Annotated in this window: 62 protein-coding genes and 1 riboswitch (2 of these 63 running past the window's edge); of the genes, 53 read left to right on the top strand and 9 right to left on the bottom strand. The window is 42.9% G+C overall.

Going from position 1 to position 57,120, the window contains the following annotated elements; translation table 11 throughout:
* The 12 genes from O3605_RS02985 to O3605_RS02930 all read left to right on the top strand — a co-directional run.
* A protein-coding gene (locus O3605_RS02985; protein WP_371585233.1) for an SAM hydrolase/SAM-dependent halogenase family protein crosses the window boundary here: on the top strand, window positions 1-529 show its 3' portion. It extends 320 nt beyond the left edge of the window; 529 of the gene's 849 nt are visible here — the last part of the coding sequence; its start codon lies beyond the left edge, outside the window; its stop codon occupies window positions 527-529.
* 14 nt (window positions 530-543) lie between these two features.
* Window positions 544-1,095, top strand: a complete 552-nt coding sequence (locus tag O3605_RS02980; RefSeq protein ID WP_371585232.1) for an ECF-type riboflavin transporter substrate-binding protein — start codon at window positions 544-546, stop codon at window positions 1,093-1,095.
* Between the two features lie 136 nt (window positions 1,096-1,231).
* Window positions 1,232-1,426: a helix-turn-helix transcriptional regulator gene (locus O3605_RS02975; protein WP_003005328.1), complete on the top strand. Its 195-nt coding sequence runs from the start codon at window positions 1,232-1,234 to the stop codon at window positions 1,424-1,426.
* Window positions 1,427-1,453: 27 nt separating this feature from the next.
* Window positions 1,454-1,936 carry a DUF6773 family protein gene (locus tag O3605_RS02970; protein ID WP_371585231.1) on the top strand — a complete coding sequence of 161 codons (483 nt, stop codon included), beginning with the start codon at window positions 1,454-1,456 and terminating at the stop codon, window positions 1,934-1,936.
* Between the two features lie 133 nt (window positions 1,937-2,069).
* Window positions 2,070-2,438 carry a DUF6773 family protein gene (locus O3605_RS02965; protein ID WP_371585248.1) on the top strand — a complete coding sequence of 123 codons (369 nt, stop codon included), beginning with the start codon at window positions 2,070-2,072 and terminating at the stop codon, window positions 2,436-2,438.
* A gap of 150 nt (window positions 2,439-2,588) precedes the next feature.
* Entirely contained in the window at window positions 2,589-3,572 is a 984-nt protein-coding gene (gene trhO / locus O3605_RS02960; RefSeq protein ID WP_371585230.1) for an oxygen-dependent tRNA uridine(34) hydroxylase TrhO, read from the top strand.
* Between the two features lie 99 nt (window positions 3,573-3,671).
* Window positions 3,672-4,577 carry a DUF4299 family protein gene (locus tag O3605_RS02955; protein ID WP_371585229.1) on the top strand — a complete coding sequence of 302 codons (906 nt, stop codon included), beginning with the start codon at window positions 3,672-3,674 and terminating at the stop codon, window positions 4,575-4,577.
* 156 nt (window positions 4,578-4,733) lie between these two features.
* A complete protein-coding gene (locus tag O3605_RS02950) occupies window positions 4,734-5,507 on the top strand; it encodes a nucleoside phosphorylase (protein WP_371585228.1) in 774 nt (257 codons plus the stop codon).
* On the top strand, window positions 5,508-7,211 hold the full coding sequence (locus O3605_RS02945) for an ABC transporter ATP-binding protein (RefSeq protein ID WP_371585227.1): 1,704 nt from the start codon (window positions 5,508-5,510) through the stop codon (window positions 7,209-7,211). It abuts the gene before it with no gap.
* Window positions 7,183-8,013 (top strand): energy-coupling factor transporter transmembrane component T family protein, encoded by an 831-nt coding sequence (locus tag O3605_RS02940; RefSeq protein ID WP_371585226.1) that lies wholly within the window; start codon window positions 7,183-7,185, stop codon window positions 8,011-8,013. The genes O3605_RS02945 and O3605_RS02940 overlap by 29 nt, the downstream gene beginning before the upstream one ends.
* 4 nt (window positions 8,014-8,017) lie before the next feature.
* Window positions 8,018-8,770, top strand: coding sequence for an SDR family oxidoreductase (locus O3605_RS02935; protein WP_371585225.1), 753 nt, complete (start codon window positions 8,018-8,020; stop codon window positions 8,768-8,770).
* An 83-nt stretch (window positions 8,771-8,853) separates the two neighbouring features.
* The gene (locus O3605_RS02930; RefSeq protein ID WP_371585224.1) at window positions 8,854-9,756 is read left to right on the top strand and encodes a carbohydrate kinase family protein; all 903 of its coding nucleotides are present in this window, start codon (window positions 8,854-8,856) and stop codon (window positions 9,754-9,756) included.
* A gap of 215 nt (window positions 9,757-9,971) precedes the next feature.
* Here the strand turns inward: O3605_RS02930 and rsmG are convergent, their stop codons facing one another.
* The gene (gene rsmG, locus O3605_RS02925; protein ID WP_371585223.1) at window positions 9,972-10,685 is read right to left on the bottom strand and encodes a 16S rRNA (guanine(527)-N(7))-methyltransferase RsmG; all 714 of its coding nucleotides are present in this window, start codon (window positions 10,683-10,685) and stop codon (window positions 9,972-9,974) included.
* Between the two features lie 70 nt (window positions 10,686-10,755).
* Between rsmG and O3605_RS02920 the strand changes: the two genes are divergently transcribed.
* The gene (locus O3605_RS02920; RefSeq protein ID WP_003017390.1) at window positions 10,756-11,316 is read left to right on the top strand and encodes a LemA family protein; all 561 of its coding nucleotides are present in this window, start codon (window positions 10,756-10,758) and stop codon (window positions 11,314-11,316) included.
* Window position 11,317: 1 nt separating this feature from the next.
* The gene (gene htpX, locus O3605_RS02915) at window positions 11,318-12,214 is read left to right on the top strand and encodes a zinc metalloprotease HtpX (RefSeq protein ID WP_003017370.1); all 897 of its coding nucleotides are present in this window, start codon (window positions 11,318-11,320) and stop codon (window positions 12,212-12,214) included.
* Between the two features lie 299 nt (window positions 12,215-12,513).
* On the opposite strand, the gene O3605_RS02910 is transcribed toward htpX, so the two are convergent.
* The 3 genes from O3605_RS02910 to O3605_RS02900 form a co-directional block, all read right to left on the bottom strand.
* A complete protein-coding gene (locus O3605_RS02910; RefSeq protein ID WP_371585222.1) occupies window positions 12,514-13,731 on the bottom strand; it encodes an MFS transporter in 1,218 nt (405 codons plus the stop codon).
* On the bottom strand, window positions 13,728-13,904 hold the full coding sequence (locus O3605_RS02905) for a hypothetical protein (protein WP_021153728.1): 177 nt from the start codon (window positions 13,902-13,904) through the stop codon (window positions 13,728-13,730). The genes O3605_RS02910 and O3605_RS02905 overlap by 4 nt, the downstream gene beginning before the upstream one ends.
* Window positions 13,905-14,014: 110 nt before the next feature.
* The gene (locus O3605_RS02900; RefSeq protein WP_371585221.1) at window positions 14,015-14,875 is read right to left on the bottom strand and encodes a helix-turn-helix domain-containing protein; all 861 of its coding nucleotides are present in this window, start codon (window positions 14,873-14,875) and stop codon (window positions 14,015-14,017) included.
* Between the two features lie 200 nt (window positions 14,876-15,075).
* Between O3605_RS02900 and O3605_RS02895 the strand changes: the two genes are divergently transcribed.
* From O3605_RS02895 to greA, 18 genes are all read left to right on the top strand, one after another.
* A complete protein-coding gene (locus O3605_RS02895; protein ID WP_371585220.1) occupies window positions 15,076-15,615 on the top strand; it encodes a YceD family protein in 540 nt (179 codons plus the stop codon).
* Window positions 15,616-15,739: 124 nt separating this feature from the next.
* Entirely contained in the window at window positions 15,740-17,218 is a 1,479-nt protein-coding gene (locus O3605_RS02890; RefSeq protein ID WP_371585219.1) for an SPFH domain-containing protein, read from the top strand.
* A 168-nt stretch (window positions 17,219-17,386) separates the two neighbouring features.
* Window positions 17,387-18,811 (top strand): NADP-dependent phosphogluconate dehydrogenase, encoded by a 1,425-nt coding sequence (gene gnd / locus O3605_RS02885; RefSeq protein WP_150906446.1) that lies wholly within the window; start codon window positions 17,387-17,389, stop codon window positions 18,809-18,811.
* 9 nt (window positions 18,812-18,820) lie between these two features.
* Window positions 18,821-19,519, top strand: coding sequence for a response regulator transcription factor (locus O3605_RS02880; protein WP_371585218.1), 699 nt, complete (start codon window positions 18,821-18,823; stop codon window positions 19,517-19,519).
* Window positions 19,520-19,753: 234 nt separating this feature from the next.
* Window positions 19,754-21,946 (top strand): PTS transporter subunit IIBC, encoded by a 2,193-nt coding sequence (locus O3605_RS02875; protein ID WP_371585247.1) that lies wholly within the window; start codon window positions 19,754-19,756, stop codon window positions 21,944-21,946.
* Window positions 21,947-22,031: 85 nt separating this feature from the next.
* Complete coding sequence (locus O3605_RS02870; RefSeq protein ID WP_070586988.1) at window positions 22,032-22,844, top strand: endonuclease/exonuclease/phosphatase family protein; 813 nt, start codon at window positions 22,032-22,034, stop codon at window positions 22,842-22,844.
* Window positions 22,845-23,008: 164 nt separating this feature from the next.
* Window positions 23,009-23,482: a transcriptional regulator NrdR gene (nrdR, locus tag O3605_RS02865; protein ID WP_003005476.1), complete on the top strand. Its 474-nt coding sequence runs from the start codon at window positions 23,009-23,011 to the stop codon at window positions 23,480-23,482.
* The gene (locus O3605_RS02860; RefSeq protein WP_371585217.1) at window positions 23,483-24,661 is read left to right on the top strand and encodes a replication initiation and membrane attachment family protein; all 1,179 of its coding nucleotides are present in this window, start codon (window positions 23,483-23,485) and stop codon (window positions 24,659-24,661) included.
* Complete coding sequence (gene dnaI / locus O3605_RS02855) at window positions 24,662-25,561, top strand: primosomal protein DnaI (RefSeq protein ID WP_371585216.1); 900 nt, start codon at window positions 24,662-24,664, stop codon at window positions 25,559-25,561.
* A complete protein-coding gene (locus tag O3605_RS02850; protein WP_371585215.1) occupies window positions 25,558-26,271 on the top strand; it encodes a nitroreductase family protein in 714 nt (237 codons plus the stop codon). The genes dnaI and O3605_RS02850 overlap by 4 nt, the downstream gene beginning before the upstream one ends.
* Before the next feature lie 57 nt (window positions 26,272-26,328).
* Window positions 26,329-27,639, top strand: a complete 1,311-nt coding sequence (der, locus tag O3605_RS02845; RefSeq protein WP_003005632.1) for a ribosome biogenesis GTPase Der — start codon at window positions 26,329-26,331, stop codon at window positions 27,637-27,639.
* Between the two features lie 610 nt (window positions 27,640-28,249).
* The gene (locus tag O3605_RS02840) at window positions 28,250-31,348 is read left to right on the top strand and encodes a pilus expression-regulating Snf2 family helicase (RefSeq protein WP_347102128.1); all 3,099 of its coding nucleotides are present in this window, start codon (window positions 28,250-28,252) and stop codon (window positions 31,346-31,348) included.
* Window positions 31,349-31,403: 55 nt separating this feature from the next.
* Window positions 31,404-32,054, top strand: coding sequence for a divisome accessory protein ZapJ (gene zapJ, locus O3605_RS02835; RefSeq protein WP_003017389.1), 651 nt, complete (start codon window positions 31,404-31,406; stop codon window positions 32,052-32,054).
* Window positions 32,055-32,063: 9 nt separating this feature from the next.
* Window positions 32,064-33,398, top strand: a complete 1,335-nt coding sequence (gene murC, locus O3605_RS02830; protein ID WP_003005130.1) for a UDP-N-acetylmuramate--L-alanine ligase — start codon at window positions 32,064-32,066, stop codon at window positions 33,396-33,398.
* Between the two features lie 82 nt (window positions 33,399-33,480).
* On the top strand, window positions 33,481-33,897 hold the full coding sequence (locus O3605_RS02825; RefSeq protein ID WP_371585214.1) for a GNAT family N-acetyltransferase: 417 nt from the start codon (window positions 33,481-33,483) through the stop codon (window positions 33,895-33,897).
* Window positions 33,898-33,909: 12 nt separating this feature from the next.
* Window positions 33,910-34,419, top strand: coding sequence for a GNAT family N-acetyltransferase (locus O3605_RS02820; protein WP_174221308.1), 510 nt, complete (start codon window positions 33,910-33,912; stop codon window positions 34,417-34,419).
* Between the two features lie 59 nt (window positions 34,420-34,478).
* The gene (gene mltG, locus O3605_RS02815) at window positions 34,479-36,005 is read left to right on the top strand and encodes an endolytic transglycosylase MltG (RefSeq protein WP_524539367.1); all 1,527 of its coding nucleotides are present in this window, start codon (window positions 34,479-34,481) and stop codon (window positions 36,003-36,005) included.
* 57 nt (window positions 36,006-36,062) lie between these two features.
* Window positions 36,063-36,545, top strand: coding sequence for a transcription elongation factor GreA (greA, locus tag O3605_RS02810; RefSeq protein WP_003017372.1), 483 nt, complete (start codon window positions 36,063-36,065; stop codon window positions 36,543-36,545).
* A 160-nt stretch (window positions 36,546-36,705) separates the two neighbouring features.
* Here the strand turns inward: greA and yidC are convergent, their stop codons facing one another.
* Both yidC and O3605_RS02800 read right to left on the bottom strand, forming a co-directional pair.
* Window positions 36,706-37,623 (bottom strand): membrane protein insertase YidC, encoded by a 918-nt coding sequence (gene yidC, locus O3605_RS02805; RefSeq protein ID WP_003008377.1) that lies wholly within the window; start codon window positions 37,621-37,623, stop codon window positions 36,706-36,708.
* A 77-nt stretch (window positions 37,624-37,700) separates the two neighbouring features.
* Window positions 37,701-37,979, bottom strand: a complete 279-nt coding sequence (locus O3605_RS02800; protein ID WP_371585211.1) for an acylphosphatase — start codon at window positions 37,977-37,979, stop codon at window positions 37,701-37,703.
* A gap of 73 nt (window positions 37,980-38,052) precedes the next feature.
* Between O3605_RS02800 and O3605_RS02795 the strand changes: the two genes are divergently transcribed.
* The 14 genes from O3605_RS02795 (at window position 38,053) to yidD (ending at window position 47,496) form a co-directional block, all read left to right on the top strand.
* Window positions 38,053-38,799, top strand: coding sequence for a TrmH family RNA methyltransferase (locus O3605_RS02795; protein ID WP_371585210.1), 747 nt, complete (start codon window positions 38,053-38,055; stop codon window positions 38,797-38,799).
* An 82-nt stretch (window positions 38,800-38,881) separates the two neighbouring features.
* Window positions 38,882-39,373: an HDIG domain-containing metalloprotein gene (locus O3605_RS02790; protein WP_049488449.1), complete on the top strand. Its 492-nt coding sequence runs from the start codon at window positions 38,882-38,884 to the stop codon at window positions 39,371-39,373.
* A gap of 28 nt (window positions 39,374-39,401) precedes the next feature.
* Window positions 39,402-40,088, top strand: a complete 687-nt coding sequence (locus O3605_RS02785; protein WP_371585209.1) for a Bax inhibitor-1/YccA family protein — start codon at window positions 39,402-39,404, stop codon at window positions 40,086-40,088.
* A gap of 95 nt (window positions 40,089-40,183) precedes the next feature.
* Window positions 40,184-41,434, top strand: coding sequence for a diaminopimelate decarboxylase (locus O3605_RS02780; protein ID WP_371585208.1), 1,251 nt, complete (start codon window positions 40,184-40,186; stop codon window positions 41,432-41,434).
* 55 nt (window positions 41,435-41,489) lie between these two features.
* The gene (locus tag O3605_RS02775; RefSeq protein WP_003013425.1) at window positions 41,490-41,735 is read left to right on the top strand and encodes a YneF family protein; all 246 of its coding nucleotides are present in this window, start codon (window positions 41,490-41,492) and stop codon (window positions 41,733-41,735) included.
* Between the two features lie 77 nt (window positions 41,736-41,812).
* Window positions 41,813-42,607, top strand: coding sequence for a glutamate racemase (gene racE / locus O3605_RS02770; protein WP_049517788.1), 795 nt, complete (start codon window positions 41,813-41,815; stop codon window positions 42,605-42,607).
* Complete coding sequence (locus O3605_RS02765; protein WP_003017359.1) at window positions 42,604-43,584, top strand: nucleoside-triphosphate diphosphatase; 981 nt, start codon at window positions 42,604-42,606, stop codon at window positions 43,582-43,584. Before racE ends, O3605_RS02765 begins: the two co-directional genes overlap by 4 nt.
* Window positions 43,557-44,078, top strand: a complete 522-nt coding sequence (locus tag O3605_RS02760; RefSeq protein WP_371467596.1) for a metallophosphoesterase — start codon at window positions 43,557-43,559, stop codon at window positions 44,076-44,078. The genes O3605_RS02765 and O3605_RS02760 overlap by 28 nt, the downstream gene beginning before the upstream one ends.
* The gene (gene cbpB / locus O3605_RS02755) at window positions 44,075-44,536 is read left to right on the top strand and encodes a cyclic-di-AMP-binding protein CbpB (RefSeq protein ID WP_070595329.1); all 462 of its coding nucleotides are present in this window, start codon (window positions 44,075-44,077) and stop codon (window positions 44,534-44,536) included. Before O3605_RS02760 ends, cbpB begins: the two co-directional genes overlap by 4 nt.
* Entirely contained in the window at window positions 44,533-45,264 is a 732-nt protein-coding gene (gene xerD, locus O3605_RS02750) for a site-specific tyrosine recombinase XerD (protein WP_003005319.1), read from the top strand. The genes cbpB and xerD overlap by 4 nt, the downstream gene beginning before the upstream one ends.
* Window positions 45,264-45,983 (top strand): segregation/condensation protein A, encoded by a 720-nt coding sequence (locus tag O3605_RS02745; RefSeq protein WP_049514899.1) that lies wholly within the window; start codon window positions 45,264-45,266, stop codon window positions 45,981-45,983. Before xerD ends, O3605_RS02745 begins: the two co-directional genes overlap by 1 nt.
* Window positions 45,967-46,536: an SMC-Scp complex subunit ScpB gene (gene scpB, locus O3605_RS02740; RefSeq protein ID WP_009731504.1), complete on the top strand. Its 570-nt coding sequence runs from the start codon at window positions 45,967-45,969 to the stop codon at window positions 46,534-46,536. The genes O3605_RS02745 and scpB overlap by 17 nt, the downstream gene beginning before the upstream one ends.
* The gene (locus O3605_RS02735; RefSeq protein WP_013904014.1) at window positions 46,526-47,257 is read left to right on the top strand and encodes a pseudouridine synthase; all 732 of its coding nucleotides are present in this window, start codon (window positions 46,526-46,528) and stop codon (window positions 47,255-47,257) included. The genes scpB and O3605_RS02735 overlap by 11 nt, the downstream gene beginning before the upstream one ends.
* Complete coding sequence (yidD, locus tag O3605_RS02730; protein WP_371585207.1) at window positions 47,254-47,496, top strand: membrane protein insertion efficiency factor YidD; 243 nt, start codon at window positions 47,254-47,256, stop codon at window positions 47,494-47,496. Before O3605_RS02735 ends, yidD begins: the two co-directional genes overlap by 4 nt.
* A 73-nt stretch (window positions 47,497-47,569) precedes the next feature.
* Here the strand turns inward: yidD and O3605_RS02725 are convergent, their stop codons facing one another.
* Window positions 47,570-49,009, bottom strand: coding sequence for a TrkH family potassium uptake protein (locus O3605_RS02725; protein ID WP_061604300.1), 1,440 nt, complete (start codon window positions 49,007-49,009; stop codon window positions 47,570-47,572).
* A 5-nt stretch (window positions 49,010-49,014) separates the two neighbouring features.
* Window positions 49,015-50,370 carry a Trk system potassium transporter TrkA gene (gene trkA, locus O3605_RS02720; RefSeq protein WP_061604301.1) on the bottom strand — a complete coding sequence of 452 codons (1,356 nt, stop codon included), beginning with the start codon at window positions 50,368-50,370 and terminating at the stop codon, window positions 49,015-49,017.
* A gap of 333 nt (window positions 50,371-50,703) precedes the next feature.
* Between trkA and O3605_RS02715 the strand changes: the two genes are divergently transcribed.
* The 7 genes from O3605_RS02715 (at window position 50,704) to O3605_RS02685 (ending at window position 56,845) form a co-directional block, all read left to right on the top strand.
* Complete coding sequence (locus O3605_RS02715; protein WP_371585206.1) at window positions 50,704-51,246, top strand: tRNA (cytidine(34)-2'-O)-methyltransferase; 543 nt, start codon at window positions 50,704-50,706, stop codon at window positions 51,244-51,246.
* Between the two features lie 81 nt (window positions 51,247-51,327).
* Window positions 51,328-51,562, top strand: a riboswitch (FMN riboswitch).
* Window positions 51,563-51,764: 202 nt separating this feature from the next.
* Complete coding sequence (locus tag O3605_RS02710; RefSeq protein WP_480992729.1) at window positions 51,765-52,337, top strand: ECF transporter S component; 573 nt, start codon at window positions 51,765-51,767, stop codon at window positions 52,335-52,337.
* On the top strand, window positions 52,327-52,977 hold the full coding sequence (locus O3605_RS02705) for a phosphatase PAP2 family protein (protein WP_371585205.1): 651 nt from the start codon (window positions 52,327-52,329) through the stop codon (window positions 52,975-52,977). Before O3605_RS02710 ends, O3605_RS02705 begins: the two co-directional genes overlap by 11 nt.
* A 53-nt stretch (window positions 52,978-53,030) precedes the next feature.
* Window positions 53,031-53,990 (top strand): tRNA modification radical SAM protein MnmL/YtqA, encoded by a 960-nt coding sequence (gene mnmL / locus O3605_RS02700; protein ID WP_371585204.1) that lies wholly within the window; start codon window positions 53,031-53,033, stop codon window positions 53,988-53,990.
* Entirely contained in the window at window positions 53,974-54,531 is a 558-nt protein-coding gene (gene mnmM / locus O3605_RS02695) for a tRNA 5-(aminomethyl)-2-thiouridylate-methyltransferase MnmM (RefSeq protein WP_049497805.1), read from the top strand. The genes mnmL and mnmM overlap by 17 nt, the downstream gene beginning before the upstream one ends.
* Complete coding sequence (locus O3605_RS02690; RefSeq protein WP_049497806.1) at window positions 54,524-54,778, top strand: hypothetical protein; 255 nt, start codon at window positions 54,524-54,526, stop codon at window positions 54,776-54,778. Before mnmM ends, O3605_RS02690 begins: the two co-directional genes overlap by 8 nt.
* Before the next feature lie 12 nt (window positions 54,779-54,790).
* Entirely contained in the window at window positions 54,791-56,845 is a 2,055-nt protein-coding gene (locus O3605_RS02685) for a cation:proton antiporter (protein WP_049497807.1), read from the top strand.
* Window positions 56,846-57,056: 211 nt separating this feature from the next.
* On the opposite strand, the gene O3605_RS02680 is transcribed toward O3605_RS02685, so the two are convergent.
* Window positions 57,057-57,120: the 3' end of an ABC transporter ATP-binding protein gene (locus O3605_RS02680; protein WP_371585203.1), read on the bottom strand. 728 nt of this gene lie beyond the right edge of the window; 64 of the gene's 792 nt are visible here — the last part of the coding sequence; the start codon falls outside the window, past its right edge; it ends in the stop codon at window positions 57,057-57,059.

The following is a 57,120-nucleotide window of genomic DNA, read 5'->3' as shown; positions in this document are numbered from 1 at the left end:
AGGGATTGTTGCTATCCGTGAGATTTCAGAGGTGAAGAATCGTCGAGCCAATACAGAGTTTTCCTATACCTTCCATGGGCGTGATGTCTACGCCTATACTGGGGCTAAGTTGGCCAGTGGCCATATTAGTTTTGAAGAAGTTGGACCAGAACTCAGTGTCGAACATATTGTGGAAATCCCAGTGGTTGAGACAGTTCTTGAGGACATTCTTGTTAAAGGTGCAGTTGACATCCTAGATGTGCGCTTTGGTTCTCTTTGGACTTCCATTACTCGAGAAGAGTTCAATCATTTGTCACCCGAATTTGGGGAACGTTTTGAAGTGACCATCTATAACAATGACATGCTGGTTTACCAAAACCAAGTAACCTACGGTAAGTCTTTCGCCGACGTGCGAATTGGACAGCCAATACTTTATATCAATTCCCTTTACCGTGTTGGTCTTGCCATCAACCAGGGATCCTTTGCCAAGGCCTATAATGTAGGAGTTGGGGCTTCTTGGCATATCGAGATTAGAAAAATGGAAAATTAACAGGAGATATCATAATGAAACAGAAATCATTATTTTCAATTAAAGATGTTGTAGCTATTGGGGTTGGAGCAGCCCTCTTTGTCGTGATTGCTATGTTGCAAATCCCTGCACCTGCACCGAATACGAGCATTCAGTTGCAGTTTGCGCTTCAAGCTCTTTTTAGTGTAGTCTTTGGCCCGATTGTCGGCTTCTTAATCGGTTTGATTGGTCATGCCATTAAGGATGCTATGTCAGGTGGTCTTTGGTGGACTTGGATCATTTCAAGTGGTTTGTTTGGACTCTTTGTTGGTTTCTTCCGCAAACAAATCGGTGAATTCAAAGGGGAAGTGACAAAGAAAGAATTAATTGTCTTTAACGTCGTTCAAATCGTATCCAACCTTGTGATCTGGGGCTTGATTGCTCCGGTTGGAGACGTCTTGATCTACAAGGAAAGTGCCAATAAAGTCTTCCTACAAGGTGTTGTTGCGGGTTCATTTAATGCTTTAACAGTAGCTGTTGCAGGTTCTCTTCTCTTGATTGCTTATGCACGGACTCAAACAAAAGATGGAAGTTTGACAAAAGATTAAACGTACAGAAGAGTAAGTCTGGGAAACCAGGCTTTTTTTGTTTATCAAAAATATTTTTTACAAAATGTAAGATATATATTGCAAAATATAAAATATAGTGTATAATAGAGCTATAAAAACAAGAAAGGAAAAGCATGTGGCGAAAAATCTCAAATTAAAAATGGCCCGGGTCGAGCATGATATGACCCAGGGGGATCTTGCAGATGCCATTGGGGTGACACGCCAGACCATTGGCCTGATCGAGGCAGGGAAATACAACCCAACCCTCAGTCTCTGCCTTGCTATTTGTAAGACCTTGGATAAGACGCTGGATCAACTGTTCTGGGAGTAACAGCTTTAACATAGAAAGAGGAAACATATGAAACAAAAGAAAGAACCAATTGTAAAAGATGAACGGACCATGCTACTGGATGGAAAAATCGCAGGAGAACTTGTCCTTGGCATGACCTGCTTTATTGCCCTATCTGCCTTTGTGAAATCCAGTATCCTGGACTTAGATCTCGTCGCTTATCTACCTGAGATGTTCCTTCTGATTGCCATGGGAGCCTATGCCTTTGTGAGAAGGATCAGTTCAGGGATTGATGTTCGAGATATGTTAGAAAAAGATAGCTGGTTGAGTCGCCTTGGGTCAGGTCTATTCTTTGCTGTGCTTGTGACAGCTATGGATATGATTGGAAAGCGAGAAGCAACGAGCTTTATGCTCAGTCCCAAATATCTGGTCAAAATTCTATTAGAAATTCTCGTCTTTGCCCTCCTGACAGATTTGCTTGAAAAACCACTTGCTCTTATCAATCGGAAAAAACAAGAGAAGATCGAGGCAGAGTTAGAGGATGAAGAATAAGGAGGAAGAGATGAGATTACAATTGCTGAACAAACAAATCATAGATGAACGAGAAGAAGGCTTAGCTAATAAGGCTGGTGCTGAGACAGCTGGTTTTCTTTTCCTTGCCTTAACTGTTTTTAGTGTGTGATCCATTTTTACATCTAAGGTGGGGCTGAGTCCAATCATGGTGGTAGCCTTACTCATCGTCTCAGGATTTTATTATTCGGTGCGTTGTCAACGATTGGGTGTGAGATTTATCAGTTATAGCTATCTAAATGTGACGGGAATTGTAGCAGTAACCTCTATTCTCTCCTTGTTCATCTGGGCTCAAAATTTTCAATTAAACCAGGCTGTCTATCAGGCAAATCCCTTCCATTCAAAATTCTTACTAGTACTTCCTATTACCTTTTTACTGAATCTTCCAATTGTATGGGGAGTGAATACCCTTGTGATGCTTCTTGCAAAAGTTGAGAAAAGACGCTATGAAGCCTATCTGGATCAGTTAGAAAAGGAAGAGTAGGAAGGAGGAGCTTTGGTTTCGTCGTATAAAAGTCTGGAATCCCAGGCTTTTATTTTTCAGTCAAATAAATTGCATTCGTTTTCTTGTGAGAGTATACTGGTATAGTTGAATTAAAAATTCTGATAATTTAATCTTAGAAAAGAGAATATTATGGCAAAACCTATTCGTGTATTACTTTACTATAAATATGTTCCCATCGAAAACGCAGAACAATTTGCGGCTGATCACTTGGCCTTCTGTAAATCAATCGGCCTTAAAGGTCGTATCCTAGTCGCTGATGAAGGGATCAACGGAACCGTTTCTGGTGACTACGAAACAACGCAAAAATACATGGACTACGTTCACAGCCTTCCAGGGATGGAAGATCTCTGGTTCAAGATTGATGAGGAAGAAGAGCAAGCTTTCAAGAAGATGTTTGTACGTTATAAGAAAGAGATTGTCCACCTTGGTTTAGAGGATGATAATTTCGATAATGACATCAATCCTCTTGAAACAACAGGTGCTTACTTGTCTCCAAAAGAATTTAAAGAAGCTCTTCTAGATGAGGATACCGTTGTCCTTGATACTCGAAACGACTACGAGTACGACCTTGGACATTTCCGTGGGGCTATTCGTCCAGATATCCGCAACTTCCGTGAATTGCCACAATGGGTCCGTGATAACAAGGAAAAATTCATGGACAAGCGTGTTGTCGTCTACTGTACTGGTGGAGTCCGCTGTGAGAAATTCTCAGGCTGGATGGTCCGTGAAGGCTACAAGGATGTCGGTCAATTGCACGGCGGAATCGCCACTTACGGGAAAGACCCAGAAGTTCAAGGCGAACTGTGGGATGGGAAAATGTACGTCTTTGACGAGCGGATTGCAGTCGACGTCAACCATGTTGATCCAAGCGTTGTCGGAAAAGACTGGTTTGATGGAACACCATGCGAACGCTATGTCAACTGTGGAAATCCTTTCTGTAACCGTCGGATCTTGACCTCAGAAGAAAACGAAGACAAGTACCTCCGTGGCTGCTCACATGAGTGCCGGGTTCACCCTCGCAATCGTTATGTCCAAGAACACAACTTGTCACAAGCAGAAGTTCGTGAGCGTTTAGCGGTCATCGGTGAAACGCTTGATGGAGCATCTGCATAATAGAAACAAACAGCCTGAAAGCTCAGGCTGTTTTTATATGGAAATTGATTGAAAATTGTGCTATACTTTAGGTAAGCGATTTCACAAAGGAGAAAACAAATGAGTATCGTGTTTTCAATCAAAAATAAAAAGAGCTTATTTGGCTATCAGAAAGTACTCGCAGCACAGGAAGTTCTTAAATTGGTGGAAGGGTTGACAACCTACAACTATGATCCTACCACCCTTCATCGTCCCTTAAATGATTTTGAAGGCTTGAACTGTATCGTATTTGGTAAGAGCGGTCTTCCTCTGCAGTTACGCTATTTTGATGAGGAAGAGTCTTATCAGATTCAGGTGCCCTCTTTTGCGATAGAAGAAGATTGGCAGTTGGCCCTTCGATGGCTTAGTCGCCTAGGAGAAGTATTAGGAACGGAGATTGTGGCTAGTGACGGCGTGAGCTATACTCCAGATTCTATTTTTCATTTTGATTATGAAGTCGTTATCCTAGAAACGCTGGGTAATGTGACGAAAGAAAAAGATCTAAAAGAGTTTGAAGTACAAGGCTTCGCTCATCCAGTCTATTTGGATCGGGATACAGTGCAGGAAGTCTTGAACCATGTCCATCCACTAGAAGCCTACTCTGCCTTTATCAAGAAGATTCAATATAGTGCAGCATATTTCAGTCAAGTCCGTTTTTATCAACAGGAGGAGACAGGAGCCTTCTTAGCCAGTTATAGCTTGACAGAAGATACGGATACGGTCTTGCCAAGCGTGCCACATGTTCCTGCAGAATATGTAGAAATTGTGGGCTTAGCGGGTATCAGTGATTGGCGAGTTCTATTGGTTGCGATCGATGGAGATCCGGATAAGCCAGAAAACTACCATCCAATTGGTTCTCTTGCACTGAAGAATCTACTGGAAGCACTAGAGCCAGATGAATACCAGCTGCTAGATGCTAGTCAAATTGAAATCAAAAAATTGTCCAAAGAACGCTTGCTAGAATTAGCGCAATTGGAAAACAAGTAAAAAATATCGCAGTGAACTGTCCCTCAGACATTTGATCCGAAAAATCTAACGTCTGGGAGCAGTTCTTTTTTATGCCCTTCCTTTGATCAAAAACCAACGACTAGGCTAATTATGGTATAATAGGGGCCTAGAAGTAGAATGAAAGAGGTGCACGAAATGCTGTTAGAAGAATTTGATGCCAATCGACAGGCGATTATCAATCCACAAGACTTACACGAACCAATTGAAGGATTTCCCAAAGTAGTCATCTCTTGCTTTTCAAGAGTAACTTTTGCTCGCCTACTTGAGAATTACGACCATGAGGTCATTGCAAGAACCTCCATGGCCAATTTTGAAGTCGTGGTCTATGGGATCACTATTGGAGACCAACAGATTGGTGCCTTTAATGCACCCGTTGGGGCTGCTTCCTGTGTGGGGATTATAGAGGACCTGATTCAATTTGGGATGGAAAAACTGGTGCTCTTTGGAACCTGTGGGGTTTTAGACCGTGATATCGAAGCGACTTCCATCATCATTCCAACGGCTGCTCTTCGCGACGAGGGGACCAGTTACCACTATCTTCCGGCTAGTGATGAAGTGGAAGTAAACAAGAAAACCCTTCCTCTCTTCCAAGCCTTTCTGGACAGTCACAAGGTTTCTTATCAGTCGGGAAAAGTGTGGACGACAGATGCACCGTACCGGGAAACCATCGACAAGATGAAGCGACGAAAGGAAGCAGGAGCCATCTGTGTGGATATGGAATGTTCGGCAGTGGCAGCTTTAGCAGCTTATAGGGGCTTTGAGCTCTGCCATTTCTTCTATGCAGCTGACCACCTCTCGGAAGAAAAATGGGATATCCGAACCTTATCTAGTCATGAGGATTTAGATAGCAAGGATCGCATCGCGGAGTTAGCCATCCAATTTGCGCTCTTATGGGAAAAGGCAAACTAAATGAAAGAAGCAATGATTGAACTGAAGGATTTTTCCTTCCAATACAAGGCACAGTCTGAACCAACCTTGAAAAATCTCAACTTAACCATTTATAAGGGGGAAAAGGTTCTGATTGTTGGGCCATCTGGTTCTGGGAAGTCAACCATTGGCCAGTGCTTAAATGGGATTATCCCCAATATCTATAAGGGAACCAGTAGTGGACAATTCCTCATTCAGGGGAAAGAAGCCTTTAATCTCAGTATTTATGAGAAATCTCACTTGGTCAGTACGGTTTTACAAGATACAGATGGCCAATTTATTGGTTTGAGTGTCGCAGAAGACTTGGCTTTTGCTCTTGAAAATGACATGGTGGAGCTGGGAACGATGAAAGAGCGTGTGCAGAGTTGGGCAGAACGCTTGGATTTGATGAAGCTCTTGGATCATCGCCCACAAGATTTGTCCGGTGGGCAAAAACAGCGAGTGAGCTTAGCAGGTGTTCTGATTGACGAAAGTCCGATCCTGCTCTTTGATGAGCCACTGGCTAATCTAGATCCCAAGTCGGGTCAGGATATTATTGATCTGATCGATCAGATTCATGAAGAACAGGGGACGACCACCATTATTATCGAACACCGTTTAGAGGATGTACTCTATCGTCCTGTCGATCGGGTTATCTTGATCAATCAAGGACAAGTTCTCTTTAATGGTCGACCAGATGAGTTGTTGAGAACGACACTTCTGGCTGAAAATGGGATTCGAGAACCCCTCTATTTAACAACTCTTCGCCAGCTTGGTCAGGATATCAATCAATTGGAGCATCTGGATCGTTTGGACGATATCCAACTGGATGATGTAAATTGTGTGATTCCAGAAGCGACCTTTACTAAAACTGGTGAAGCAAAAGAACTATTGAAGTTGGAGCAGATTTCCTTTGCTTATCAAGAAAATCATCCGATCTTAAAAAATATATCCCTCACGATTCCGAAAGGGCAGCGCTTAGCAATTGTCGGGAAGAATGGGGCAGGGAAATCAACTCTTGCGAAAGCCATCTGTGGATTCATTACCACAGAAGGGCAATACACCTCTAGAGGTGAAGATATCAAGCAGGAGAGTGTCAAGGAACGGGCTGAGCGAGTAGGCTATGTCCTACAAAACCCCAATCAAATGATTTCAACCAATATGATTTTTGACGAAGTCGCTCTAGGTTTGCGCTTGCGGGGGATATCGGAAGAAGATATTAAGGAGCGTGTCTATCAAGCACTGAAAACTTGTGGTCTCTATGAGTTTCGTAAATGGCCGATTTCTGCCCTCTCATATGGGCAAAAGAAACGGGTGACCATCGCCTCTATACTAATTTTAGGACCAGAAATTTTGGTCTTGGACGAGCCGACAGCAGGTCAGGACCAACGCAATTACACTGACATCATGGAATTTCTAGATAGCTTGCAAGAAAAAGGCCATACCATTGTCATGATTACCCATGATATGCAACTGATGTTGGATTATTCTGATCGTGCACTTGTGGTATCAGACGGACAAATTCTAGCTGATCTCTCACCTGCAGAGCTGTTCACTCATCCGGATATTTTACAAGAGGCTAATCTCAAAGAAACTTCGATTTTTGCCTTAGCCAATCGATTAGGAATGGATCCCTTGGCGCTAACGCAGTTTTATATGCAACAGAAAGGAGTAGATCATGAATCATCGATTAGTCGGCTACCATGAGGGGACGAGTTTTCTTCATCGCCTTTCAGGTGCGAGTAAGTTACTCTTTCTTCTTTTTGTATCTCTTGCCGCCATGTTGAGTTATGATACTCGGCTCCTTCTAGGAATTGGTGTGGGCGCCTTGCTGTTATTCTCTACAGCTCGAATTCGATTTCGGGATATTTCATTTGTACTTGTATTTGCTCTTGTTTTTGCACTGTTAAATGTTGTCATGGTCTATCTCTTTGCCCCTCAGTATGGTGTAGAGATCTATGGGGCAAAAACGGTACTGATGAAGGGGTGGGGTTCCTATAGTATCACCTCGCAGGAACTCTTTTATCTTTTTAATCTAGCTCTTAAGTATGTCTGTACCATACCTCTAGCCTTGATTTTTTTGATGACGACCCATCCTAGTCAGTTTGCTTCAAGCCTCAACCAAATTGGCGTATCATACAAGATTGCCTATTCTGTCAGCTTGACTCTGCGTTACATTCCTGACGTACAAGAAGAATATCAAACGATTAAATTGTCTCAGGAAGCTAGAGGGGTGGAATTGTCCAAAAAGGCCAAGCTGATCCAGCGGATCAAAGGCAATTTACAAATCATCTCTCCCTTAATCTTTAGCTCACTTGAACGAATTGACAGCATTTCTACGGCCATGGAATTACGTCGCTTTGGTAAAAATAAAAAGCGGACCTGGTATTCTCATCAAGCCATGGAAATGAAAGATTATGGGATGATTCTATCAGCCTTGGCTGTTCTGGTCTTGAGTATTGTCCTGATCTTTCTCAATCAGGTACGTTTTTACAATCCATGGAGGTAATGACATGTCAGAAACGATCTTAGTAACAGGAGCTTCAGCTGGCTTTGGTCAAGCGATTTGCCGTCGCTTAGTAGCAGATGGATACCGTGTGATCGGATCAGCTAGACGCATTGAAAAATTACAGGCCCTCCAAGAAGAGTTGGGAGAAACCTTTTATCCCCTGCAAATGGATGTGACGGATCTTTCTCAGGTAGATCATGCACTTGCCTGTTTACCAAAAGCTTGGGAGAGAGTGGATGTTTTGGTTAATAATGCTGGCTTGGCTCTAGGCCTCGCCCCAGCTTATGAAGCAGAGGTCGCAGACTGGCTGACCATGATTCAGACCAATATTGTCGGCTTGACCTATCTGACAAGGAAAATCTTGCCTCAGATGGTGGAACGAAATGATGGCTATATTATTAATTTGGGCTCTACAGCAGGAACTGTGCCTTATCCAGGGGCCAATGTTTACGGGGCATCCAAGGCTTTTGTCAAGCAATTCTCCCTCAATCTTCGGGCGGATCTAGCTGGCAAGAAGATTCGTGTCAGCAATATCGAACCCGGTCTTTGCGAAGGAACGGAGTTCTCTTCTGTTCGCTTTAAAGGAGATGAAGAACGGGTAGAAGCCCTCTATCGCGATGCCCATGCCATTCAGCCGGAAGACATTGCCAACACGGTAGCTTGGTTGATCCAACAGCCCAAGCATGTCAATGTCAATCGGATTGAAATCATGCCGGTTTCCCAAACCTTTGGCCCTCAACCCGTTTACCGTGATTAAAATGAGAAGCAACCACTCCACAAGGGGTTGGTTGTTTTTTATGTTTCCTCTGGTATAATAGAAGGCAAAGTAAGGAGAAAAAGATGACAGCTGCGTTAATTATTGGTTCTACAGTTTGTGATGTGATGATTTACTTGGATCGTTTGCCAAGTCGTGAAGGAGATGCCCATATTGATCACCAGCAATGGTCTGTGGGAGGTTGTGCCTTTAATGTCGTCAATATCCTTCATTTTTTGTCGCAACCCTACCAGTTTGTCTCGCCAGTCGGTTCTGGGATGTATGGTGATTTTATCCGGAGAGAGCTGAAACAATTAGGGATTTCCTCTAGCTTCTCATTAGAAGGGGCCAATGGTTGCTGTTACTGCTTTGTAGAGTCTGATGGTGAGCGGACCTTCTTATCGGACCACGGAGTGGAGTATAGCTTTCAAGCAGAGTGGCTAAAAGAGATCGAGACAGATCGGTTTGATTACATCTACTTATGTGGCCTTGAAGTCGAGGAGCCAACCGGTCTTGCATTGGTCCAGTCTGTTTCGAAACTAGAAGGCCAGGTGATTTTCGCACCTGGGCCACGTGGACTCTTGATTCCAAAGGAACGACTGGAAGCAATTTATGATTTGCATCCAATTCTCCATGTTAATGAGGCTGAAGCACTGGCTTTTTCAGGGTGTAGAGAGATCCAGCCAGCCATCGAACACTTGTATCAGAGAACGGGACAATTAGTCATTGTCACCTTGGGTGAAAACGGAGCGGTTGCCTACGATGGCAACTGGTATGAGGCAGACGGTTTTCCAACAGAAGTCGTCGACACAGTAGGTGCTGGAGATAGCCATGTGGGAGCTTTTATATCCGCTCGTTTAGAAGGTTTAGATATGACGCAAGCCTTAAGATTTGCTAACAAAGTCTCTAGCCAGATTGTTGCGAGTAAGGGCGTTCATCTGACAAAAGAGCAGCAAGAAGCCCTGCGAACAGAATTGAAACAAAAATAAAAAAGAGAGTGGGACAGAAATCGGTAATTCGTTAGAATTCGATTTCGTCGTCCCACCTCCGCACAGTTGAGTAGGGCTGTAAAAGCTGATGAAATCAGCGTAGTAGAGCCCACTCAACCACTGCGTCTTGCTTGACAATCCAAAAATAATTGAGAGGCTAGGACTTTTGTCCCAGCCTCTTATTTGACTTTATCCGCTTGGCCCTTTGTATCTTACTACAATGGCCGCTTATTGGGCATACCTGCTTTTCTTGGGTATTTATTGGGGGTTTCTTTTTTCTTTTCGACAACAGTGATATAGCGTGGATCCCCGTTTGGCAATTCATACTGTAGATTGTCTTCAACCTTACTAAATAGCAGGCTCAGGGCATTTTTGGCTTCTTCCAACTCTTCTGGAGCATTGCTAGCCTTGAGAGCAAGGAGCCGTCCCCCTACTTTCAGGTAAGGAATGGTCAGTTCAGAGAGGACCTGCATGCGGGCAACGGCGCGGGCAGTTACGATATCAAATTGGGGACGAAAGGCCTTGTCTTGCGCAAAGTCTTCAGCTCGTCCATGGTAGAAATGAACCCCATTTAAGCCCAACTCTTCAGCCAGCAAGTGGAGAAAATTGATCCGCTTATTAAGGGAATCAATGATGGTCACATCCAGCTCAGGGAAAAGAATCTTCATAGGAAGGCTGGGAAAGCCAGCACCAGCTCCGATATCCAAGAGACGGATAGGTTGGTTTTCGATCAAACCTTGTAAAATGGGTGCGATAGAATCATAAAAATGCTTGAGATAGACTTCTTCTTTTGCGGTGATGGCAGTGAGATTAATCTTCTCATTCCATTCAACGAGGAGCTCAAAATACCGTTCGTATTGCTCTTTTTGGCGATCAGTTAATGGGAAGCCGAGATCGGCTAAACGGACATAAAATTCTTCTGGTTTCATGCTATTATTTTACCACAAAATAAGGGAAATTTGATATACTGGTAGAAAGAAATGAAAGGAATTCAATAAAATGATTTGGATTATTCTTGGGATCATTGTGGTCCTTGTGTTAATTGTAGTAGGAGTATACAACGGTTTGGTGAAAAGCCGGATGCAAACTCGCGAAGCATGGAGTCAAATTGATGTGCAATTGAAACGTCGGAATGACTTGATTCCAAACTTGATCGAAACCGTTAAAGGCTATGCCAAGTACGAAGGGGATACCCTTGCTAAGGTCACTCAACTTCGCCAACAAGTGGCTCAAGCTTCTTCACCTGCAGAAGCAATGGCAGCCAGTGATGCTCTTTCCCGTCAAGTGGCAGGTATCTTTGCGGTGGCTGAAAACTACCCAGACTTGAAAGCTAACACTAACTTCATGCAATTGCAAGAAGAATTGACCAACACAGAAAATAAAATTTCTTATGCTCGTCAATTGTACAACAGTGTCACAAGCAACTATAATGTGAAATTGGAAACTTTCCCAACAAACGTGATTGCTGGAATGTTTGGCTTCAAACAGGCTGAATTCCTTCAAGTGCCTGAAGAAGAAAAAGCAGTACCAAAGGTGGACTTTAGCGGATTAGGAGACTAATATGCTGTTTGACCAAATTGCAAGCAATAAAAGGAGAACCTGGATTCTCCTTATTGCTTTTTTCATACTCTTGGCTCTCATCGGAGCAGCCGTTGGCTACCTCTGGTTAGGCTCTTCCCTTGGTGGCGTCATCCTAGCTTTGATTATTGGTGGAATCTATGCCTTTAGCATGATTTTCCAATCAACTGAAGTTGTCATGCGGATGAACGGGGCGCGTGAGGTAACGGAAGAGCAAGCCCCTCAGCTCTACCATATTGTACAAGATATGGCTATGGTAGCTCAGATCCCTATGCCACGTGTCTATATTGTGGATGATCCTTCTATGAATGCATTTGCGACAGGGTCTAATCCTCAAAATGCAGCCGTTGCAGCGACAACAGGTCTACTAGCTGTGATGAACCGTGAGGAATTGGAGGGAGTTATCGGACATGAAGTCAGCCATATTCGCAATTACGATATCCGCATCTCGACGATTGCAGTTGCCCTTGCCAGTGCCATCACCATGCTTTCTAGCATTGGTGGCCGGATGATGTGGTGGGGCGGTGGCCGTAGCCGGGATGATGATCGAGAAGGTAGCGGTGGTTTGGAGATTGTTATGTTAATCCTTTCCCTACTTGCCATTGTTTTAGCGCCATTAGCAGCGACCTTGGTCCAGTTAGCCATTTCTCGTCAACGGGAGTTCCTAGCAGACGCTTCAAGTGTTGAATTGACGCGGAATCCTCAAGGGATGATCAATGCTTTGTTAAAACTAGACAATAGCGAACCAATGCAACGACATGTCGATGATGCGAGCAGTGCTCTTTTTATCAACGATCCAAAAAAAGAATCCGGTTTGCAAAAACTCTTTTATACCCACCCACCCATTGCTGAGCGGGTGGCACGTTTAAGAAAAATGTAAAAAAATCCATCATTAGCAGGATTGAGAGTGTGGGAAAACTGTTTTTCTTTATAAATCTAATAAATTCTATACAAATAAAAGAAATTTATTCTTTAGAATTATTAACTCATTTATTGAAACTTTCCGCTGTGAGAAAAGTGCTAGAAACAATTGTGTTTCTAGCACTCGGGAGTTTTGGAACCTTGGGTCCAAAACTAAGTCATGGAACTTCGAAGAAGTTCGCTGATGTCCGTCCTCACCTAAGGAAAGTTTTTAAGATAACTTTGTCTTTAAGCTCAATCCACCAAACGGTGGATTTTTTATTTGGTAGTTAAGAGGAGGGTAGTGAAACCAAGGATGGCAAAGATCCCCCACGCTAGGGGAAGGCTCCAGATAGCTAGACTAGAAAAGAGAGCTGTCCCAAGTGGCATGGCAAAGCTGACCATCAGTCCCAAAAAGCTAGAGGTAGAAGCTAATTTTTCAGCGGGCAATTTACTCATTAAAAGACTGGAAACTTTTGGGTTGATTTTTGCTACAAGATAACCAAGGAAAGTGATGAGTAGAAGGGAAAGAATGTCCCAGTGTACCAGGATATTTGTGAGACCAAGCATGGTCAGCCCACCTGCGATCCACAGGAGGGTATGGTGGAGCGATTGCTTGGAAAAATAATCGTGGGGTGTCAAACTAGCCCAGACCATACTTAAAATAGTCACTGCCTCTAAGATCAAGAGGGATTGGCTAAAGCTCAACTGAAAGAAGGGGGAGTGAAGCAGTTGCAAATTGTAGATACCTGAGATGGATCCCCCCAGGGCATTGATGAGAACCAATGAGAAGAGCAACTTGCCAAAGTGGTGAACCTCCTCATCTGCAAAAATACTTTTGGCGTTCTGGTACATCTCTTGGCATTCGTGTACCAAAGAATTCTTACTTGTGGGCTCAATGACGGGATCATGTGTCAGCTGCTTTTTTCTCATCAGGAGACAGGTAGAAGACAGGAGAAAAGTCACTGCATTGATCGAAGCGACCAGGGCAAAATTTTGATGGCTGATGGCTAGCAACCAAACTCCTAGAGCTTGTCCAGAAATCGAACAGACCATACTAAGTAGTTGGTTGAAGGAATAGGCTTCCATCAAATCCTCGTCGGGGATGTTCTTTTTCATGATGGGGAGTTGCAAGCCTCCGCGATAATCGCTCAAACAATCTGAAACAATGTTTAAAAAGCAAACAATCGAAAAGGCTAGGTAACCTGGAATCTTGGTCATGAGAGCAATAAGGATGAAGAGGATGGCTTGAAGATAGCCAATGCGGATCAACCAGTTAGTTTTTTTCTTCGTGCGGTCAGCCTTCATACCAACAAAAATGGTAAAGAGGCTAGGAATAAATACAATGAGATTAGCAATTCCAACTGCTAGGCTCGGATGTGGCATGCTGGCAGCAAAGACCACAAAGACCAGATTGTAGATGGCAGCACCGAGAGTATTCAAAAAGCGAGAAAGGCTGAGTAAGGCAAAAATTTTATTACGGACTAAGAGTTTCATAAGCTTTCCTCCTTCACGTGATTAGTGGGTAGGACTTGTTTGATGGATCGAACGATCTGTTTGAAGAGCTCCAATTTTTCCTCTTCTGAAAGAGCTAGCTTCTGATCCTTCAGATAGACGCTAGTATGTGAGAGAAGAAAGCGGAGGAAGTGGTTTTTTAGTTTGGTCATCATGGGAAGAACCTTCTTTCTTTACTTGATAGTCCTATTGTAAACCTAAAAAGCAAGAAAAAATTAATGTTGCATATTTTCAACAAAAACTCACAGAGTAGATCTGTGAGTTTTTAGGATTTATTGATCAGTTCTTGCAGGCCCTGTTTGTAGTAGTTGGCACTGTCCTTACAATCCAGAATAGAGAGAACCTGGATGGTCTGTTCCATCTTTTCAAGACCGATTTCTTTTTCTCCCTTTCGATAGAGAAATTCTCCTTTGGCGTAGAGATAAACCGTCCGAAGGTAGGCTTCGTTCTCAGAGTAAAAGTGGTCGTTAATTAGGTGGTCAAAAAAAGATGCATCTTCAAATTCATTTGAACTAATGGCGAGAAAGAAACCATTGAGAAATATAGAATTGAGGGCAGGACGAGAAGAGTCTAGGAGAAGCTTGAAATCATCTCTTTGGACCAACTCCTCTGTGTATTGTCGATAGAGCTGACTAGAGAAAAGAGGAGAGGTCAGTGAAAATAGGCTTAACTCAAAATTTCCCCAGACCATGACAGAGAAGAGGTAGTCATAGAGGAAATCTAGTTCCTCTTGGCTAGCAGCTAACTCTACCTCAGGATAGTTGCCAAGCATTTGGGCCTTGAGAATAATGCTGGCTAAGAAGTCTTCTTTTTTGTGATCTTTCTGATAGGCTAGTTGGTAGCGTTGGTACAAGGCTTGATCATGTTCCAAGCTCATGTTTTCATAGTGCTCTTTCAACAATTTGGGGATAAAAGAGTGCTGATCGATTTCTGCTAGATGAGAGAACTCACTGAGACTCGTTTTGATCTGTTGAAGGGCTTGAAAAAAACGTTGGGTCGTTAGATCATTTTCTCCTCTTTCAAATCTAGATAGCATAGAGCGCGAAAATTCCCCACCAGTAGCTTCTTCTAATGAAATATGGCGACTTTCCCGTATTTGCCTAAAAACTGCTCCGATTTCTTTCATGCCTTCTCCTCTATCTATACAATGACCAATGCCTTAGCAAGTGAACCTCTTTTTTTTCGAGAGATTGCGGGATCCTTGTGTACAATACCTAGTACTATGTATCTTTTTTCATGATTATAACAAATTTTTGAAGAGACTTCTTGGTTGAGGGGCGGCTTCATGATATACTAGTAGTATCTAGAAGATTTGAGGATAAAAGAATGAACTTATACACACAAGAAATCCGTAAAAACCCTGAAGGACTAGCTTTTGATCAAGAATTGGATTTGCTAAAGGAATTGCAAAAGCGCAATCCAGAAATTCTTGATTTAAAGGATGTGACAGCGACAGGGCGAGTAGCCTATGATACAGGTCTCTATGTCTTGGATTACCAATTGACCTATACCATCGTCCTTGCCTCTAGCCGAAGCATGGAACCCGTTGAGCTTCAAGAGAGCTATCCTGTGACAGAGGTGTTCGCTGAGGACGCACAGTCAGAGGCAGATATCGAAGCTCTTGAGGAAGATCTGATCCTTCCCATTGAAGGGGGCAAAATTGATCTGAGTGAAAGCGTGGCAGATAATATCCTGCTCAATATTCCTCTTAAGGTTCTCACTCCGGAAGAAGAGGCCGGGCAAGGCTTTATCAAGGGCAATGATTGGAAAATCATGACAGAAGAAGAGTACCAAGAAGCTCAAGCGGTTAAGAAAGAAGAAAACAGTCCCTTTGCTAGTCTCCAAGGTTTATTTGAGGAAGAATAGGCTAGGGATGACATATTAAAAATCTCAACATAAATACAGGTCTTTTCTTTGAGGAAAGGCCTTCTTTTGATATACTAGGATTAATAAACAACAGAGGGGAGACCTCTAAAAAAGGAGAAAAAGTATGGATACTTTATTTATTCCAGGTTGGATGATTACTTTTGTAATCGTAGCCATTCTTGTATTGATCTTGTTGGTCAAAGGGTATGTCAACGCTAAACCCAACGAAGTCGTGGTTATTACAGGTCTTCGGAAGCAACGCCACTTACGCGGGAAAGCTGGTTTTATGATTCCCTTTGTCGAACAACGCTCTTATCTTGATATTGAGCAATTCTCGACAGATGTTCGGACATCTGAAGCAGTCCCAACACTGGACTTCATTAACGTCCGTGCCGATGCAGCTGTTAAGTTAAAAATCGGTACAACCGATGAGATGATTGCCCGTGCTGCAGAGAACTTCTTGAACTGGAATACAACGGATATTTCCAATTCTGTCCAAGATGTCTTGGAAGGGAATTTACGGGAAGTGATCGGTCAGATGGAGCTCCGTAAGATGGTCAACGACCGTCAAGAGTTTGCTTCAAAGGTGCAAGACAACGTAGCGCCAGATTTGGCTAAAATGGGGCTTGAAGTCATCGCCTTTACGGTTCAATCCTTCTCTGATGAAGGGGGAGTCATCGACAACCTCGGGATTGAAAATGTTGAAACCATTAAGAAAGATGCCTTGATTGCCAAAGCCAAAGCAGAACGCGAACGCAAGGAAGTCGAAGCAGAACAAGATAAATTGGCCAACGACAAACGTGTTGCAGCCGATCTTGAAATTGCGCAAAAACAAAACGAATTAAAACTCAAACAAGCAGCCCTCAAACAAGAAGCAGATATTGCCCAAGCAAAAGCAGATGCCGCTAAAGGGATTGAGGCAGAAGTGCAACGTCGTGAACAAGAGCGCGTGGCAGCTGAAGCCAATATCATGAAACAAGAAAAAGAAGCGGAAGTCAAAGAACGCGAAGTTAAGGTTCGTGAGCAAGAATTGGATGCCAACATCCGTAAGCAAGCCGAAGCTGAAAAGTATGCGCGTCAACAAGCAGCCGAAGCAGAATTGATCGAACGCCAACGCAAGGCAGAAGCAGAACTCTTCGAAACACAAAAAGAAGCCGAAGCTCGGAAAGCCCAAGCCGAAGCTGAGAAATTTGCTCAACTACAAGAGGCTGAAGCTATCGAAGCCAAAGGTCGTGCAGAAGCTGAAGCCATTCGCTTGAAACTAGAAGCTGAAGCGAAAGGTTTGGACCAAAAGGCCGAAGCAATGAAGAAAATGCAAGAAGCAGCCATTACTGAAATGGTCGTTGACAAGTTGCCTGAAATTGCGCGTGCTGTCGCTGAACCATTAACCAAGGTGGATAAAATCACCATGTATGGCGAAGGCAATGCTTCTAAGATGGTGGGCGATATTATGCAAAGTATCGACCAAGTCTCTCAAGGAGCTGGATTTGATATTCGTCAATTGCTAGCAGGAGCTCTTGGGGTCAATATGACGGTCAACAAACTCAAAGAAGGAGAACATCCGGTCATTGAAGCGGATGAATTAGCTTCAAAAGAAGATTAATGCCATTCATAAGGAAGTGTCTGAGAACTGTTTCTCGGGCACTTTTGTTTTTAAGATCAAATGACTTGCATGATCTTCTCGCTCTTGGAGAAGTGGGAAGCTATTTTCTGCTTTCATTTGATGTCAAAAAATGGTAGAATATAGGCAAACTATAAAGAGGAGTGTCACATGACTAAAGCAAACTTTGGTGTTGTTGGTATGGCCGTAATGGGTCGTAACCTTGCCCTTAATATCGAATCTCGTGGCTACACAGTTGCCATTTTTAACCGTAGTAAAGAAAAAACGGAAGATGTGATTGCTTGCCATCCTGATAAAAATTTTGTACCTAGCTATGATATCGAAAGCTTCGTAAACTCTATCGAAAAACCACGTCGTATCATGCTCATGGTTCAAGCAGGACCTGGTACAGATGCAACCATCCAAGCCCTTCTTCCACATTTGGATAAAGGCGATATCTTGATTGACGGAGGAAATACTTTCTACAAAGATACCATCCGTCGGAACGAAGAGTTGGCGAACTCAGGGATTAACTTTATCGGTACAGGTGTATCTGGTGGTGAAAAAGGTGCCCTTGAAGGTCCTTCTATCATGCCTGGTGGACAAAAAGAAGCATATGACTTGGTAGCTGACGTTCTTGAAGAAATCTCTGCAAAAGCGCCTGAAGATGGAAAACCATGTGTGACTTACATCGGTCCTGATGGAGCTGGTCACTACGTGAAAATGGTCCACAACGGGATCGAGTACGGGGATATGCAATTGATCGCAGAAAGCTATGACCTCATGCAACACTTGCTTGGCCTTTCTGCAGAAGACATGGCTGAAATCTTCACTGAATGGAACAAGGGTGAATTGGACAGCTACTTGATTGAAATCACAGCTGATATCTTGAAACGCAAAGACGATGAAGGTCAAGATGGACCAATCGTAGACTACATCTTGGACGCTGCAGGAAACAAAGGAACTGGTAAATGGACTAGCCAATCAGCGCTTGACCTTGGTGTACCATTGTCACTCATCACTGAGTCAGTATTTGCTCGTTACATCTCTGCCTACAAAGAAGAACGTGTACACGCTAGCAAGGTTCTTCCAAAACCAGCTGCATTCAAATTTGAAGGAGACAAGGCTGAGTTGATCGAAAAAATTCGTCAAGCCCTTTACTTCTCAAAAATCATCTCTTACGCACAAGGTTTTGCGCAATTGCGTGTTGCTTCTAAAGAAAACAACTGGAACTTGCCATTTGCGGACATCGCATCTATCTGGCGCGATGGATGTATCATCCGTTCTCGTTTCTTGCAAAAGATCACAGATGCTTACAACCGCGATGCAGATCTTGCTAACCTTCTATTGGATGAGTACTTCTTGGATGTCACTGCTAAGTACCAACAATCAGTTCGTGACATTGTAGCTCTTGCTGTTCAAGCAGGTGTACCTGTACCAACCTTCTCAGCAGCCATCACTTACTTCGATAGCTACCGTTCAGCGGATCTTCCAGCGAACTTGATCCAAGCACAACGTGACTACTTTGGTGCTCACACATATAAACGTAAAGACAAAGAAGGTACCTTCCACTATTCTTGGTACGACGAAAAATAATCTTGCTCTATGGTCAAACGAGTTCTACTAGTAGAAAATGAGAAGCAAATCGCTCGCTTCATTGATTTGGAACTTCAAAAAGAAGGGTACCAAGTTGATGTGGTCGAGGATGGAAAAGCGGGTCTGGCTTTGATTGCTGCGACCAAATATGATCTGATCTTGTTTAATTACGATTTGTCAGATATGTCTGGTGAAACATTCGCAGAGGAAATCAGTCGGATTCGCCCAGCTTCTGTTTTGATTGTTTTGGATAGCCGCGAAAAAATTGCTGAGCACAAAGAGAGTATTCAGCGCTTTACTGTTTCCTATATGGTCAAACCCTTTATTATCAGCGATTTGGTAGATAAGATCACAGCCATTTTTAGAGGACGTGATTATATTGACCAACATTGTAGCCAGATGAAAATCCCAACGTCATACCGCAATTTGCGCATTGATGTGGAACACCATACCGTCTATCGTGGGAAAGACATGATTAGTTTGACCCGCAGAGAATACGACCTCTTGGCGACCTTGATGGGAAGCAAAGGAGTGGTGACACGAGATCAGTTATTGGAGAGTGTCTGGAAGTACGAGAGTACAGGTGAGACTAATATTGTTGACGTCTATATCCGGTATCTTCGTGGCAAAATTGATCTACCAGGTCAAAAAAGCTATATTAAGACCGTTCGTGGGATTGGCTATGCCATGCAAGACGCATTAGAATAAAATATTCGAACCCTTAGAGGGTTCGAATATTTTTATACTTCAAGGGAAACGTTTGCGTCGAAAAAGAATGAGTTTTAAAAAGAATTTGGCTTAAAAAAGATAAAAAAAGATAAAATTTGGAGAAAAAAATGAATGTAAGGCTTTACAAATTTTTAAAATATGGTATACTAGAAACAAATTAAGCGCAAACGTTTTCTTAAAACAAAGCCTTAAACAATATAAGGAGGTTGAATGATGAACAAAGGATCATTCAAAAGTTTATTTAGCTTTGAATTCTGGCAGAAGTTCGGTAAGGCCTTGATGGTCGTTATCGCTGTCATGCCAGCGGCTGGGTTGATGATTTCAATCGGGAAATCTATCCCTATGATCAACCCGAATTTATCTCCACTTGTTATTACAGGTGGAATTCTCGAACAAATCGGTTGGGGGGTTATCGGAAACCTTCACATCCTCTTTGCCCTTGCTATCGGTGGTAGCTGGGCCAAAGAACGTGCAGGAGGTGCCTTTGCAGCTGGTCTCTCTTTCATCTTAATTAACCGTATTACCGGTGCAGTTTTCGGAGTGACATCTGCAATGTTAGCTGATAAATCTGCAACGGTTCACACAATCTTCGGTGGATCGATTAAAGTTGCGGATTATTTCATCAGTGTTCTTGAAGCACCAGCCCTTAATATGGGGGTATTTGTAGGGATTATCTCAGGTTTCGTTGGAGCAACTGCCTTCAATAAATACTACAACTACCGTAAACTCCCAGAAGCCCTTTCTTTCTTCAACGGGAAACGCTTTGTACCATTCGTTGTTATCGTTCGTTCAGCTCTTACAGCCTTGGCTTTGTCAGCCTTGTGGCCAGTAGTTCAATCAGGAATTAATGGATTTGGTGTTTGGATCGCCAACTCACAATCAACAGCTCCAGTATTGGCACCATTCTTGTTTGGTACCTTGGAACGTCTTCTCTTGCCGTTTGGTCTTCACCACATGTTGACTATTCCAATCAACTATACTCAATTGGGTGGTAGCTACCAAGTTCTTACAGGTGCTGCCAAAGGAACAACTGTATTTGGACAAGATCCACTTTGGTTGGCTTGGGTAACAGACCTTGTTAACTTGAAGAAAGCTGATCCTAGCCAATACCAACACTTGCTTCATGCCTACACACCAGCTCGTTTCAAAGTTGGTCAAATGATCGGATCATTTGGTATTTTGATGGGGATCGTGGTTGCCATCTACCGCAATGTGGATCCAGATAAAAAAGAAAAATACAAAGGGATGCTTTTTGCAACTGCCCTTGCAACATTCTTGACAGGTGTAACAGAACCAATTGAATACATGTTCATGTTTATTGCTACACCATTGTACATCATCTATGCTCTTGTTCAAGGAGCTGCCTTTGCAATGGCTGACTTGGTTAACCTTCGTGTCCACTCATTCGGTTCAATCGAGTTCTTGACACGTACCCCAATGGCCATCAACGCTGGTTTGGCATTAGATATCTTTAACTTTGTATGGGTAACAGTCCTCTTTGCCTTTATCATGTACTTCATTGCTAACTTCATGATTAAGAAATTCAATTATGCAACTCCAGGACGTAACGGTAACTATGAACAAAATGATGATGCCCCTGCAGGAGATGGTGCAGCAGCAGGTGCTGCTACAAGCTCAGCAAGCTCACAAGTCATTAACATTATCAACTTACTTGGTGGACGTGCTAACATCGTCGACGTTGACGCATGTATGACTCGTCTTCGTGTAACCGTTAAGGACGCTGAAAAAGTCGGAACAGAAGAACAATGGAAAGCTGAAGGCGCTATGGGTCTTGTCATGAAAGGACAAGGGGTCCAAGCGATCTACGGACCTAAAGCTGACGTATTGAAATCTGATATCCAAGACGTTCTTGATTCAGGTGAAGTCATTCCTGAAACACTTCCTAGCCAAATGACAGCAGTTCAAAAGGCTGAAGCAACCTTTAAAGGGGTAACTGATGAAGTTAACTCTGTTGCAGATGGTGAAGTGATCAACATCGAAGATGTGAAAGATCCTGTATTCTCACAAAAAATGATGGGTGACGGATTTGCGGTTGAGCCTGAAAATGGCCACATCGTTTCACCAGTTGCTGGTAAAGTTACTAGTGTCTTCCCAACCAAACATGCCCTTGGTTTGGTAACAGATAATGGTTTGGAAGTCTTGGTTCACATCGGTCTAGATACTGTTAGTCTTGAAGGAAAACCATTTGAGGTTAAAGTTTCTGAAGGTCAAACAGTGGCTGCTGGAGACCTCTTGGTGGAAGCAGACCTTGATGCAATCCGTGCAGCTGGTCGTGAAACTTCAACAATTGTTGTCTTCACAAATGCAGATGCGATTAAATCCGTTAAGGTCGAACATACTGGTAAATTGGCAGCAAATGCGCCAGTTGCAACAGTAGAATTATAAGAGACGTCGGCAAAGAAAATGAGGTTGGGGCAGTGCACCCGGCCTCTTGCCGTTTCTTGATTTGGAGAGAAGGAGAAATCAGGGGATGAAATTTTTAACATTAAATTCCCATAGTTGGATGGAAGAGAATGCTCAGCAAAAATTTGAAACCCTCAAGGAACAAATTTTAGAAGCGCAATATGATGTGATCTGTTTCCAAGAGGTCAATCAAGAAATGGCCTCAGAAACAGTCGAAACAGATGAGTATTATCAAGCTTTGCCATCATCTGTAGCGATTCACAAGGATCACTTTGTTCGCGTATTGGTAGAAGAGTTAGCTGCTCATGGACTCCACTATTATTGGACTTGGGCCTACAACCATATTGGCTATGATCACCTCAATGAGGGTGTGGCCGTTCTTTCGCGTCAACCCTTGAAGGCGGATGAGATTTTGGTATCCAATATGGATGATCCAACGGACTACCATACTCGTCGAGTGGCCGTTGCCCATACAAGTGTAGATGGCAAAGAGATTGCTGTTGCCAGCGTCCATCTTTCTTGGTGGGACAAAGGTTTCCAATTTGAGTGGCCACGCATTGAGAACTACTTCAGCCAAGTAGGCAAACCCTTTATTCTAGCTGGTGATTTCAATAATCCTGCTGGTCAAGAAGGGTATGAGACGATTCTATCCAGTTCCCTTAAGCTTCAAGACAGCTTTATTGAAGCCAAAGAAACAAAGGGGACTTATACTGTAGGACCTGGAATCGATGGCTGGACGGACAATCAAGTTCCATTGCGAATCGATTACGTCTTTGCAAGTCCAGAATGGGACATCCAGCGTCTACATGTCATTTTTGATGGTCAAAATAAACCCCATGTCAGTGATCACTATGGCTTAGAAGCTGAATTATCGCTTTAATATAAATGGAGAGTCGAAAGGAAAACGATTTTATTCAATCGTCCTTCGACTCTTTTTTATGGATCAATGAGGAGCAAGCATAGAGGATTCTCCTGTTCTTCTGCTTTCTTTACGATTCAATTTATGGTAAAATGAAGTGTTAAAACAGTTTAAGGAGGTAGCAAATGCGTTGTCCAAAATGTGGTGGAAGTAAGTCTAGTGTGGTGGATAGTCGACAAGCTGAAGATGGGAACACCATCCGTCGTCGCAGGGAATGCGAAGAATGCCATTATCGCTTTACTACCTACGAACGAGTGGAAGAGCGGACCCTAGTGGTCGTCAAAAAAGATGGGACACGCGAGCAATTTTCTCGTGATAAAATCTTTAATGGTATTATCCGCTCAGCTCAAAAACGGCCGGTTTCTAGTGACGAAATCGAAGAAATTGTAAACCGGATCGAGCAAAAGGTTCGCAGCCAAAGTGATAATGAAATTAACAGTGAGTATATTGGTTCTTTGGTTATGGATGAGTTAGCAGATCTAGATGAGATTACCTATGTCCGTTTTGCAAGTGTTTACCGGAGTTTCAAGGATGTCGGTGAGTTAGAGACCCTCTTGAAACAAATTACGAAGGGAACCAAGAAGAAAAAGGAAAAATAGATGAAGCCCAATACGCCTTTCGCATTTTTAAAAAATAATCTTCTTCCACCGGCAGGGGCTGCATTGGAGCAGTATTACCTGCCTATTTTGGAGACGGAAACGGTAGCAGTTTATCGTTATCTGCTGGCCTCTTATGATCAGGGTGAAAAACAATATATACTTGCTCAAATCCTCAATCACTTGAATATAGGATTTCCACAGTTGCTACTAGCCTTTGATCGTTTAATTGCCATGGGTTTGCTCGATCTCTATGAGGAAGAAGTTGGGATCACCATTCAGTTACATGCTCCTCTTGAGGCAGAACAATTTTTTTCAAATGCTGTTTTTAAACGCTTACTTGAAAAGAAAATTGGGGAAAAGGCCGTGGAGGATCTGCTCCCAGCACACTCTTTAGGGACTAGACGGCAAGTTTCCTTCTCGCAAGTCTTTGGACTAAATGTTGGGGAGGCGACCGTTCTTCCAAGCAAGAAACAGCAGTTTGATATGGAGATGTTTAAGCGAATGATGGGGCGTGATGGACTTCGTTTTGCGGATGAAGGAGAAGCAACCTTAGCCCTCTTTGCCATCGCAGAAGAACAACAATGGACCTGGTATGAAACCTATCTCCTAGCAAAAGAAACGGCTGTAGACCGGATTGTCTCTCCAAAGAGAATGAAGCAAAAGTTGGCTCAGGCGAGCCAAGAGCAACCCCGCATGTCCTATAGCCGTCAGGAAGAAACCATTCTGAGGGAAGCTAAGGCAAAATCAAGCCTACAATTTCTAGCAGAGATTAAGAAGGCGCGCAATGCGACCATTACTCAGAGCGAACGCAAGACTTTATCCAAGTTAGCTGATCTAGGCTTATTAGATGAGGTGATCAATATCATCTTATTGTTGACCTTTAATAAGACCCAGTCTGCTAATCTCAATGAAAAGTATGCTTTGAAGGTAGGAAATGATTTTTCTTATCAAGGGGTCAACAGTGCAGAACTGGCGATTTTAAAAGTTCGAGAACGCCAGGAACAAGCTAAGGCTCAAGGAAACAAGGGAACGAGTCCTACATCAGCCAAGAGCAAGCACAGCAATGTTCCCAAGTGGAGCCAACCAAACTATCAAAATCAAACCAGTCAAGCAGAAAAGGTGGATCTTGCTAAAGAGAAACAACGCCTGTTAGAAAAACTGAATCAAGGAGGTGAGTAGATGGAAAGTGTAGGTCAAACAATGTCTCACATGAACCGTGCGCGTCAATTTAACTATGAGGATTTGGTCGCACAGATCTTGGTAGATCAAGAAGTGGCTGCCTTTATCAAGGACCAGTCTTTGTCTGAACAAGAAATTCGACGGAGTATTTCAAAATTTAATCAATACATTAGTGAACGCAACCGTTTCTTATTGGGAGATCCGGATTATATTGCCAAAGGTTATAAGCCCATCCTCACCATGAATGAAGGCTATGCGGATGTCGCTTATGAGGAAACACCGGAGTTAATCGAAGCCCAAAAACGAGCTGCGATCAACCAACGTCTCAACTTGATCAATCTCCCTTCAACCTTGAAAGAGGCGAGTCTAGCTAAGGTAGAGCTCGATGATAAGGGACGATTTGAGGCCTTTGAAGAATTAGCCAATTTTGTGGCCAACTATCCTGAATATCAAAAGGGGATCTACCTCTATGGTGATTTTGGAGTAGGAAAGAGCTACATGATGGCAGCCTTGGCTCATGATTTATCCGAAAAACGCCAGGCCTCTACTACCCTACTTCATTTTCCAAGTTTTGCTATCGATGTTAAAAATGCCATCAGTTCAGGCTTGGTCAAAGAAACCGTCGATCAGGTGAAAAAAGCCGAAATTTTAATTCTCGATGATATCGGTGCGGAACAGATGTCAGCCTGGGTGCGAGATGAAATCTTACAAGTGATTTTGCAGCACCGAATGCAGGAAAATCTCCCAACCTTCTTTACTTCTAACTTTAATTTTGAAGAGTTGGAACGTCATTTTGCGGCTTCGCGCAATGGAGATGAAACCTGGCAGGCCAAACGTGTCATGGAGCGCGTGAAATTTTTAGCCAAGGAAATCCATCTGGAAGGAGTCAATCGCCGATGAATGAAACCATCCGTTTAATGAAATCTCATTTTTCTGTTCGACGTTTTAAGGAAGAAGCCATCAAAGAAGCTGACCTCAAGGAAATTTTATCAGCTGGGCAGATGGCATCAAGTTGGAAAAACTTTCAGTCTTATTCTGTGATTGTGGTCAAAAGCAAGGAAAAGAAAGAAGCTCTTTACGACTTGCTTCCTCAAGAAGCGATTCGCCAATCAGCCGTCTTTCTCCTCTTTGTTGGGGATTTAAACCGCGCTGAAAAAGCTGTCAAACTCCATGAGCAGGATTTCCATCCTGAAGGTGTGGACAACTTACTGATCACCTCAGTGGATGCGGCTCTAGCAGCTCAAAATACGCTATTGGCAGCTGAAAGTCTCGGCTATGGTGGAGTGATTATAGGCATGTTGCGCTACTGTTCAGAAGAAGTCGCAGAACTCTTCCGTCTGCCAGACTATACCTATCCTGTTTTTGGGATTGCTCTCGGAGTACCTAATCAGCAGCATGCAGTGAAACCACGTTTGCCATTGGAGCAGGTTGCTTTTGAAGAAGAATACCAAGAACAAGACCTATCAGTTGTGACTGCCTATGACAAGGTTCAGGCAGATTATGCTGGAGCGCGTGCAACAGATAGCTGGAGCGAGCGCATTGCAGCTCAATTTGGTCAACCTGAACAAGAAGAGACCAAAAAACTACTAGAAAAACACAAACTATTATGAAATGAAGAGAGGCGTTCTTGAACCGAGGTCTCGCCTTTCATTAGAAAAGAGGAAATCATGGCCCTACCAACTATTGCGATTGTAGGCCGTCCCAATGTCGGAAAATCTACACTCTTTAACCGGATTGCCGGTGAGCGGATTTCCATCGTTGAGGATGTAGAAGGAGTCACTCGTGACCGCATTTATGCAACAGCTGAGTGGTTGAATCGAAAATTTAGTATCATTGATACGGGGGGAATTGATGACGTAGATGCCCCATTTATGGAACAAATTAAGCATCAAGCAGAAATTGCTATGGACGAAGCAGATGTGATCGTCTTTGTTGTTTCTGGAAAAGAAGGGATCACGGACGCGGATGAATATGTCACTCGTATCTTGTATAAGACCCATAAACCGGTGATTCTTGCAGTCAACAAGGTGGATAACCCAGAGATGCGCAATGATATCTATGACTTTTATGCCTTAGGACTGGGTGAGCCACTACCGGTATCCTCTGTCCACGGGATCGGAACTGGGGATGTGCTTGATGCCATTATTGAAAATCTTCCGAATGAAACAGAAGAAGAAAATCCAGATATCATCAAATTTAGCTTGATTGGTCGCCCAAATGTTGGAAAATCAAGCTTGATCAATGCGATCCTTGGAGAAGACCGCGTTATCGCAAGCCCTGTTGCTGGAACCACACGGGATGCCATCGATACCCATTTTACCGATGCAGATGGCCAAGAATTTACCATGATCGATACAGCCGGTATGCGCAAATCTGGTAAAATCTATGAAAACACTGAGAAATATTCTGTCATGCGTGCCATGCGTGCCATCGACCGTTCAGATGTAGTTTTGATGGTTATTAATGCCGAAGAAGGAATTCGGGAGTATGACAAGCGGATCGCTGGCTTTGCTCATGAGGCTGGTAAAGGTATGATCATTGTTGTCAACAAATGGGATACCATTGAAAAAGACAACCATACCATGAAGCAGTGGGAAGATGACATTCGCGATCAATTCCAATACCTTTCTTATGCGCCGATTGTTTTTGTCTCTGCCTTAACCAAACAACGCTTGCACAAGTTGCCAGAGATGATCAAACAGATCAGTGAGAGTCAAAATACACGGATTCCTTCAGCTGTCTTGAACGATGTGATTATGGATGCCATTGCCATTAATCCAACGCCGACCGACAAAGGAAAACGCCTCAAGATCTTCTATGCGACACAAGTGGCAACCAAGCCGCCAACTTTTGTGGTCTTTGTTAACGAAGAAGAACTGATGCACTTCTCATACCTCCGTTTCTTGGAGAACCAAATTCGCAAGGCCTTTGTTTTTGAAGGAACTCCAATCCATTTGATTGCGCGAAAACGGAAGTAGGGAATACGAGATAAATGGATCAAAGTGGAGAAGGATATTTCAAATGATAAAACGCTCATTCTTCCAACTATGAAAACAACTAAAAGTAGCGCAAAAGCGTTGCTTTTTTTAATAAGCTGGTAAAATGAAGTGGAGGATAGTCAGATGCGTAGTATCATGGTCCGGATATTCTTTATTCCTTATGCTTTTTTTAAGGATGAGTAGAGTAAACTCATGAAGATCATGAGAGCTTTAGGTTTGTGTACTTATTATTTAAAATCTATCTGTATCTCTTGTTTCTCGGTTCGATCGTAAGCTTGGAGCTCTTGATCCTATTGCTGGGGATTTTATTAAAAAATAAGGTCGTGTTTTTTGTCTTTTTCTGTGGGCTATAGGGATCTTTCTCCTCTCTATTTAGCTATTCTGTCTATTGTTCGCTCAAACAGTTAAAAGAGAAAAATCATGGATAGCTGATTGAGGTAACTCTGTTACGAAATCAGGTGAAAAGCTGGGACAATACTGTCTCAGTTTTTTTCTAAAAGTAAGTTAAAATCCTTTTAATAGTAAAATTATCTTTTCTAATTTTTTCTTAAATATGGTATAATAAAGGGATTAATCGAAGGTGGTAAACATGGCAAAATTAATTCCTGGGAAGGTTCGTTCACAAGGGAGCCTTCTCTATGAAGCTGGGAAAGTTTCCCTTCAGGAAGTAAAAGAAAAATACCTATATTTTCGGGTGGAAGAAGAAAGCTTGCGTTACAGTTTGGATGACGATGCCGTTTTTTGTAGCTGTGCTTTCTTTCAAAAGAAAAAATTCTGTACGCATCTGGCAGCTGTGGAAGCTTTTTTGAAGAATGATGACAGTGGGAAAGCAGCTCTTGTAAGTCTTGAAGAAGATGCCACTGTGACAGAGGAAACTCAGGAGAAGGTATCTTTTGGAAGTTTGTTTTTAGACCAGGTCCTTCCAAAAATCGAAAAGAAAGAAACCCGCTATGTCTTATCAGCCGTTGGGCAGGAGGATGAATACTCTGGTCAATTCTTGTGGACTCTTCGCATTCGTCGCTTGCCAGACGAGCGTTCTTATGTGATCAGAGATGTGCTAGCTTTTTTGCAGACTCTTCAGAAAGAAGGACACTTTGCAATTGGCAAAAGTTATTATGAACCCATTTCTTACTTAGAATTTGATGAGGCTAGTCAGGATGTGATTAATTTCCTACAAGGCTTGGTCACAGATGGTGGATCGAAAGAGCAAGATTTCTTTCCCAATGCTGGACGCCATCTTTATTTTCCACCGACTCTCTTTGAAGAAGCTGTGGAATTACTGATGAATTTGGATTCCTTCCTCTTCCAATATAGCTTGTATGATTTTCAAGAAGTCCATTTTCAGGATGTCCATGGGGAGGAAGATCTCTTTCATTTTCAGGTGGAAGACCATGGTGATTTTTACGAATTGATCATTACGGAGCCACAAGTGAAGGTTGTCGAGTCTGCTGTTTACCTGTTTCGAAATGGTGTCTTCTATCACCTGACGCCCCAACAGCGGACCCTATGGAAGGCCATCCAAGATCTTCCGATGGATCAGGATCGCAAAAAACGCCTGCATTTTGATCCAACGGACCAAACAAAGCTTTCTTATAGTTTAAATGAGTTCAAAAAACTGGGGAAAATAACGGCTCCGACCAGCTTTTTAATCCACGATTTCACTCCAGAATTTCATTTTGATCTAGCACAGGACCAGACTGTTCTACTGGACGTGGTCTTTCAATACCAGGATCGTGCGGTGACCACGCGTGAGGAACTCCTCAATCTTCCTTATTCCAGTGATTTCGATAAGGAGCAAGAAGTCTTTTCAACCATGCTAGCAGCAGGTTTTACAGACGACTTTTCTTCCCAAAGAAGTCCTTTATCAAGTGAGCAAATCTATCCATTCTTTCACCAACAGATCCCGACTTTTGAAGCCTTAGGAGAGGTTACCCTCTCTGATAGCCTTTTAGATCTTTATCAAGTGGAGCGTCCAAAAATTGATGTTAAAACCAATGGCAGTCTACTGGAGATCGGTTTTGACTTTGAAAGTGTGGATCCAGCTGAAGTGGACCAGGTTCTCAAAGCTTTGGTGGGGCAAGAAGATTATTTTGTCAGCCATACAGGGAAGGTCCTTGTTTTTGATGAAGAAACCAAGAAGATCAGTCGGGCCTTGGCAGATCTGCGAGCTAAAATGAGCAAGGGTGGGAAACTACATGCTCGCCGGATTGCTGCTTATCAGCTATCTGATTTGTTGGCAGATCAAGACAATGTTCATTTTTCAGATGAATTTCGAAATTTGGCTCATGATCTGACTCATCCAGAAGATTACCACCTCCCTCAGATGACAATCCAAGCGACCCTGAGGGATTACCAAGAAATAGGGGTCAAATGGTTCTCCATGCTAAATCATTATGGTTTTGGCGGTATTTTAGCGGATGATATGGGGCTTGGGAAAACCCTGCAGACTATTTCATTTTTAACGAGTGTCTCTAAAACTGAAACTAAAATCTTGATTCTAGCACCGTCCAGTCTCATCTACAACTGGAAACAAGAATTTTCAAAATTCGCTCCTCAGATGGAAGTGGCAGTCGTCTACGGTCTCAAGCAACACCGAGATGAACTCATCGCAACCAATCCACAGGTGGTTATCACTAGTTACGCTTCTTTCCGGCAAGATGTGGAGGAATATCAGAAGAATCAGTATGAGTACTTGATTTTAGATGAAGCCCAGGTCATGAAAAATGCCCAAACCAAGATTGCCCAACACTTACGTGGCTTTGAAGTTCCGCATGTGTTTGCCCTATCTGGAACACCGATTGAAAATCATGTGGGAGAACTCTGGTCTATTTTTCAAATTGTACTTCCAGGGCTGTTTCCGGCTAAAAAAGAATTTCAAAAATTGAGTCCTGAGACCATTGCGCGATTTGTCAAACCTTTCGTCATGAGACGGAAAAAAGATGAAGTGCTCCAAGAATTACCGGACTTGATTGAAACAACCTACCACAATGAGTTGGATGAAAGCCAAAAAACGATCTATTTGGCTCAATTAAAACAAATTCAAGATCGGGTTCGAAGCTCTAGTGAGGAAGAAATAAATCGGAGAAAGGTGGAAATTCTCTCTGGTCTCATGCGCCTTCGCCAAATCTGTGATACCCCCGCCCTCTTTATGGAAGACTATCAGGGAGATAGTGGGAAATTGGAGAGCCTTCGAGATCTTTTGGGGCAAATCAAGGATGGCGACCATCGGGTTTTGATCTTCTCGCAATTTAGAGGCATGCTGGATATCCTAGAGCAGGAAATTGACCAGCTTGGTATGACCTCCTTTAAAATCACAGGTTCTACTCCCGCTAAAGATCGTCAAGAAATGACCAATGCCTTTAATGCAGGTGAGCGCCATGCTTTTCTCATTTCTCTGAAGGCTGGAGGGGTCGGATTAAACCTCACTGGTGCCGATACGGTCATCTTAGTCGATTTGTGGTGGAATCCTGCAGTGGAAGACCAGGCTATTGGACGTGCCCATCGAATGGGACAGGAACAAAATGTTGAAGTTTACCGCATGATTACTCGTGGTACGATTGAAGAGAAAATCCAAGAACTGCAAGCTTCCAAAAGACACTTGGTCTCAACGATTTTAGATGGAACGGAAACACGATCCAGTTTATCGGTTGAGGAAATTCGTGAGATTCTTGGAATTCCGTCAGAATAGCTTGAAAAATTCTGTGAATAGTTTATAATTAATGGAGTGTCGAAAGGAAGAAAGCATGACAGAAAAATATTTTCCTCAAGTAGGGGATAATGAGTTGATGTTAACAGAGATGCCCCACATGAACCTGTACGATGAAACAGATTTGATTAGTAACATTACAGGCGACTATGTGGATAAAAATTATTTGGAATGGCAACCGATTGCTGAAAACACCAAACCTAAGCATCCTTACCATCAACCACTAGAAGAGCCCCTACCGAAAAGACGGCCAGTAAGAAAACCTGATTTTAAAGAGCCGATTGATAAAAAAAGTCCTGCCAACCGTTATGCAGAGGAAGCGAGAGAGCGTGCGCGTGAAGATCTGAAAAAGAAACGCACAGCACCCTATCTGACAACGGATCCAGCAGCTACCACAAGTAAGCGGAAAAAACCGTTTATTTCAGAACGAAAACCTGGTCAGCCAACAGCTCCCTTCCAAAAGGAAAACCCAGGTGAATTATTGAAATACAGCAAACGATTGCGACAAGATCAGTTGATCCTTGCAGAGTTCGAATCTGCAGGAGAACCAGAAGTGGCAGAACCGACTGAAAAGAAAAACAATTATGATTTCTTAAAGACTAGCCAAATATACAATAAAGATCAGCACAAGTTGAAACCACAGCCAATCAAACAAGAATTGGATTTAACCCATCTAGATCAAGAATAAGGAGAAAACATGTCTAATACATACCATTTTATTGGAATTAAAGGAGCAGGGATGAGTGCTTTAGCCCTCATGCTTCACCAAATGGGACATACGGTTCAAGGGTCGGATGTTGAGAAGTATTACTTTACGCAACGTGGCTTGGAACAGGCAGGAATTCAAATTTATCCATTTGATGTGAAAAATTTGGAAGGCGACAAGATCCTCATTGCCGGGAATGCTTTCCGTCCAGATAACAATGTGGAAATCGCTTATGCAGATGAGCATGGCCTAACCTATAAACGCTACCATGAATTCCTTGGTGAATTTATGCGTGACTTCGTCAGTATGGGGGTTGCCGGAGCACACGGAAAAACCTCGACAACAGGGATGCTTTCGCACGTCTTATCAAATATCACTGATACCAGTTATTTGATTGGTGACGGGACAGGTCGTGGCTCTGCGGCAGCCAAATACTTTGTCTTTGAATCAGATGAGTATGAACGCCATTTTATGCCTTACCATCCTGAATACAGCATCATCACCAATATTGACTTCGACCATCCAGACTATTTCACGAGCTTGGAAGATGTCTTTAATGCCTTTAACGATTATGCTAAACAAATCAGCAAAGGTCTCTTCATTTACGGAGAAGACAAAGAATTGCGTCGGATTACCTCATCAGCACCAATTTATTACTATGGTTTTGATAAGGAGACGAACGATTTTGTAGCAAGTAACCTGCTTCGCTCAACGACAGGTTCAACCTTCAACGTTCATTTCCGTGGAGAAGATTTGGGGCAATTCCATATCCCAACTTTTGGTCGCCACAACATCATGAATGCCACAGCAGTCATTGGTTTGCTTTACATTGCAGGATTTGACTTAGATTTAGTCCGCGAGCATTTGAAGACTTTTGCTGGAGTGAAACGCCGCTTTACTGAAAAAGTGGTTAACGGAACAGTGATCATCGATGACTTTGCGCATCATCCAACAGAAATTATTGCTACCTTGGATGCGGCTCGTCAAAAATATCCAAGTAAAGAAATCGTAGCCATTTTCCAACCACACACCTTTACACGGACCATTGCCCTCTTAGATGAATTTGCTGAAGCGTTGAATCAAGCAGATGCTGTTTACTTGGCACAGATCTATGGTTCTGCACGGGAAGTCGATCACGGAGATGTGAAGGTTGAAGATTTGGAAGCAAAAATTGTCAAACGTTCAGCGATTATTACAGCTGAGAATGTTTCTCCTCTTCTTGACCATGACAATGCGGTCTATGTCTTTATGGGAGCTGGAGATATTCAAACCTATGAATACTCATTTGAGCGTTTATTATCTAGTTTGACACATAGTGTACAATAAAGAGATGATTGAGTCTGGAATCGATTGGTTCCAGACTCAAATTTATCTGTCCGCTGAAGAATCATGAAATGAGGAGAGCAGGATGATGATTCGACAAATCACCCCGGCTGATCAAGAACAGCTGTTATTGCTAGAAGAAGAACTTCATGACAATGAAGGAAAGGAGCACAGGGCCACTCTTGAGGAAGCGCTAGGTTCGAAGGAAGCCATTTCTTTGCTTGCAGAGCAAGGTGGCGATACTGTGGCTTACTTGTTGGCGACAGAAGACCATCATTTAAAGGGGGACCTCATCGTATTGCGATTAGCAGTGAGGCCAACTTTTCAAGGTCAAGGATATGGTGCTATTCTGATCGCTGCTTTAAAGGATCTAGCTGTTCAAAAGGAAAAGAAAGCTATTTGGATCGATTGTTCAGAAGACTTACTTTCTTACTTTGCCCAGCAAGGATTTCGAGATGAAGCTGAGTCTGATCGAGGTGTCCATATGGTTTGGGAACGATAGAAAGAGTAAATGATGAAAGAAAAAATTCACATTAGACAAGCAGAGCTGCAGGATTTGGATGCTATCGAGCGCATTGAGCTTGAGAATTTCTCAGAAGAAGAAGCGATTGCGCGTGAGATTTTAAGAGATCATATCGAAAAGATTCAAGCGACTTTTCTTGTAGCAGAGTGCCAAGGTCAGATTTTAGGGTATTTAGAAGGACCTGTTAGACCGGAGCGCTATTTGATCGATTCCTCTTTTTCAGAGGTTGAAGATCTAAGCCATCTAGAACAGGGTTTTATTTCCATTACGAGTCTATCCATTGCCAAAGAAGCCCAAGGGCTAGGGGTTGGAACCCTCTTGCTTGAGGCGATGAAAGAGATTGCGGTGAAAGATCATCGTCAAGGGATCAATCTAACCTGTCATGATTATTTGATTCCTTATTACGAGAAGCAAGGATTCACCAATGAAGGTCTTTCGAAATCCCAATATGCGGGTGAAGTTTGGCACAATCTGGTCTGGGGAAATGAAAACCTTGATTAAATAGGTATTTTGAAGAAGAAGGGCGATTTGTATTGCTTTTCTAAATCTTTTAAGATATAATATTAAGGATTATGATGAGGGAGGTCAATTATTTGACTGATAAATCACAAGACAGTGAGAAGTTATTAAGCTTCAAAGAGCAGATCCTCAGAGACTTAGAAGAGGCAAATGAGCAACTTCTAAAGATCGAAAAAGAGTATGATCTACCTGATCGAAGCATTGAAACCCCTTCTTCACTGAAAGAGGAGGAAGAAGCAACACCACCTCCAAAAGAAGAAGCTGTTGTGGCTTCCACAGAAATACCAGTGGAGCCAGAAAAGGCGACTCCTATTGTAGAAGAAAAGAGTGAGTCCACAAAGCCTTTTATAAAAGAACCAAGTCAGGAACCGGTAGAGGAAAGCTTATCGCGCTCTTCTCGTAACCAGCGCCAACAAAAACAAAAGAAACAAAATAAAATCGCTAAACGAATTGTGCGGACAGTGGTCAGCCTTTTGCTGATTGTGATCGTGGCTACAGGGATCTTTGCAGCGACCTATATCCATTCAGCTGTCAAGCCAATGGATAAAAATGCAACAGAATTCGTGACGGTTGAGATTCCAGCAGGTTCAAGTAATCGTGAGATTGGCGCGATCCTTGAGAAAAAAGGACTCGTGAAAAATGGCCAGTTCTTTAATTACTATACCAAGTTCAAGAATTATAGCAATTTCAAATCCGGTTATTTCAACTTGCAAAAGAGCATGGATCTAGAAACCATCATCCAAAAACTGCAAGAAGAGGGAACCAAAACTCCTCAGGCTCCAGTTCTTGGAAAGGTCACGATTCCAGAAGGCTATACGATTGATCAGATTGCGACGGCTATCACCGCCGATGTCTCCACTAAGAAGGCAGGCAAGACTCCATTCAAGAAAGAAGATTTCTTGAAGGCTGTCCAAGACGATGCCTTTATTGAGAAGATGGTGGCCAAATATCCTAAGCTCTTGGCGAGTCTTCCAAGTAAGGATTCTGGTGTTCGCTACCGTTTAGAAGGTTATCTCTTCCCAGCTACCTATAACTATGGGAAAGATACCACAGTGAAAGAGATGATCGATCAGATGCTTGCGGCAATGGATCATAACTTAACCCCATACTATGAAACGCTTGAGAGCAAGAACATCAATGTAAACGAAGTATTGACTCTTGCTTCCTTGGTTGAAAAAGAAGGGGCGACGGATCAGGACCGCAAAGATATCGCGAGTGTCTTCTATAACCGCTTGAACCAAGACATGCCTTTGCAAAGTAATATTGCAATTCTTTATGCAGAAGGGAAACTTGGTCAAAAGACGACCTTAAAAGAAGATGCAACGATCGATACAGAGCTGGATTCCCCTTATAATATTTATAAGAACACCGGCTTGATGCCTGGCCCAGTGGATAACCCTGGAGTATCAGCGATCGAAGCGGCGGTGAACCCAAGTAAGACCGATTACTTGTATTTTGTCGCAAATGTCGAAAATGGTGAAGTGTTCTTCGCTAAGACATACGAAGAACACAATAAAAATGTTGAAGAACACGTCAATAGCAAATTGACACAAGCAAGTTCAAACTAGAAAAAGCATGTGGCGCGTCCACAGCTTTTTCATTCAAATAATAGAAAGAGAAGAATAATGGCAGAAAAAACATACCCAATGACCCTAGCAGAAAAAGAAAAATTGGAACAAGAATTAGAAGAATTGAAATTGGTCCGTCGACCTGAAGTGGTGGAACGGATTAAAATCGCTCGTTCATATGGTGACCTCTCAGAAAACTCTGAGTATGAAGCAGCAAAAGATGAACAAGCTTTTGTTGAAGGTCAAATCTCTAGCTTGGAAACTAAAATCCGTTATGCAGAAATCGTTGATAGTGATGCTGTTGCAGTAGACGAAGTTGCGATCGGAAAAACTGTTACAGTCCAAGAAGTTGGCGAAACAGATGAGGAAGTATACAGCATCGTCGGTTCAGCAGGGGCAGATGCCTTTGCTGGCAAGATCTCTAACGAAAGCCCAATTGGTCAAGCATTGATTGGTAAGAAGACAGGTGATGTTGTCACTGTTGAGACACCAGCTGGAAGCTACCAAGTGAAAATTTTGAACGTAGAAAAAACAGCGTAACTATAAAAAGCAGGCTCTCCAAAAGGGCCTATTTTTTTGTGCTCTTAATCTCCTTGTGAGGCTGAAAATTCTACGTTGACTGACTGAACGGTATCAAAAAAGCACTTGAACCCTTTGGTTCAAGTGCTGCTCTATTTTCGCTAGAATTTAGTAGTTTGTACTACTTTCTATTGCGTTGTTTTCCTGCATTGCGGTTGTTTTTTGGTTTGTGTTGGATTTGGGTCGTCGCAGTTGGTGTGACATCTTTTTTCACGCGGTGACTCGTCGCTTTTGGAGGATTGTTTTTGTATTCCTCAGCGACCCGTTTGCGAAGATTTGGACGAATCAAGTAGTTGATCACAAATTGTTGGATAATTTGGATCACCCCACCGACTACCCAGTAAAGAGTCACTCCAGCTGAAGAGATCAATGAGAAGACACCGATCATAATCGGACTCATCAGTGATGCTTTACGCATGCTTTCCTTTTGGGTTTCATCTTCAATTCCATGAAGAGAAAGCATACTTTGGATATAATAAAGAACAGCAACGATAGCCGTCAAGAGCAAGCTTGGTTTGCCAAGAGCAATGCCAAGGAAGCTACTATCTGCTACCCCTTTGGTGTGTTGAGCTGCAAAGAAGAGAGCTGAGAAGAATGGCATTTGGATCAAGAGCGGCAAACACCCAACTCCACCAAACATGCTGACTCCATTTTCACGTTGAGCAGCCATTAATTCCTGTTGCGCCAATAGCTTTTCTTCTTGTGTGCTAGCGTTCTTCATGCGCTCTTGGATTGGCCCAAGGATAGGTTTTAAGTAGTTCATCTTTTCAGATTGGTAGGTTGCCTTCCATGATTGGTACAAACCAAGTGGCAAGATGATTAAACGCACGATCAAGGTGACGATAATAATCCCGATCCCAAAGCCCAAGCCAAGGTTATTGGCAAAGAATTTGATGGCTTCGCCCATTGGACGGCCAAGAAGATTCCAGATCAATCCAGTCGGATTTCCGGTTTTTCGATCGACACTCACGCATCCTGACAAGAAGACAAGCGAAGCTAGTCCCATCGATGCAAGTAATGCAAGTTTATTTTTTTTCACAAATAGTTCCTTCTTTTTTTTAATGTTACCTTTCTATTCTACTGTTTTTTTTGAAAATACACAATAGTTCTCTAGTCTTAATTTGCAATTCTGAAGTCTGTATAGTTTTCAAAGTTTGCGAGCGTAACATCTAAATAAGTCACATGCGCAAAAGGCGTAGGACCTTTGCGAATTTCTTGGATGAATTTGGCCATTTGGCTACTAGACTCTGCATGGGCCAGAATGCCAACCGTTCCGTCGTCATTATTCCAGACACGGCCAGTAATCCCACCGATCTCTAAAGCAAGACTGTACACTCCCCAGCGAAAGCCAACCCCTTGAACCCGTCCTTGGGCAATCATTTTTACCTTTTGCATGTGCGACCTCCTTGACTCGAAGAAATCTATCTGAGGCATGATTTCTTCTTTTTCTTTGTGCTATAATAGTTCTATGAATATTATAACGTCTAAATCCAATAATGTAATCAAAAATGCTAAAAAATTACATCAAAAAAAATACCGGACAGATTCTTATCTCATTGAAGGCTGGCATCTGTTTGAAGAGGCAGTAGAAAATCAAGCGAAGATTCGGCAGGTCTTTGTTTTAGAAACCTATTTAGACCGGGTAGAGAATATCCAAAAAGTCACCGTCGTGACTCCGGAGATCTTAAGTCTCTTGGCAGATTCGAAGACTCCGCAAGGGATTGTCGCAGAGATCGCTCTGGAGCAGCCAGAACTTCCGGATCAGCTACAAGGACGCTTCCTCTATTTGGAGGATGTACAGGATCCTGGCAATGTAGGGACTATGATTCGAACAGCAGATGCAGCTGGCTTTGATGGCGTCATGCTATCGAAAGCCTCCGCAGATCTATACAGTCTCAAGACCCTTCGATCCATGCAGGGCAGTCATTTCCATATTCCTATCTGGAAACTGGATCGGGAAGAACTATTGGAGCGAGCTGCACAATCACATCTAGCAGTTCTCGCAACGACGCTTTCAGAAGCTTCCATTGACTACCGTCAGCTTCCTCAGACCGATCAGTTTATCCTTGTTATGGGCAATGAAGGAAATGGCATCAGCCAGGAAATGGTGGCACAAGCAGACCAGCTGGTTCATATTCCCATGCCAGGTCGGGCAGAGAGTTTGAATGTTGCAGTGGCAGCAGGAATTTTGATGTTTTCTTTAAGGAAATTTTGAGAAAAAGCAGTATACTTAACCTGTAAGAAGAAGTTGATGGAGGTCTTATTGGGAGAGCCAATCAACGAAAGGTGGTTATCTTATGCAATATCATCGTGACAAAGAATACATGGCCTATGTGGGCCATCTAATCCAGCATCCTAAGGTTCAAAAATTAGCTGACATTCCCCACCATATTCATTCCAATCGTTTGGAGCATTCCATTCATGTTAGCTATACTAGTTATAAATTGGCAAAAAAATTTGGCTGGGATGCCAAAAGTACGGCTCGGGGCGGGCTCTTACATGACCTCTTTTACTATGATTGGCGCGAGACCAAGTTTACCAAGAGTCACGCCTGGATCCATCCCCGCATTGCCGTGAGAAATGCGCGAAAGATTACAGATCTTAATGCTAAGGAAGAAGATATCATCATTAAACACATGTGGGGGGCTACCCTTGCTCCGCCTCGCTACAAAGAATCCTTCGTGGTGACCATGGTGGATAAATACTGGGCTGTTAAGGAAGCTTCAGAACCTTGGCGTAAAAAGATGGCCAAAAGGAGATTTTTTCATCGAAAAATGTTAAAATCGTAGTAAACAAATTTGAAAGGAACTTGTTTATATGTATAATGATTCAGTAATCCAAGAACAAAGTGGATTGAATGCTTTTTATAACAAAATCTATTCATTAGTAGGAATTGGTGTTGGGATTTCAGCCCTAGTGTCTGGCCTGATGATGACGGTCTTTCAAGACTTCTTCGTTCAAATCTTAACAACAGCACCAATGGTTTACTATGCAGCAGTCGTTGTAGAATTGATCTTGGTCTTTGTTGCAAGTGGGAAAGCTGTTAAAAATAGCCCGTCTACTCTTCCGATCTTCTTGATCTACTCAGCTTTGAATGGCTTTACGTTGAGCTTTATCATTGCGCGCTACATGCAAGCGACGGTTTATAAGGCTTTCTTGGTCAGTGCCTTGATGTTTATTGTGATGGGAGCTATCGGACGCGTCGTGAAAAAAGACCTGTCTGGTATGGGACGTGCCTTGATGGGAGTCTTGATCGGTGTGATCATCGCTTCTGTTGTGAACATGTTCTTGAGAAGTTCTGGAATGGACTATATCTTGAGTATTATCTCTGTCTTCCTCTTTGCAGGATTGACAGCTTGGGATAACCAAAAGATTCGCTATGTCTATGATCAAACAAATGGTCAACCTGCTACAGGCTGGGCAGTAGCGATGGCTTTGGAACTTTATCTTGACTTTATCAACCTCTTTATCAGCCTTCTTCGTATTTTCGGAAGAAACGACTAATCAAAGAGAGACTGAGCTGGGGCAGTTGCCTCGGCTTTTTTTGTCTTCCGACTTGTGCTATACTAATAGTGACTAAAGAATAGAAATGAGAGCTCATGAAAACACCTTTTGTAACCCGTGAACAATTAGAAAGTCTGACCCAAGAATTCTCGACCCCTTTCCATCTCTATGATGAAGCAGGAATTCGTGAAACGGCTCGTGCCCTCCATCAAGCTTTTGCTTGGAATGAAGGATTTAAGGAATACTTTGCCATCAAGGCGACTCCTAATCCATCGATCCTAAAAATTTTGCAAGAAGAGGGCTGTGGAGTCGACACCGCCAGCTATGTGGAATTGTTAATGGCGGATAAACTAGGCTTTAGTGGAAAAGAAATCATGTTTTCTTCTAACAACACGCCAGCTGATGAATTTGTCTATGCTAGAGAATTAGGGGCAACTATCAATCTGGATGCCTATGAAGACATTGCTTTCTTGAAGTCTGTGACTAGCATCCCCAAGGTCATTTCTTGCCGCTATAATCCTGGTGGAGTTTTTGAACTGGGAACCGATATTATGGACAATCCTGAAGAAGCTAAGTTTGGCATGACCAAGGAGCAATTGATCCAAGCCTTTATCGAGTTGAAAGAACTGGGTGTGGAAGAGTTTGGGATTCACGCTTTATTGGCTTCTAATACAGTATCCAACGACTACTATCCAGAGTTGGCGCGTCAACTTTTTGAATTGGCAGTGGAAGTCGTCGAGAATACAGGTGTTCACTTGGGCTTCATCAACCTCTCTGGTGGAGTTGGGGTCAATTACAAGCCAGAGCAAGAACCAAATGATATTGCTATTATTGGGGAGGGCGTACACCGCGTCTTTGATGCGATTCTCAAACCGGCAGGACTTGGTCATGTGAAAATCTATACTGAGCTTGGTCGCTTTATGCTAGCTTCACACGGTCTCTTGGTAACCAGAGTGACGCATAAAAAGAAAACTTACCGGACCTATGTGGGTGTTGATGCTTCAGCTGTGAACCTTCTTAGACCGGCTATGTACGGTGCTTATCACCATATTACCAATATGGATCGTCCAGAGGGAACGACTGAAGTGGTCGATGTCGTGGGAAGTCTCTGTGAAAATAACGATAAATTTGCGAAACAACGTGAATTACCCGTGACGGAGATTGGAGATTTGCTCGTGATCCATGACACTGGAGCCCATGGATTTTCAATGGGGTATCAGTACAATGCCAAGTTGCGTTCTGCAGAAGTTCTGCTTCAAGAAGATGGGCAGGCCCGTTTGATTCGTCGAGCAGAAAAACCAGAAGATTATCTTGCGACACTCTACGGCTTTGACATTGAAAAATAAGTGATTGTCTGATATAATGATAGTTATGTAAAAATAATGGATCGGAGAAAATTTTATGAATCTCTTTTTAGGAATTTTGTTGATTATTTTAGCTTTCTTTGGTGGGATGATTGCAGGAATGTTCTTGCTTCGTCGTCAATTTGAAAAAGAATTTGCATCAAACCCACGTTTGAATGTTGAAGCAGTCCGTACGCTTTTAGGTGCCAGTGGCCAACGTCCAAGCGAAGCAAAAGTTCAACAAGTCTATCGCCAAATTGTGAACCAACAAAAATCAGCAATGGCAAAAAACAAGAAAAAATAAGAGTGGGGCAATCTCACGATAATAAATGAGAGGGGCTTGGAGTAATTTCTTAGTCCCTCCTTTTGGAAGGAAGAGATATGGATAACCGACCGATTGGTTTTTTAGATTCTGGAGTAGGGGGCCTGACTGTTGTCCGCGAATTGCTCCGTCAGCTTCCTCACGAAGATGTCGTCTATATTGGAGATTCAGCGCGTGCACCTTATGGTCCTAGACCAGCAGACCAAATTCGCGAGTATACTTGGCAGATGGTGAACTTCCTTCTGACTAAAAATGTCAAGATGATTGTCTTAGCCTGTAATACAGCGACGGCAGTTGTTTGGGAAGAAGTCAAGGAGAAACTTGATATTCCCGTTTTGGGAGTGATCTTGCCCGGAGCTTCTGCAGCCATTAAATCGACGACCCATCAAAAAATTGGGGTCATTGGGACACCGATGACGGTTTCTTCTGGAATTTATAAAGAGAAGATTCAAAGTCTAGCACCAGACATGGAAGTAACGAGTTTGGCTTGTCCCAAGTTTGTTCCCTTGGTGGAATCAAACGAATTGGCATCCAGTGTGACCAAAAAGGTGGTTTACGAAACCCTAAAACCACTAGTTGGAAAGGTTGATACCTTAGTCTTGGGATGCACCCATTATCCCCTTTTAAAACCGATCATTCAAAATGTTATGGGACTGGATGTCAAATTGATTGATAGTGGGGCAGAGTGTGTTCGGGATATTTCGGTCTTACTAAACTATTTTGAGCTCAATAAGAGTCGTGAACTCTTAGAGCAGATCCACCGCTTTTATACAACTGCAAATGCCAATAGCTTTGCAGCGATTGCCGAAAAATGGCTAGAACGTTCAGTGAATGTGGAGCATGTAAATTTATGAGTGACAAACTATTTGAATACAAAGATCCCCAAGATTGGTATATTGCCCAATGGGGAGAAGATGCAGACTACAACCAATTTAGTCAAGTGCCTGCGGAAGCTTCCACTCTGTTAGATCAGCTGGAACTTCTCTTTGCCAAGGATCCTGAAGGATTCCCTCTCAATCTATCGGTGATGCGCTATGGTTCAGCCTTTCGTTTTCTGACCTTTTTGATCGAAATTTTGAATGAAGTCAAGGGAAGAGCTTTTGAGGTCGTACAGCGTCAAGGGGCCTTGCTCTTGGTTGAAAAAGGAAAATTGCTTTACTTGCATTTGCCAAGTGATGGGGTGGATTTGGAAGCCTTCTTGGGTCAAGACAAGGTCAAAGATACGATTCTCATTGCGACTCGAAATGAGGGAAAAACCAAAGAATTCCGCAATATGTTTGAAAAGCTGGGCTTTGAAGTGGAAAATCTCAATCAATACCCAGAGCTTCCAGAAGTCGAAGAAACAGGGATGACCTTTGAAGAGAATGCCCGCCTAAAAGCTGAAACGATTGCAGAGCTAACTGGGAAAACAGTCTTAGCGGATGATTCAGGTTTGAAGGTGGATATCTTGGGAGGTTTACCAGGAGTTTGGTCAGCTCGTTTTGCGGGAGTTGGTGCGACAGATGCGGAAAACAATGCGAAATTGTTGCACGAATTGGCCATGGTCTTTGACTTGAAAGACCGTTCAGCCCAGTTTCATACGACCTTGGTGGTTGCAAGACCAGGCAAGGAAAGCCTAGTGGTGGAAGCAGATTGGCCAGGGTATATTAATTTTGAGCCCAAAGGGGAACACGGCTTTGGCTATGACCCTCTCTTCTTAGTTGGGGAAACGGGTCGTGCTGCTGCTGAATTAACGCTAGAAGAAAAAAATACACAATCACATCGTGCTTTAGCTGTTAAAAAGTTATTGGAGGTATTTCCATCATGGCAAAGCAAACAATCATCGTTATGAGTGACTCACATGGAGACCGCTCCATTGTTGAAGCTATTAAAGAAAAATACCTAGGCCAGGTCGATGGGATCTTTCACAATGGGGATTCTGAGCTAAAAAGTGACGATCCTGTCTGGGAAGGGATCCACGTTGTCCAAGGAAACATGGATTTTTATGATGGCTATCCAGAACGCTTGGTAACCCAACTAGGGCCAACACGAATCATCCAGACCCATGGGCATCTCTTCCAGATCAATTTTAGTTTTCAAAAATTGGATTTGTGGGCCCAAGAGGAAGAAGCAGATATCTGTCTTTACGGGCACCTTCATATCCCAGATGCTTGGAAGGAAGGAAGAACCCTCTTTGTGAATCCTGGATCGATCAGTCAGCCACGCGGTCTGATTCGAGAGTGTCTCTATGCTAAAATTGAGATAGATGATTCTAATTACAAGGTAGAGTACTACACGAGAGATCATGAATTGTATCCTGAATTGACAAAGGAGTTTAGAAGATGATAGCAAAGGAATTTGAACGTTTCTTACTGGCGCAGGAAGAGACGTTCTTAACTCCTGCCAAAAATTTAGCGGTCTTGATTGATACCCACAATGTAGACCATGCTGTCTTGTTGTTGAGCCAGATTAGCTATAGTCGTATTCCGGTAGTGACGGATGAACGCAAGTTTGTGGGGACGATCTCCCTAACGGATATTCTATCTTATCAATTGAAACACGAGATTCCTGAGGAGACTTTTGCCTCGATGGATATCGTAGACGTTGCAAAAAAAGAGGTCGGGGTCATCGGCTTAGACTTCAATTTGACAGAAGTCCTTCACAAGTTGGTGGATGACTCCTTCTTATCAGTGGTGGATGAAGAAGGCTATTTCCAAGGGATTATTACACGGAAATCGATTCTTAAAGCCATCAATTCGCTAATGCATGATTTTTCAAATGAATACGAGATGATTCCAAAATGAAAGAATTTATTGCAAGTTTTATTGATCAAAAAGAATTAAGTGAAAATTCTCAGTCAGCCTATTTCTATGATTTGGACCAGTTTATTGAGTCGATCCATGGAAAAGTGACACCGACAAATTTGAGAATTTACCAAGCTTCGATTAAAGATTTTAAACCGGCGGTTCAAAAACGAAAATTATCTGCCGTCAACCAATTTTTATATTATTTGTATCAAGAACGCTTTATTTCTGAATACCATCGTTTGGTCTTGCCTAAAATTCAACCAGCCAAAACCCATGATCGTGAATTGTTGGATCTAACCCATTTTTGGGAAGAATCAACCAACCCTCAGGGACGCTTGATGGCCTTGTTGATTCTGGAGATGGGCTTGTTGCCAAGTGAGATCCTCCAAGTCAAGGTCGAAGATATTCAGCTGGACTTTCATGTCATTCGAGTGGGCAAAGATGGCCAAAAACGGGTTTTAAAAGTTCCAGAGCCTTTACTGGATGAGTTGCAACTCTTCCTCGATGGTGTCTATCTCTTTGATAATAAGGGAAAATCTTACTCCCGTCAGTGGGGATTCCGACAATTAGAAGCCTTCTTGATCGAAAAAGGCAACCAAGACCTTTCGGCACAATCGATTCGTGAGCAGTATATTTTGAAACAACGTGAACTCGGTGTGGATCTCTTTAGTATTGCGCGTGAGTTGGGCCTAAAAACCATGGTGACATTAGAAAAATATAAATAATGGATATTAAAATTAAAGATTTTGAAGGGCCTTTGGACCTCTTGCTCCACTTGGTCTCTAAATACCAGATGGATATTTATGAGGTCCCCTTGATTGAGGTGATCGAACAGTATCTGGCTTATCTGGCGACCCTCCAGGCTATGAAACTAGAGGTAGCAGGAGAATACATGCTGATGGCTAGTCAACTAACCTTGATCAAGAGTCGAAGACTTCTTCCTAAGGTTGCAGAGGAGATGGATGAAGCAGAGGATCTCGAGCAGGACCTCCTTTCTCAATTGGAAGAGTACCGTACTTACAAGCAATTAGGAGAGTTGATGGCCTCACAGCACGAGGAGCGCGCCCTCTATTATTCAAAACCAAAGATGGAACTGATTTATGACGATACCGAATTACTTCATGATCGCACCACGGTGGATCTCTTCTTGGCTTTCTCAAAACTATTGACCAAGAAAAAAGAAGAATTCCGCCAGAACCATACAACCATTGTAAAGGATGAATACAAGATTGAGGATCTGATGGACCAGCTGCGTCACCGATTCCACGATCGCTCACAAGTTCTCTTGCAGGACTTGTTTCTAGAAGCAACGGATCTCCAAGAGGTCATTACCTTATTTCTTGCAACCCTTGAATTGATCAAGATTCAAGAAGTAACGGTGATCCAGGATAGGGCTTTTGGAGAAATTTACTTAAATAGGATTGAACATGAGCAAATTAGCTGAAATTGAAGCACTCTTATTTGTAGCGGGTGAAGAAGGAATTACTGCCAGACAAATCGCAGACCTTCTCTCTTTACCTCCGACAGGTGTGGTGCAAAGTTTAGAAAAATTAAGCCAAAAATACCAGGAGGACACAGATACCAGTCTGTGTTTGATGGAGACAGCTTCCCGTTATAAATTGGTGACAAAGGCAGACTACGCTTCGGTTTTACGAGACTATTCTAGAACGCCCATGAACCAAAGTTTGTCTCGGGCTGCCCTCGAAACCTTATCAATCATTGCTTATAAGCAACCGATCACCCGTGTGGAGGTCGATGATATTCGGGGTGTCAATTCCAGCGGTGCCATTACCAAACTACTGTCATTTGATCTGATCCGAGAGGATGGGAAAAAAGAAGTCCTCGGGCGCCCCAATTTGTATGTAACGACGGAGTATTTTTTGGATTATATGGGGATCAATCATTTGGAGGAATTACCAAAGGTTGAGGAAGTGGACATCGATCCAGAGGAAGGTCAATTATTTTCAGAGAGAACAGAGGAACTAGATGAGAATTAACAAATATATTGCCCATGCAGGCGTGGCTAGTCGTCGCAAGGCCGAAGAACTGATCAAGCAAGGCTTGGTTACAGTAAATGGCCAAGTTGTGCGTGAATTAGCGACCATTATTAAGACCGGTGATCAGGTTGAAGTAGAAGGCACTCCAATCTACAACGAAGAAAAGGTCTACTATCTTTTAAATAAGCCACGTGGCGTCATCTCTAGTGTATCGGATGATAAAGGGCGGACAACAGTCGTTGACCTTTTATCTCAAGTGCCAGAGCGCATCTATCCAGTAGGACGTTTGGACTGGGATACATCTGGTGTCTTGATTTTGACCAATGATGGTGATTTTACAGATGAGATGATTCATCCACGTAATGAGATTGATAAGGTCTATGTGGCGCGTGTCAAAGGGATTGCCAATAAGGAAAATTTGCGTCCCTTAACACGAGGGGTGACCATTGATGGCAAGAAAACCAAGCCAGCGACTTACGAGATCTTAAAAGTGGATGTTGAAAAGAACCGTTCAGTGGTTCAGTTGACCATTCATGAAGGGCGCAACCACCAGGTCAAAAAGATGTTTGAAGCTGTAGGACTTTTAGTGGACAAACTCTCCCGAACCCAGTTTGGAAACCTAGATGTCTCAGGACTTCGTCCGGGTGAATACCGTCGCTTGAACAAAAAAGAAATTAGCCAGTTGCACAATCTAGCAGTGACTAAATCTAAAAAATCATGAAAAAGATCCTGATTGCTATGGTCAGAGGCTATCAAAAATGGATCTCTCCCATATTTCCGCCTTCTTGTCGCTTTCAACCGACCTGTTCCAATTATATGATCCAAGCGATTGAACGCTTTGGTGTGAAAGGTGTCTTGATGGGGGTTGCGAGAATACTGCGATGCCATCCTGGTACCCAAGCGGGACCAGACCCTCTGCCAAACCACTTTAGTCTGAGGCGAAATGAAGAATCAAAATAGGACGATCACAAATAAACAGAAATACCCTTAGAAATTATGTTTCTAAGGGTATTTTTTGTGCAAGGGCTGTCTATCAGCGTTTAGACCATGTTTTAGGAAGGAAGAGCAGAATCATTGGATAGATTTCAAGCCGTCCGGCAATCATGGCTAAGGAAAGTAACAGTTTTGAAATCGGACTAAAGATGGAGAAGGTTTGACCCGTACCAATCATAGGTCCAATATTGTTGAAACAACTAAAGACAGCACTGACAACCGTCATGAAGCTATTATTGTCTAGACTCACTACAAAGAGTAAGCCGATCGTAATAAAACTGTATATTGTAAAGTACTTGAGGATCTGATGCTGGGTATCCTTATCGAGTACCGTATCGTTGACATGCAAGGTCAAAACGCGATTTGGAGACAAGGTCGAAAGAACCTGATTTTTTGCGATTCGCCATAAGGTCAAGCACCGAATGACTTTTAACCCCCCAGCGGTCGAGCCAGCAGACCCACCGATGACCATCAGCATCAAGAGGATGAACTGAGAAAAGAGAGGCCATTTTTCCGTCGTTCCATAACCAAAACCGGTGGTGGTGATGATATTGGATACTTGGAAGAAAGAAATCTCAAAGCTCTTCGCAACATTGGCATAGAGATGAAGGCAATTGTAGGCAATCAAGACACTGGACACGAGGACGATCGTGATATAGGTCCGCAATTCCTCATCTTTAAAGAAGGCCTTGAATTTTCGAATCATGAGGAAGTAGTAGAGGTTAAAGTTAACCCCGAAGACTAAGACCCCGATACTGACCAAATAGGTGATCAAACTACTATTGTAGTGGGCGATCCCATCGTTAAAGACGGTAAAGCCCCCAGTACCAGCCGTCCCCATGGCGATGACAAAACTATCATACAGGGGCATGCCAGCAAGGAAATAAAGAACCACAAAGAGGAAGAACAAACCCAAGTACAAGAAGTAGAGAATTTGAGCCGTGTTTTTTAATTTGGAAACGACCTTGCCAAACACTGGACCAGGAACCTCTGCCTTCATGACTTCAAGGTGGCTGTTCTTGTTATTGTCCATAATCGCAAGGGCAAAGACCAATACTCCCATCCCACCTATCAAGTGGGTAAAACTACGCCAAAAGAGGAGAGAGTGGCTGAGGACACCCACATCGTCTAAAATCGTTGCCCCTGTTGTTGTAAAGCCGGAGCTGACTTCAAAGAAAGCATCGATAATGTTTGGAATTTGGCCCGAAAAGACAAAGGGAAGGGCACCAAAGAAGGACCATAGGATCCAACAAAGTGCTACAATCAGGACCCCTTCCTTAGCATAGATGTGAAAATCCTTAGGTTTGTGGAAACTACCAAGGAGGCCAAACACAAGTAGGATGGCCATGGTTGCTCCAATAGAGACAAAGACCTTGGCAGGTTCCTGATAGATTGCAGCGACCACTAGGGGAACGATTAGGAGACCTGCCTCGATTAAGAGGAGTTTGGATAAGAGGTAACGAATCATGCTTCTATTCATCAGTCTTACCTCTCAAGTAGATCGTAGATTTTAGTGACATTTTGAATCAAGGTGGTCACGATAATTCGATCCCCTACCATCAAACGGTCATCCCCATTAGGGAAAATAGCTTTGCCGTCTCGAATAATGGCAGCGATCAAAACGCCCTTCTTCAATTTTAATTCAGAGAGGGAATATTGGGTTAGTTTGTTGTCTTCCTTAATTTGAAACTGCAAGGTTTCAATCCGGCCGTTTGCGACATGGTGCAAGGCTTCTAGGTTTGAGAACTGTGCATTGTAGCGCCCGCGAATAAAGTGCATAATGGTGTCTACAGCGATGCGTTTTGGAGTGACAATACTGGTCATATCCTGATCGCCAATGATCTCCAACAGACTGGTTCGGTTGACTTTGGTAATGTTCTTTTTGACTCCGACAGAATTCAAGAACATGGAGGTGATGATGTTTTCTTCATCGACTCCTGTCAAAGTAGCCACAGCATCAAAGTTATTAGCACTCTCTTCTAAAAGAATGTCTTTAGCGGTTCCGTCTCCATGGACGACATAGAGGTCAGGGAATTCCTGACTAAAGAATTCTGCCCGTTCGCGATTGACCTCGATGACCTTGAGATCGATCTTGCGGCGCACGTCTTGAAGAATATTGAGTAGGTAGTAGGCGATTTTCCCAGCACCAATGATCATCATGCTCTTAATGACTTGAGGGCGAACATTGTTATGGAAAAGAACAACTTCGATCCGATTACCTGTTACGAAAATCTTGTCTTGAGGTTGCAAAACAAAGTCTCCATTTGGAATCGTGAGTTCATTGCCACGCTCGATCGCACAAACAATGACATTTCCGTATTTCTTTCGGAATTGGGATAGGCTCATATTGCAGAGATTGCTATCTGGCTTGATCTTAAATTCCATCAAGGCAACACGGCCGTTTGCAAAATGTTCCACAGAAAGGGCATTTGGGAAGTCAATGATATTAGCAATATAACGAGCTGTCAGCAATTCAGGATTGACAACCAGGGAGAAGCCCAAGATATTTTTTTCCTTGAAGTAGGAATTGGAATATTCTGGATTCCGCACCCGAACGATGGTTTCTTTGGCTCCCATTTTTTTAGCTAAAACAGCAGAAACCATGTTCACTTCGTCGTACTCGGTCATGGAAATGAAGATATCGCAGTCTTCAACATCTGCTTGCTCCAAGATCTTGAAGTTTGCTCCATTTCCTAAAATCCCAATGATATCAAACCGTTTGGTAATATGGTTGAGAACGGATTCGTCTTTTTCGATCAAAATAACATCGTGGTTTTCAGCAACGAGAGAACGACAAAGGGCCGTTCCGACCTTTCCTCCACCAACAACAATAATTTTCATAGAATACCTCCAGAGTATGCTTCTATCATACTCTATTTTCAAGAAAAATTCATCTTTTTTAAGGATTTTCTGGCGGAATTTTGAGGAGCTAAGAACAAGTAGGAAAAATTGTCAAAATAGAAGAATGAGGAGGGATCGAAAACTTTGATAAAGTTTCTTAAAAAAATCTAAAAAAACTATTGACAGGAGCTTCAAAAGTGATATACTTAGAAAGTACCTTCGTTGATTTACCTCAAACCTGTTGTGAGTTAAGTTAATGAAGCTGTAACCACGCTGTTTGCTGAGCTTGACTCCGGGCAGTGTGGCTATTTTTTTATCAGAAAGAGATCGAGTATGAATATTGAAGAACTGGACTACCAAGAGTCAGCAGCTCAAAACCACATCGTCTTGTTCCAACCTCAGATTCCACAAAATACGGGCAATATTGCACGGACCTGTGCGGCAACCAATTCTCCCTTACATATTATTCGTCCCATGGCTTTTCCGATCGATGATCGCAAAATGAAGCGAGCGGGACTCGATTACTGGGACAAGCTAGATGTCCGCTTTTATGATAGCTTAGAAGAGTTTATGGAAGCAGCGCATGACGGTCAGGTGCACTTGGTGTCTAAGTTTGCAAATCAGACTTATTCGGACGTTTATTATCAGGATGGGAAATCCCATTATTTCTTGTTTGGACGCGAGGACAAAGGATTGCCGGAAGATTTTATGCGTCAGCACGAGGAGAAGGCCATTCGCATTCCGATGAATGACGAGCATGTTCGTAGTTTAAATGTCTCCAATACCGTCTGCATGATTGTTTATGAGGCCCTCCGCCAGCAGGGATTCAAAGGGCTTGAGTTAACACATCAGTATGAACAAGATAAGCTCAAATAGCCGATAAAAACCAAACATCCGAACGACGTCACCCATGACGTTACAAAAACTTGCCTAGGCAAGTTTTTTTTGTTATCATAAAAAGGTCTTCAGGGCAGGGTGAGATTCCCGACCGGCGGTGACTTTTACTAGGAAATGTTCTTTTCCTTTTATACTTTGTTGCCAAGCTTTGCTTAACGAGAAATTATGCCTACAGCTTGTCGTATCGTTTAAAAGAAAAATCTCCATTTCCAAACTCTAAAAGAAGTCCGCGAGCGCAAGCTGATGTGGTGTGACTCCACAACCGACAGTATAGTCTGGATGGGAGAAGACGAGAGACGAATAGACTGACAGCTATTCTGATCTGTTTAGAGCTGATGCATAGGAATAAAACGTTAGGTGCTATGATTGACTAGCGGTGTTTTTCAATGGAGACCAGCTAAAGTGACTAGAATGGTTTCTAGTTTAAGCTTTGTTTAAATAGTTTAGAGTAGAATGATGGGGTAGACGTCTTTCCAGCTTCTCTAATTTTTAAAAAATTGGAGGAACCTGTTATGACAAATACACGTAAACTGACCCTAGTGGCTGTTTTATCCGCATTATCTTTTATTTTGATGTTCTATCAATTTTCTTTCTTGATAGATTTCTTCAAAATTGATTTGAGTATCATCGCCATTTTATTGGCTTTGGTCTTGTTGGATTTTAAAAGTGCTGTTTGGGTGACTTTGATCCGATCTGTTCTTAAATTAGCTCTTAATAATAAGGGGCTTGAGACCTTGATCGGACTACCAATCAATATCATTGGAGTTCTTGTTTTTGTCCTTGCTTTTGCATGGATTTGGAACAAGGAACGGACCCATGGCCGATTTGTCCTGGCTACGATTATTGGAACGATCAGCTTGAGTATCACGATGGTATTGGTGAACTATGTCTATGCAATCCCTTTGTATGCTCGCTTTATGAACTATGATATTTCGAAAACACTAGGGCTTGTCCACTATTTAGCTGCAATGGTTGCACCGTTTAACCTGATCGAAGGAGTGATTTGGGCCATCGCATTTGGATTGATCTACACCTTATTGCAACCGATTTTGAAAAAATATGAAAAATAAACAACAATATTGGGCGAAGGCAAGCTTCGCCCTTCTCATTTTTGTCATTCTTGGGTATGTGATTCGCTTTTACCCGCAACAATTAACGGGTTTTGATAGCGCGCTTCAATCTACTATTCGAGGCGATCTGCCTGCACCACTGACAGCTTTCTTTACCAAGGTGACCCACGTCATGGATACCAAGATCATTGTCATCTGGGTGGGTCTTTTGCTAGCTGTCTTTGCCTATAAGAAATGGTACAGTGAGGCCCTCTTCCTTGGGAGCAATCTGGTATTGACTGGTCTTTTGGTTCTTCTTCTAAAGAATATCTACCAGAGACCGAGACCAAGTATTCTTCATCTAGTAGAGGAAAAAGGCTTTTCTTTTCCAAGTGGTCATTCACTGGCGTCTACCCTTGTTTTGGGAAGCTTGATCCTCATGATCGGCCAGCATGTAAAACATAAAACAGCCCGCTATTGTCTTCAAGGCTTGCTGGTTATGGGAATTGTGACCATTGTGGTCTCCCGTATTTATGTCGGGGTCCACTATCCATCAGACGTTCTTGGCAGTATGATTTTGGGCCTTGCTGTCTTGCAATTTGAGTACCCCTTGTATGATCGCTTGCGCTTTCAATGGCGCTTTACAGGGAAGCAAAAATAACTAACAACTTGGAGTTGAACTCGCGTTTTGAGTTCGACTCTTTTTTTGCTATAATGAAGGATATGAAATCCTACAATACCTTGAATGATTATTATCGAACCTTATTTGGAGAAAAGACCTTTAAAGTCCCTATTGATGCAGGCTTTGATTGTCCTAATCGTGACGGAACAGTCGCCCATGGTGGCTGTACTTTTTGTACGGTCTCGGGTTCAGGAGATGCCATTGTGGCCCCAGAAGCTCCGATTCGAGAACAATTTTACAAAGAGATTGATTTTATGCATCGGAAATGGCCGGATGTGAAGAAGTACCTGGTCTATTTTCAAAATTTCACCAATACCCACGATAAGGTGGACGTCATTCGAGAGCGTTATGAGCAGGCCATCAATGAACCAGGAGTAGTAGGAATCAACATCGGTACGCGTCCGGATTGTTTACCAGATGATACCTTGGCCTATCTAGCGGAGCTGACCGAGCGCATGCATGTGACAATTGAGTTAGGGCTTCAGACGACTTATGAAGCGACGTCTCAATTAATCAATCGGGCCCATAGTTATGACCTCTACGTTGAAACAGTCAAGCGGATTCGCCAACAGGTGCCTAAGGCTGAGATCGTGTCCCATTTGATCAATGGTCTTCCGGGGGAAACGCATGAGATGATGGTGGAAAATGTTCGCCGTTGTGTGACCGATAATGAAATTGATGGCATCAAGTTGCATCTCTTGCATTTAATGACCAATACACGCATGCAACGAGACTATCATGAAGGACGACTCCAACTCATGAGCCAGGAAGAATATGTCAAGGTCGTCTGTGACCAGTTAGAGATTATCCCCAAACATATCGTCATCCACCGGATTACAGGAGACGCACCACGGGAAATGTTGATTGGCCCTATGTGGAGCCTCAACAAATGGGAGGTCCTAAACGCTATTGAAACTGAAATGCGTCGGCGTGGAAGTACCCAAGGATGTAAGCTAGAAGAAAAGGAGACTGCCGATGCTTCGACCACTTGAAATGGCCCATCAATTTTTAGCAGAAGTCATCACCAAAGAAGATGTGGTGGTGGATGCGACCATGGGAAATGGACATGATACAGCTTTTTTAGCCCAACGAGCAGGCCAGGTCTATGCCTTTGATATTCAAGAGCAAGCACTTGTAAATACCCAAGAAAGATTGAAAAAGTTGGGTCTTCAACATGTCCGGTTGATTTTGGATGGTCACCAGCATGTGGACCAATATGTGGAGACCCTCAAAGCAGCTATTTTTAATCTGGGTTATCTGCCATCTGCGGATAAATCGGTCATTACTCTTCCGGCTACTACGATTGAAGCGATGGAAAAAATCTGTGCTCGCCTAGAAAAAGGTGGGCGAATTGCTATTATGATCTATTATGGTCATGAGGGAGGAGACATCGAGCGTGATGCAGTGTTAGACTTTGTCAGTCAGCTCCCTCAAAAAGACTATACAGTGACCATCTACCGGACACTGAATCAAGTGAATCAGCCACCGTTTTTGGTCATGATCGAAAAATTAGAAAGCTACCGTCATGGATAAAGAATATTTAAAGAATAAAATCGAAGGATTGAGACATGATTTTGTCGAATCAACCATCCACGAGCGTGCAATAGGTTTTTATGATGAAGCCCATATGACCAAAAAGATGCTCAAAATAAAAAAGAAATTGGTTTCGCTTGAGATGGAACGGTGCCAAAAGAAGATTGAGCACAAGGATGTAACCAAGACAGACCAAAAGATTGCGGAGTTAAAACAGCAATTTGAGACCTGCTGCCAAGAACGCTAAGGAGGGAGTGATATGGAACTACTCCTTTATGCAGTGATCTTTTCGATGATTTTGATCGTCTCAAATGCCACGAATAAACTTGTGCCGAGCCTTCCTCTGCCCTTGATTCAAATTTTACTAGGGATTGGTTGGGCTCTCTTTGTGCCCGAAGAAAATTTTCATCTGGATACCGAGCTCTTTCTGGCCTTGGTCATTGGCCCTCTCTTATTTCGAGAAGCAGAAGAAGCAGATATTACTTCCGTCTTAAAGCACTGGCGGGTCATCCTCTATTTGATTTTCCCAGTGATTTTTATCTCCACCATTAGTTTGGGCTGGGCAGCTCACTCCTTGTGGCTGAGCCTTCCTTTAGCAGCCTGTATGGCAGTAGGGGCAGCCCTTGGGCCTACCGACTTAGTAGCCTTTGCTTCTCTGTCTGAGCGCTTTAGCTTTCCAAAGCGGGTTTCGAATATCTTAAAAGGCGAAGGATTACTAAATGATGCCTCAGGTCTAGTTGCCTTTCGAGTGGCCTTGGCAGCCCTTGCGACCGGAAGTTTCTCCCTTGGAGAGGCAGGGGTTTCCTTAGGAATCTCCATTATTGGAGGATTTGCGGTGGGGATCTTGACGGCCTTTGTGAACCGGTGGTTGCAAACCTTGCTCTTGAGTGTTCGCGCCAGTGATATTGCCAGTGAATTGTTATTAGAACTGAGTCTCCCACTGTTGACCTTCTTCCTAGCAGAAGAACTCCATGTCTCTGGTATCATTGCAGTAGTTGTGTCAGGGATCCTAAAAGCCAGTCGCTTTAAGCACATTACCCTCCTTGAAGCGCGGGTAGATACTGTGAGTCATACTGTCTGGAATACGGTCAACTTTATCTTAAATGGGTCGGTCTTTGTCATCTTAGGAATGGAATTGGAAATGATCTCCAAGCCCATCTTAAGTAGTCCCATTTACAATAATCTTCTTTTAGTTCTTTCTGTCTTTCTGTTGACAGCCTTGCTCTTTTTGATTCGTTTTGTCATGGTTTACCTCTTTTATTGGTTCCGAACGGTTCGACTAAAAAAATCGTTAAGAAATTATCTAAAAGATGCCTTATTGCTGACCTTTTCGGGTGTGAAGGGAACGGTTTCGATTGCGACGATTCTTTTGATTCCAACCAAGATCGAAAAAGAATACCCTATCCTACTCTTTTTAGTGGCAGGAGTTACCCTTGTCAGCTTTATTGCAGGCTTAGTGGTACTTCCAAAATTATCAGAAGAAAAGGAAGAAACCAATGACTACCTGATGCAGATCGCGATTTTAAATGATGTCGTCATGGAATTAGAAGCAGACCTAAAGAATAGCAAGCACAAGGGTCCCTTGTATGCGGCGATTGATAACTACCATGGCCGCATAGAAAACTTGATTCTAGGCCAAGAAAACAGGCTCATTCAAAAGGACTGGGAACAGTTGAAGCTCCTGATTTTGAGTATTGAAAGTGACGGCTTGGAACAGGCCTATGAAGAAGGAAAGATTCGAGAGCGGGGCTACCGTGTCTACCAACGCTATCTTCGCAATATGGAGCAACGTGTCAATCGCAATCTTTCGTCTCGCTTAACCTATTACCTCTTGGTGTCTTTCCGACTTTTGCGTTTATTAGTTCATGAGATCTTAACTTTTGGATCTGGCTTGCGAAACTGGTGGACCCGAGAAGACAGTAAGTTAGAGGCCATTGATTATGACCAGATTGCGGCCCTTTATCTGGCCAATACGGAAATCATTATCGAAAGTTTGGAAGACCTCAAGGGGGTTTATCGGAGCAGTTTGATCTCTTTCCTACAAGAATCTCGTCTGAGAGAGACAGCTATTATTACCAGTGGGGCCTTTGTGGAGCGGGTTATTAATCGCGTGAAACCAAATAATATCGATGAAATGTTGAGAGGCTATTATTTGGAGCGTAAGATTATTTTTGAATATGAAGCGCAACACCTGATTACCGCCAAGCAAGCGCGCCGTATGCGACAAAATGTCAATGAATTAGAAAGCTATTCCCTAAGAGAAAGTGCCAATACGCTTCCATACGATTTGATCGAGTATGCACGAAATCGTTGAGATAAGAGTAAAAGAGGCTGGGACAAAAGTCCTAGCCTCTCAATTATTTTTGGATTGTCGATCAAGATGCAGTGGTTGAGTGGGATCTACTACGCTGATTTCATCAGCTTTTACAGCCCTACTCAACTGTGCGGAGGTGGGACGACGAAATCGAATTCTAACGAATTACCGATTTCTGTCCCACTCTCTTATTGCTTTATTCACTTTCTTTTCAGTGTGCGATTTCTGGTTTGACAAAGAGTCGCTCGTCACCAAGATCAATAAGGGATACAGGA

This window comes from Streptococcus sp. 27098_8_99 (genome assembly GCF_041431935.1).
GTDB lineage: Bacteria > Bacillota > Bacilli > Lactobacillales > Streptococcaceae > Streptococcus > Streptococcus parasanguinis_D.
The sequence above is the reverse complement of the archived record's forward strand: the minus strand, read 5'-3'. Positions and strand labels throughout refer to the sequence as shown.

Bases quoted from the DNA above. Each gene is read 5' to 3' on its own strand.
- O3605_RS02690 (WP_049497806.1), top strand. From the start codon at position 54,524: ATGGATAAAGAATATTTAAAGAATAAAATCGAAGGATTGAGACATGAT.
- scpB (WP_009731504.1), top strand. From the start codon at position 45,967: ATGAGCAAATTAGCTGAAATTGAAGCACTCTTATTTGTAGCGGGTGAA.
- cbpB (WP_070595329.1), top strand. From the start codon at position 44,075: ATGATAGCAAAGGAATTTGAACGTTTCTTACTGGCGCAGGAAGAGACG.
- O3605_RS02840 (WP_347102128.1), top strand. From the start codon at position 28,250: ATGGCAAAATTAATTCCTGGGAAGGTTCGTTCACAAGGGAGCCTTCTC.
- nrdR (WP_003005476.1), top strand. From the start codon at position 23,009: ATGCGTTGTCCAAAATGTGGTGGAAGTAAGTCTAGTGTGGTGGATAGT.
- O3605_RS02875 (WP_371585247.1), top strand. From the start codon at position 19,754: ATGAACAAAGGATCATTCAAAAGTTTATTTAGCTTTGAATTCTGGCAG.
- O3605_RS02890 (WP_371585219.1), top strand. From the start codon at position 15,740: ATGGATACTTTATTTATTCCAGGTTGGATGATTACTTTTGTAATCGTA.
- gnd (WP_150906446.1), top strand. From the start codon at position 17,387: ATGACTAAAGCAAACTTTGGTGTTGTTGGTATGGCCGTAATGGGTCGT.
- O3605_RS02930 (WP_371585224.1), top strand. From the start codon at position 8,854: ATGACAGCTGCGTTAATTATTGGTTCTACAGTTTGTGATGTGATGATT.
- O3605_RS02760 (WP_371467596.1), top strand. From the start codon at position 43,557: ATGGCAAAGCAAACAATCATCGTTATGAGTGACTCACATGGAGACCGC.
- O3605_RS02895 (WP_371585220.1), top strand. From the start codon at position 15,076: ATGAACTTATACACACAAGAAATCCGTAAAAACCCTGAAGGACTAGCT.
- O3605_RS02765 (WP_003017359.1), top strand. From the start codon at position 42,604: ATGAGTGACAAACTATTTGAATACAAAGATCCCCAAGATTGGTATATT.
- racE (WP_049517788.1), top strand. From the start codon at position 41,813: ATGGATAACCGACCGATTGGTTTTTTAGATTCTGGAGTAGGGGGCCTG.
- O3605_RS02820 (WP_174221308.1), top strand. From the start codon at position 33,910: ATGAAAGAAAAAATTCACATTAGACAAGCAGAGCTGCAGGATTTGGAT.
- O3605_RS02980 (WP_371585232.1), top strand. From the start codon at position 544: ATGAAACAGAAATCATTATTTTCAATTAAAGATGTTGTAGCTATTGGG.
- O3605_RS02795 (WP_371585210.1), top strand. From the start codon at position 38,053: ATGAATATTATAACGTCTAAATCCAATAATGTAATCAAAAATGCTAAA.
- O3605_RS02955 (WP_371585229.1), top strand. From the start codon at position 3,672: ATGAGTATCGTGTTTTCAATCAAAAATAAAAAGAGCTTATTTGGCTAT.
- O3605_RS02785 (WP_371585209.1), top strand. From the start codon at position 39,402: ATGTATAATGATTCAGTAATCCAAGAACAAAGTGGATTGAATGCTTTT.
- O3605_RS02880 (WP_371585218.1), top strand. From the start codon at position 18,821: ATGGTCAAACGAGTTCTACTAGTAGAAAATGAGAAGCAAATCGCTCGC.
- O3605_RS02970 (WP_371585231.1), top strand. From the start codon at position 1,454: ATGAAACAAAAGAAAGAACCAATTGTAAAAGATGAACGGACCATGCTA.
- O3605_RS02735 (WP_013904014.1), top strand. From the start codon at position 46,526: ATGAGAATTAACAAATATATTGCCCATGCAGGCGTGGCTAGTCGTCGC.
- O3605_RS02725 (WP_061604300.1), bottom strand. From the start codon at position 49,009: ATGAATAGAAGCATGATTCGTTACCTCTTATCCAAACTCCTCTTAATC.
- trkA (WP_061604301.1), bottom strand. From the start codon at position 50,370: ATGAAAATTATTGTTGTTGGTGGAGGAAAGGTCGGAACGGCCCTTTGT.
- O3605_RS02705 (WP_371585205.1), top strand. From the start codon at position 52,327: ATGAAAAATAAACAACAATATTGGGCGAAGGCAAGCTTCGCCCTTCTC.
- O3605_RS02825 (WP_371585214.1), top strand. From the start codon at position 33,481: ATGATGATTCGACAAATCACCCCGGCTGATCAAGAACAGCTGTTATTG.
- yidD (WP_371585207.1), top strand. From the start codon at position 47,254: ATGAAAAAGATCCTGATTGCTATGGTCAGAGGCTATCAAAAATGGATC.
- O3605_RS02945 (WP_371585227.1), top strand. From the start codon at position 5,508: ATGAAAGAAGCAATGATTGAACTGAAGGATTTTTCCTTCCAATACAAG.
- O3605_RS02870 (WP_070586988.1), top strand. From the start codon at position 22,032: ATGAAATTTTTAACATTAAATTCCCATAGTTGGATGGAAGAGAATGCT.
- trhO (WP_371585230.1), top strand. From the start codon at position 2,589: ATGGCAAAACCTATTCGTGTATTACTTTACTATAAATATGTTCCCATC.
- O3605_RS02940 (WP_371585226.1), top strand. From the start codon at position 7,183: ATGAATCATCGATTAGTCGGCTACCATGAGGGGACGAGTTTTCTTCAT.
- xerD (WP_003005319.1), top strand. From the start codon at position 44,533: ATGAAAGAATTTATTGCAAGTTTTATTGATCAAAAAGAATTAAGTGAA.
- O3605_RS02775 (WP_003013425.1), top strand. From the start codon at position 41,490: ATGAATCTCTTTTTAGGAATTTTGTTGATTATTTTAGCTTTCTTTGGT.
- mnmM (WP_049497805.1), top strand. From the start codon at position 53,974: ATGCTTCGACCACTTGAAATGGCCCATCAATTTTTAGCAGAAGTCATC.
- zapJ (WP_003017389.1), top strand. From the start codon at position 31,404: ATGACAGAAAAATATTTTCCTCAAGTAGGGGATAATGAGTTGATGTTA.
- O3605_RS02780 (WP_371585208.1), top strand. From the start codon at position 40,184: ATGAAAACACCTTTTGTAACCCGTGAACAATTAGAAAGTCTGACCCAA.
- dnaI (WP_371585216.1), top strand. From the start codon at position 24,662: ATGGAAAGTGTAGGTCAAACAATGTCTCACATGAACCGTGCGCGTCAA.
- der (WP_003005632.1), top strand. From the start codon at position 26,329: ATGGCCCTACCAACTATTGCGATTGTAGGCCGTCCCAATGTCGGAAAA.
- O3605_RS02920 (WP_003017390.1), top strand. From the start codon at position 10,756: ATGATTTGGATTATTCTTGGGATCATTGTGGTCCTTGTGTTAATTGTA.
- O3605_RS02800 (WP_371585211.1), bottom strand. From the start codon at position 37,979: ATGCAAAAGGTAAAAATGATTGCCCAAGGACGGGTTCAAGGGGTTGGC.
- O3605_RS02745 (WP_049514899.1), top strand. From the start codon at position 45,264: ATGGATATTAAAATTAAAGATTTTGAAGGGCCTTTGGACCTCTTGCTC.
- htpX (WP_003017370.1), top strand. From the start codon at position 11,318: ATGCTGTTTGACCAAATTGCAAGCAATAAAAGGAGAACCTGGATTCTC.
- O3605_RS02900 (WP_371585221.1), bottom strand. From the start codon at position 14,875: ATGAAAGAAATCGGAGCAGTTTTTAGGCAAATACGGGAAAGTCGCCAT.
- O3605_RS02685 (WP_049497807.1), top strand. From the start codon at position 54,791: ATGGAACTACTCCTTTATGCAGTGATCTTTTCGATGATTTTGATCGTC.
- mnmL (WP_371585204.1), top strand. From the start codon at position 53,031: ATGAAGGATATGAAATCCTACAATACCTTGAATGATTATTATCGAACC.
- O3605_RS02935 (WP_371585225.1), top strand. From the start codon at position 8,018: ATGTCAGAAACGATCTTAGTAACAGGAGCTTCAGCTGGCTTTGGTCAA.
- O3605_RS02905 (WP_021153728.1), bottom strand. From the start codon at position 13,904: ATGATGACCAAACTAAAAAACCACTTCCTCCGCTTTCTTCTCTCACAT.
- murC (WP_003005130.1), top strand. From the start codon at position 32,064: ATGTCTAATACATACCATTTTATTGGAATTAAAGGAGCAGGGATGAGT.
- O3605_RS02790 (WP_049488449.1), top strand. From the start codon at position 38,882: ATGCAATATCATCGTGACAAAGAATACATGGCCTATGTGGGCCATCTA.
- O3605_RS02850 (WP_371585215.1), top strand. From the start codon at position 25,558: ATGAATGAAACCATCCGTTTAATGAAATCTCATTTTTCTGTTCGACGT.
- rsmG (WP_371585223.1), bottom strand. From the start codon at position 10,685: ATGAAACCAGAAGAATTTTATGTCCGTTTAGCCGATCTCGGCTTCCCA.
- greA (WP_003017372.1), top strand. From the start codon at position 36,063: ATGGCAGAAAAAACATACCCAATGACCCTAGCAGAAAAAGAAAAATTG.
- O3605_RS02715 (WP_371585206.1), top strand. From the start codon at position 50,704: ATGAATATTGAAGAACTGGACTACCAAGAGTCAGCAGCTCAAAACCAC.
- O3605_RS02910 (WP_371585222.1), bottom strand. From the start codon at position 13,731: ATGAAACTCTTAGTCCGTAATAAAATTTTTGCCTTACTCAGCCTTTCT.
- O3605_RS02860 (WP_371585217.1), top strand. From the start codon at position 23,483: ATGAAGCCCAATACGCCTTTCGCATTTTTAAAAAATAATCTTCTTCCA.
- O3605_RS02950 (WP_371585228.1), top strand. From the start codon at position 4,734: ATGCTGTTAGAAGAATTTGATGCCAATCGACAGGCGATTATCAATCCA.